This is a genomic window from Glycomyces sp. NPDC050141 (assembly GCF_055586545.1).
On the sequence record NZ_JBVJHZ010000012.1, the window covers coordinates 54,900 to 110,953 of the forward strand.

The 56,054-nt window shown below is 68.3% G+C and carries 56 protein-coding genes, 1 tRNA gene and 2 pseudogenes (2 of these 59 cut by a window edge); 29 read left to right on the forward strand and 30 right to left on the reverse strand.

What is annotated here, in order from left to right:
* The 12 genes in view from ACZ60M_RS09945 to ACZ60M_RS10000 are tightly spaced (at most 40 nt apart) and all read right to left on the reverse strand, a layout consistent with a single transcriptional unit that may run on beyond the window.
* Positions 1–1,869: the 5' portion of a LysM peptidoglycan-binding domain-containing protein gene (locus ACZ60M_RS09945; protein ID WP_465416586.1), read on the reverse strand. Its footprint begins 828 nt before the window's first position; the window shows 1,869 of its 2,697 coding nt (coding positions 1–1,869); it begins with the start codon at positions 1,867–1,869; the stop codon falls past the left edge of the window.
* Positions 1,866–2,354, reverse strand: coding sequence for a pilus assembly protein TadG-related protein (locus tag ACZ60M_RS09950; RefSeq protein WP_465416588.1), 489 nt, complete (start codon positions 2,352–2,354; stop codon positions 1,866–1,868). The genes ACZ60M_RS09945 and ACZ60M_RS09950 overlap by 4 nt, the downstream gene beginning before the upstream one ends.
* Positions 2,354–2,788, reverse strand: coding sequence for a TadE family protein (locus ACZ60M_RS09955; RefSeq protein ID WP_465416590.1), 435 nt, complete (start codon positions 2,786–2,788; stop codon positions 2,354–2,356). Before ACZ60M_RS09955 ends, ACZ60M_RS09950 begins: the two co-directional genes overlap by 1 nt.
* Before the next feature lie 2 nt (positions 2,789–2,790).
* Complete coding sequence (locus ACZ60M_RS09960) at positions 2,791–3,219, reverse strand: TadE/TadG family type IV pilus assembly protein (RefSeq protein ID WP_465416592.1); 429 nt, start codon at positions 3,217–3,219, stop codon at positions 2,791–2,793.
* Between the two features lie 10 nt (positions 3,220–3,229).
* On the reverse strand, positions 3,230–3,421 hold the full coding sequence (locus tag ACZ60M_RS09965) for a hypothetical protein (protein ID WP_465416594.1): 192 nt from the start codon (positions 3,419–3,421) through the stop codon (positions 3,230–3,232).
* Between the two features lie 40 nt (positions 3,422–3,461).
* Positions 3,462–4,310, reverse strand: a complete 849-nt coding sequence (locus ACZ60M_RS09970) for a type II secretion system F family protein (protein WP_465416596.1) — start codon at positions 4,308–4,310, stop codon at positions 3,462–3,464.
* A complete protein-coding gene (locus tag ACZ60M_RS09975) occupies positions 4,307–5,167 on the reverse strand; it encodes a type II secretion system F family protein (RefSeq protein ID WP_465416598.1) in 861 nt (286 codons plus the stop codon). The genes ACZ60M_RS09970 and ACZ60M_RS09975 overlap by 4 nt, the downstream gene beginning before the upstream one ends.
* A gap of 2 nt (positions 5,168–5,169) precedes the next feature.
* Complete coding sequence (locus ACZ60M_RS09980; protein ID WP_465416600.1) at positions 5,170–6,477, reverse strand: CpaF family protein; 1,308 nt, start codon at positions 6,475–6,477, stop codon at positions 5,170–5,172.
* Entirely contained in the window at positions 6,474–7,250 is a 777-nt protein-coding gene (locus ACZ60M_RS09985) for a hypothetical protein (RefSeq protein WP_465416602.1), read from the reverse strand. Before ACZ60M_RS09985 ends, ACZ60M_RS09980 begins: the two co-directional genes overlap by 4 nt.
* A gap of 3 nt (positions 7,251–7,253) precedes the next feature.
* Positions 7,254–7,889, reverse strand: a complete 636-nt coding sequence (locus ACZ60M_RS09990; protein ID WP_465416603.1) for an SAF domain-containing protein — start codon at positions 7,887–7,889, stop codon at positions 7,254–7,256.
* Between the two features lie 20 nt (positions 7,890–7,909).
* Positions 7,910–8,791: a hypothetical protein gene (locus ACZ60M_RS09995; RefSeq protein WP_465416605.1), complete on the reverse strand. Its 882-nt coding sequence runs from the start codon at positions 8,789–8,791 to the stop codon at positions 7,910–7,912.
* Positions 8,773–9,327, reverse strand: a complete 555-nt coding sequence (locus ACZ60M_RS10000; protein WP_465416607.1) for a hypothetical protein — start codon at positions 9,325–9,327, stop codon at positions 8,773–8,775. The genes ACZ60M_RS09995 and ACZ60M_RS10000 overlap by 19 nt, the downstream gene beginning before the upstream one ends.
* A 215-nt stretch (positions 9,328–9,542) precedes the next feature.
* Between ACZ60M_RS10000 and ACZ60M_RS10005 the strand changes: the two genes are divergently transcribed.
* Entirely contained in the window at positions 9,543–10,538 is a 996-nt protein-coding gene (locus ACZ60M_RS10005; protein ID WP_465416609.1) for an IclR family transcriptional regulator domain-containing protein, read from the forward strand.
* A gap of 79 nt (positions 10,539–10,617) precedes the next feature.
* On the opposite strand, the gene ACZ60M_RS10010 is transcribed toward ACZ60M_RS10005, so the two are convergent.
* The 6 genes from ACZ60M_RS10010 to ACZ60M_RS10035 all read right to left on the reverse strand — a co-directional run bounded on the left by ACZ60M_RS10010 (position 10,618) and on the right by ACZ60M_RS10035 (position 14,504).
* Positions 10,618–11,352 (reverse strand): hypothetical protein, encoded by a 735-nt coding sequence (locus ACZ60M_RS10010; protein ID WP_465416611.1) that lies wholly within the window; start codon positions 11,350–11,352, stop codon positions 10,618–10,620.
* On the reverse strand, positions 11,349–12,158 hold the full coding sequence (locus ACZ60M_RS10015) for a Tox-REase-5 domain-containing protein (protein WP_465416613.1): 810 nt from the start codon (positions 12,156–12,158) through the stop codon (positions 11,349–11,351). Before ACZ60M_RS10015 ends, ACZ60M_RS10010 begins: the two co-directional genes overlap by 4 nt.
* Positions 12,159–12,418: 260 nt before the next feature.
* Entirely contained in the window at positions 12,419–12,709 is a 291-nt protein-coding gene (locus ACZ60M_RS10020; RefSeq protein ID WP_465416615.1) for a hypothetical protein, read from the reverse strand.
* Positions 12,710–13,139: 430 nt separating this feature from the next.
* A complete protein-coding gene (locus ACZ60M_RS10025; protein WP_465416617.1) occupies positions 13,140–13,385 on the reverse strand; it encodes a hypothetical protein in 246 nt (81 codons plus the stop codon).
* Between the two features lie 46 nt (positions 13,386–13,431).
* Complete coding sequence (locus tag ACZ60M_RS10030) at positions 13,432–14,040, reverse strand: 2'-5' RNA ligase family protein (RefSeq protein ID WP_465416619.1); 609 nt, start codon at positions 14,038–14,040, stop codon at positions 13,432–13,434.
* Positions 14,037–14,504, reverse strand: a complete 468-nt coding sequence (locus ACZ60M_RS10035; RefSeq protein WP_465416621.1) for a hypothetical protein — start codon at positions 14,502–14,504, stop codon at positions 14,037–14,039. The genes ACZ60M_RS10030 and ACZ60M_RS10035 overlap by 4 nt, the downstream gene beginning before the upstream one ends.
* A 498-nt stretch (positions 14,505–15,002) precedes the next feature.
* Here ACZ60M_RS10035 and ACZ60M_RS10040 point away from each other — a divergent pair, with 498 nt between their 5' ends.
* Positions 15,003–16,145 (forward strand): hypothetical protein, encoded by a 1,143-nt coding sequence (locus ACZ60M_RS10040; protein ID WP_465416623.1) that lies wholly within the window; start codon positions 15,003–15,005, stop codon positions 16,143–16,145.
* 94 nt (positions 16,146–16,239) lie between these two features.
* On the opposite strand, the gene ACZ60M_RS10045 is transcribed toward ACZ60M_RS10040, so the two are convergent.
* Entirely contained in the window at positions 16,240–16,680 is a 441-nt protein-coding gene (locus ACZ60M_RS10045) for an NADAR family protein (RefSeq protein ID WP_465416625.1), read from the reverse strand.
* 91 nt (positions 16,681–16,771) lie between these two features.
* The gene (locus tag ACZ60M_RS10050) at positions 16,772–18,124 is read right to left on the reverse strand and encodes a helix-turn-helix transcriptional regulator (RefSeq protein WP_465416627.1); all 1,353 of its coding nucleotides are present in this window, start codon (positions 18,122–18,124) and stop codon (positions 16,772–16,774) included.
* A 225-nt stretch (positions 18,125–18,349) separates the two neighbouring features.
* Here ACZ60M_RS10050 and ACZ60M_RS10055 point away from each other — a divergent pair, with 225 nt between their 5' ends.
* The 3 genes from ACZ60M_RS10055 to ACZ60M_RS10065 are packed head-to-tail and all read left to right on the forward strand — an operon-like array spanning position 18,350 to position 20,837.
* Positions 18,350–19,453, forward strand: coding sequence for a radical SAM protein (locus tag ACZ60M_RS10055; protein WP_465416629.1), 1,104 nt, complete (start codon positions 18,350–18,352; stop codon positions 19,451–19,453).
* Positions 19,450–20,061 carry a dTMP kinase gene (tmk, locus tag ACZ60M_RS10060; RefSeq protein WP_465416631.1) on the forward strand — a complete coding sequence of 204 codons (612 nt, stop codon included), beginning with the start codon at positions 19,450–19,452 and terminating at the stop codon, positions 20,059–20,061. The genes ACZ60M_RS10055 and tmk overlap by 4 nt, the downstream gene beginning before the upstream one ends.
* A complete protein-coding gene (locus tag ACZ60M_RS10065; protein ID WP_465416633.1) occupies positions 20,061–20,837 on the forward strand; it encodes an endonuclease/exonuclease/phosphatase family protein in 777 nt (258 codons plus the stop codon). The genes tmk and ACZ60M_RS10065 overlap by 1 nt, the downstream gene beginning before the upstream one ends.
* Here ACZ60M_RS10065 and ACZ60M_RS10070 read toward each other — a convergent pair.
* Complete coding sequence (locus tag ACZ60M_RS10070; protein WP_465416635.1) at positions 20,834–21,370, reverse strand: class IV adenylate cyclase; 537 nt, start codon at positions 21,368–21,370, stop codon at positions 20,834–20,836. The two genes, ACZ60M_RS10065 and ACZ60M_RS10070, sit on opposite strands and share 4 nt — an antisense overlap.
* 191 nt (positions 21,371–21,561) lie before the next feature.
* On the opposite strand from ACZ60M_RS10070, the gene ACZ60M_RS10075 reads away from it, so the two are divergent.
* From ACZ60M_RS10075 to ACZ60M_RS10140, 14 genes are all read left to right on the forward strand, one after another.
* Positions 21,562–21,930, forward strand: coding sequence for a hypothetical protein (locus ACZ60M_RS10075; RefSeq protein ID WP_465416637.1), 369 nt, complete (start codon positions 21,562–21,564; stop codon positions 21,928–21,930).
* Between the two features lie 445 nt (positions 21,931–22,375).
* Positions 22,376–22,927 (forward strand): hypothetical protein, encoded by a 552-nt coding sequence (locus ACZ60M_RS10080; protein WP_465416639.1) that lies wholly within the window; start codon positions 22,376–22,378, stop codon positions 22,925–22,927.
* A gap of 10 nt (positions 22,928–22,937) precedes the next feature.
* Entirely contained in the window at positions 22,938–24,209 is a 1,272-nt protein-coding gene (gene fxlM / locus ACZ60M_RS10085; protein WP_465416641.1) for a methyltransferase, FxLD system, read from the forward strand.
* A 33-nt stretch (positions 24,210–24,242) separates the two neighbouring features.
* Positions 24,243–24,395 carry an FxLD family lanthipeptide gene (locus ACZ60M_RS10090; RefSeq protein ID WP_270109615.1) on the forward strand — a complete coding sequence of 51 codons (153 nt, stop codon included), beginning with the start codon at positions 24,243–24,245 and terminating at the stop codon, positions 24,393–24,395.
* A 97-nt stretch (positions 24,396–24,492) separates the two neighbouring features.
* Positions 24,493–24,645 (forward strand): FxLD family lanthipeptide, encoded by a 153-nt coding sequence (locus ACZ60M_RS10095; protein WP_465416643.1) that lies wholly within the window; start codon positions 24,493–24,495, stop codon positions 24,643–24,645.
* 77 nt (positions 24,646–24,722) lie between these two features.
* Positions 24,723–27,785: a lantibiotic dehydratase gene (locus ACZ60M_RS10100; RefSeq protein WP_465416645.1), complete on the forward strand. Its 3,063-nt coding sequence runs from the start codon at positions 24,723–24,725 to the stop codon at positions 27,783–27,785.
* Positions 27,782–29,008, forward strand: coding sequence for a lanthionine synthetase C family protein (locus ACZ60M_RS10105; RefSeq protein ID WP_465416647.1), 1,227 nt, complete (start codon positions 27,782–27,784; stop codon positions 29,006–29,008). Before ACZ60M_RS10100 ends, ACZ60M_RS10105 begins: the two co-directional genes overlap by 4 nt.
* On the forward strand, positions 29,008–29,892 hold the full coding sequence (locus ACZ60M_RS10110) for a thiopeptide-type bacteriocin biosynthesis protein (protein ID WP_465416649.1): 885 nt from the start codon (positions 29,008–29,010) through the stop codon (positions 29,890–29,892). Before ACZ60M_RS10105 ends, ACZ60M_RS10110 begins: the two co-directional genes overlap by 1 nt.
* On the forward strand, positions 29,885–30,988 hold the full coding sequence (locus ACZ60M_RS10115; protein ID WP_465416651.1) for a hypothetical protein: 1,104 nt from the start codon (positions 29,885–29,887) through the stop codon (positions 30,986–30,988). Before ACZ60M_RS10110 ends, ACZ60M_RS10115 begins: the two co-directional genes overlap by 8 nt.
* Positions 30,989–31,055: 67 nt before the next feature.
* Positions 31,056–31,937: a hypothetical protein gene (locus tag ACZ60M_RS10120; protein WP_465416653.1), complete on the forward strand. Its 882-nt coding sequence runs from the start codon at positions 31,056–31,058 to the stop codon at positions 31,935–31,937.
* A 196-nt stretch (positions 31,938–32,133) separates the two neighbouring features.
* Positions 32,134–32,790: a hypothetical protein gene (locus tag ACZ60M_RS10125; protein ID WP_465416655.1), complete on the forward strand. Its 657-nt coding sequence runs from the start codon at positions 32,134–32,136 to the stop codon at positions 32,788–32,790.
* Positions 32,783–33,643 carry a TRM11 family SAM-dependent methyltransferase gene (locus ACZ60M_RS10130; protein WP_465416657.1) on the forward strand — a complete coding sequence of 287 codons (861 nt, stop codon included), beginning with the start codon at positions 32,783–32,785 and terminating at the stop codon, positions 33,641–33,643. The genes ACZ60M_RS10125 and ACZ60M_RS10130 overlap by 8 nt, the downstream gene beginning before the upstream one ends.
* A gap of 171 nt (positions 33,644–33,814) precedes the next feature.
* Complete coding sequence (locus ACZ60M_RS10135; protein ID WP_465416659.1) at positions 33,815–34,057, forward strand: helix-turn-helix transcriptional regulator; 243 nt, start codon at positions 33,815–33,817, stop codon at positions 34,055–34,057.
* Positions 34,057–35,475: a tyrosine-type recombinase/integrase gene (locus tag ACZ60M_RS10140; RefSeq protein ID WP_465416661.1), complete on the forward strand. Its 1,419-nt coding sequence runs from the start codon at positions 34,057–34,059 to the stop codon at positions 35,473–35,475. Before ACZ60M_RS10135 ends, ACZ60M_RS10140 begins: the two co-directional genes overlap by 1 nt.
* Before the next feature lie 76 nt (positions 35,476–35,551).
* On the opposite strand, the gene ACZ60M_RS10145 is transcribed toward ACZ60M_RS10140, so the two are convergent.
* The 5 genes and pseudogenes from ACZ60M_RS10145 to ACZ60M_RS10165 all read right to left on the reverse strand — a co-directional run.
* The gene (locus ACZ60M_RS10145; RefSeq protein ID WP_465416663.1) at positions 35,552–39,934 is read right to left on the reverse strand and encodes an NACHT domain-containing protein; all 4,383 of its coding nucleotides are present in this window, start codon (positions 39,932–39,934) and stop codon (positions 35,552–35,554) included.
* Positions 39,935–40,599: 665 nt separating this feature from the next.
* Positions 40,600–40,672: transfer RNA gene (locus ACZ60M_RS10150), tRNA-Trp, on the reverse strand.
* Positions 40,673–40,753: 81 nt separating this feature from the next.
* A complete protein-coding gene (locus tag ACZ60M_RS10155; RefSeq protein ID WP_465416665.1) occupies positions 40,754–41,587 on the reverse strand; it encodes a MetQ/NlpA family ABC transporter substrate-binding protein in 834 nt (277 codons plus the stop codon).
* A gap of 31 nt (positions 41,588–41,618) precedes the next feature.
* Positions 41,619–42,272, reverse strand: coding sequence for a methionine ABC transporter permease (locus tag ACZ60M_RS10160; protein ID WP_465416667.1), 654 nt, complete (start codon positions 42,270–42,272; stop codon positions 41,619–41,621).
* A gap of 44 nt (positions 42,273–42,316) precedes the next feature.
* Positions 42,317–43,036 (reverse strand): annotated as a pseudogene (locus ACZ60M_RS10165) (methionine ABC transporter ATP-binding protein); the annotation flags it as partial.
* Positions 43,037–43,274: 238 nt separating this feature from the next.
* Here ACZ60M_RS10165 and ACZ60M_RS10170 point away from each other — a divergent pair.
* Genes ACZ60M_RS10170 through nudC form a run of 3 tightly spaced genes read left to right on the forward strand, consistent with a single transcriptional unit; the run spans position 43,275 to position 46,795 of the window.
* Positions 43,275–44,606: a M16 family metallopeptidase gene (locus ACZ60M_RS10170; protein WP_465416669.1), complete on the forward strand. Its 1,332-nt coding sequence runs from the start codon at positions 43,275–43,277 to the stop codon at positions 44,604–44,606.
* A complete protein-coding gene (locus ACZ60M_RS10175) occupies positions 44,607–45,917 on the forward strand; it encodes a M16 family metallopeptidase (protein ID WP_465416671.1) in 1,311 nt (436 codons plus the stop codon).
* Entirely contained in the window at positions 45,914–46,795 is an 882-nt protein-coding gene (nudC, locus tag ACZ60M_RS10180; RefSeq protein ID WP_465416715.1) for an NAD(+) diphosphatase, read from the forward strand. Before ACZ60M_RS10175 ends, nudC begins: the two co-directional genes overlap by 4 nt.
* An 84-nt stretch (positions 46,796–46,879) precedes the next feature.
* Here the strand turns inward: nudC and ACZ60M_RS10185 are convergent.
* Both ACZ60M_RS10185 and ACZ60M_RS10190 read right to left on the reverse strand, forming a co-directional pair.
* Positions 46,880–47,749: pseudogene (locus ACZ60M_RS10185) on the reverse strand (EamA family transporter); the annotation flags it as partial.
* Between the two features lie 178 nt (positions 47,750–47,927).
* Entirely contained in the window at positions 47,928–48,161 is a 234-nt protein-coding gene (locus ACZ60M_RS10190; protein WP_465416673.1) for a mycoredoxin, read from the reverse strand.
* A 179-nt stretch (positions 48,162–48,340) separates the two neighbouring features.
* On the opposite strand from ACZ60M_RS10190, the gene ACZ60M_RS10195 reads away from it, so the two are divergent.
* From ACZ60M_RS10195 to ACZ60M_RS10210, 4 genes are all read left to right on the forward strand, one after another.
* Positions 48,341–50,491 carry an ATP-dependent DNA helicase UvrD2 gene (locus tag ACZ60M_RS10195; protein WP_465416675.1) on the forward strand — a complete coding sequence of 717 codons (2,151 nt, stop codon included), beginning with the start codon at positions 48,341–48,343 and terminating at the stop codon, positions 50,489–50,491.
* Between the two features lie 213 nt (positions 50,492–50,704).
* Positions 50,705–51,007: a hypothetical protein gene (locus ACZ60M_RS10200; RefSeq protein WP_465416677.1), complete on the forward strand. Its 303-nt coding sequence runs from the start codon at positions 50,705–50,707 to the stop codon at positions 51,005–51,007.
* 196 nt (positions 51,008–51,203) lie between these two features.
* On the forward strand, positions 51,204–51,563 hold the full coding sequence (locus ACZ60M_RS10205) for a WhiB family transcriptional regulator (protein ID WP_208499152.1): 360 nt from the start codon (positions 51,204–51,206) through the stop codon (positions 51,561–51,563).
* The gene (locus ACZ60M_RS10210; protein WP_465416679.1) at positions 51,560–51,757 is read left to right on the forward strand and encodes a hypothetical protein; all 198 of its coding nucleotides are present in this window, start codon (positions 51,560–51,562) and stop codon (positions 51,755–51,757) included. The genes ACZ60M_RS10205 and ACZ60M_RS10210 overlap by 4 nt, the downstream gene beginning before the upstream one ends.
* Positions 51,758–51,834: 77 nt before the next feature.
* Here the strand turns inward: ACZ60M_RS10210 and ACZ60M_RS10215 are convergent, their stop codons facing one another.
* Entirely contained in the window at positions 51,835–53,133 is a 1,299-nt protein-coding gene (locus ACZ60M_RS10215) for an ABC1 kinase family protein (protein ID WP_465416716.1), read from the reverse strand.
* 350 nt (positions 53,134–53,483) lie between these two features.
* Here ACZ60M_RS10215 and ACZ60M_RS10220 point away from each other — a divergent pair, with 350 nt between their 5' ends.
* Positions 53,484–53,648, forward strand: coding sequence for a DUF5679 domain-containing protein (locus ACZ60M_RS10220; protein WP_270124158.1), 165 nt, complete (start codon positions 53,484–53,486; stop codon positions 53,646–53,648).
* Between the two features lie 145 nt (positions 53,649–53,793).
* Positions 53,794–54,324 carry a M48 metallopeptidase family protein gene (locus ACZ60M_RS10225; RefSeq protein ID WP_465416682.1) on the forward strand — a complete coding sequence of 177 codons (531 nt, stop codon included), beginning with the start codon at positions 53,794–53,796 and terminating at the stop codon, positions 54,322–54,324.
* A 64-nt stretch (positions 54,325–54,388) separates the two neighbouring features.
* On the opposite strand, the gene ACZ60M_RS10230 is transcribed toward ACZ60M_RS10225, so the two are convergent.
* On the reverse strand, positions 54,389–55,657 hold the full coding sequence (locus ACZ60M_RS10230; RefSeq protein WP_465416684.1) for a zinc-dependent metalloprotease: 1,269 nt from the start codon (positions 55,655–55,657) through the stop codon (positions 54,389–54,391).
* 114 nt (positions 55,658–55,771) lie between these two features.
* On the opposite strand from ACZ60M_RS10230, the gene ACZ60M_RS10235 reads away from it, so the two are divergent.
* Positions 55,772–56,054: the beginning of a YlbL family protein gene (locus ACZ60M_RS10235; protein WP_465416686.1), read on the forward strand. 689 nt of this gene lie beyond the right edge of the window; only the first 283 of its 972 coding nucleotides appear in the window; its start codon is at positions 55,772–55,774; its stop codon lies beyond the right edge, outside the window.

Below are 56,054 nucleotides of genomic sequence, written 5' to 3' on the forward strand. Positions count from 1 at the left end.
GTCGTCCGGGATTCCGGTGGTCGCTTCGACGGTGCCGTCGCCGGCGACGTGGACGGTGGCCGGCGCCCACTCGCCAAGGATGGTCGCCCCGTGCCCGTCGGCGCCGAGGAAACCGTCCAGTGCCGGCCGAGCGACCTGGTCGGTCTCGGTATCGGCGCACACGACCACGGTCTCACCACCAGGCTCGAGATCGGTAGCGGCTTCGAGGTCGGCGACCAACTGCACCTGCTCGGGCAGCTGGTCGACGTCGAGGTCGAGACGCAGGTTCGCGGCCTCGGTCAGGCGTACCTGGACCCCTGCGGTGGCGGCGGCGATGATGGCGGCGCGTGCGACCCCGTGTTGGCCGGGTCCGAGCAGGCCGATGCCGGCTCCGGTCAGGTGGCGCAGGTCGACTGGGGCGCGGTCGGCGCCGACGGCCAGCGTCACCGATGCCACGTCAAGTTGGTCGTCTGCTGGTGTGGTGAGCTTGCGGTTCTCGGCCTCGATGATGGTTTCCAAGTCCGAGAGCCGACCGGTCATCGGGTCGTCCGGGCTCGCCGATGCGGCGTCGCGGAGGTTGCTGCTGCTGTGCCTGCGGCGCAGGCGTGCGGCGAGGGCGGCGACGGTCGCGGCGGCCAAGCAGGTGCCGCCGGTCAGCCAGATCCCGAAGGGGACGGCGTCGAACGGGTTCGAGGACGACTGATCGCTGTTGGCTTCCGAGGCCGCGTCGCTGTTTCCGCTGGGCTCGGGACCGGCTGGTTGATCGGTCGTCTCCGGTACGGGAGCGGTGGGCTCTGCCGGTGTCGGCGCTGGCGTGTCAGGGACGGGGCCGTCGTCGCCTTCGGGCGGATCCTCCTCGGGCTCAGACCCGGGAACTTCTTCAGCCGGTGTTTCAGGGCTGTGGGCCTGGTCGGTCGGGATAAGGATGTCCCAGCCGTTGAGGATGACAGCGGGGTCGATGAGCGTGCGGCCGTCGGTTTGGACGCGGCCGTAGTTGATGTCGGCGATCTCGTCGTAGCGGGAGCCGTCGCCGAGATACCGCTCCGCGTAGCCCCAGAGGCTCTCGCCGTCTTCGACGGTCTCGTGGATGAAGCCGTCCTCGTCCGACTCCTCCCCGGTATCGGTGTGGTCGGGGATGACCAGGCGCCAGCCTGGGTGGATCTCACCGGGATCGGTGTAGGTTCGCCCGTCGGGCTGGATCGTGTCCTTGTTGGCGCTCCAGATCGCCTGCCACTGCGCACCGTCGCCGTAATAGTGCTCGGCGAGCGTCCACGGGTTCTCTCCCCGCTGCACGGTGTGGACGGTCCCTTCAGCATCGGCTGCCGCCTCTGCCGGTGCCTCGACTTCGGTGTCGCTTGCGGTGGTCGACGCCGTGGTGGCAGCGTTCGGGCTTGCCCACACCAGCGGCCGGGGAGCGCTGGTCCGGTCGGTATCGGCTGCGGCCTCGCCGGTGTCGAGGCTGGTAGCCGCGGGGACGGCGGGAGTCGCGGCGCTTGCACCTGCGGTCGGGATTGCGGCCGCGACGGCTCCGATGAGGGCGCCGGCGAGCCACCGTGCCGGACTGGCCGTGTCGCGCAAGGTCTGGGGGCTGAGGCCCCAGCGCAGGGCGTGGACGATCTGGCCGATGAGCACGGCCGCCATCCAAGCCCACACCGCCCAGCCGGCCAGGCCCAGGAGCTTCCACGCGAGGTCGGCTTCATGGAGTTGCCAGTAGGTGATCTCGTCGCCGGTGGGCAGCGCGGGCGGCCAGCCGAACGCGGTGGTCAGCACGACCGGGACGCCGACCAGCAGCACGGCGAGGCCGATCCCGGCGGCGGTGCCCCACAGCGCCCTGGCGGCCATCGAAGCCTTCGCGGACGGGGTGTCGTGGTGCGCGGCAAGACGAGTCATGGCCCGTTCCCTTCGGTTGACGGTGCGGCTGGTGGTGCGGCGAGATCGGTGCCCTGGTCGGGGCCGGCGGTCGCCGTGGCGGTGACGGGGATGGCGCCGATGCCGACGGCGGTGAGGATCTGGGTGGGGTGGGAGGCTTCGACGGTGACGGTGACCTCGGCGACGGTGGCCGAGGCGGTCCCGGTGTGGCCCGTGGCGCCCAGCCAGGCGCTGGCGGCGGCCTGGGCGGCGGCGGGGTCGAGCCGGATGACGTTGTTGGTGCGCAGGAAGTCCAGGTCGATCTCGCTCGCGCCGGCGCGGGCGGCCTCGGCAGCGGCGGTTTGGGCGCGGGCATCGGCGGCCGCTGCGCCGCCGGCGTCGACGACCAAGCCGAGGACGGCGATGAGCGCAGCGAACATGACCAGGACGAGCGCGGTCGCATATCCCGCATCGCGCTCGGTCTGATGGCCTTGGATGCCAGGGAACGGCAGGGGCTCGGGGCGCATCAGGGCTCACCCCGCCAGGCGTCGACGGGGGAGGAGGCGGTCGAGGTGACCTCGTAGGAGGACCAGATCGGGGAGTCGACGCTGATGGTGCACGAGAGCGTCGCGGTCACCGTCCCGCCGGGTTCCAGATCCCCGGCTAGCCCGACGGTCGCGCTGCCGCACTGGTCGCCCATGCTCGCGGTGGCCGCCGCTTCGGCGGCGGCCTGGGCCGAGGCCATGGTGTGTTCGAGGCTGGCGGCCCGGGCGGCGGCGTGCGCGGCGCCGTCAGTGTCGATCCGGCCCTGGACGATCTGGCCGGCGGCGGCGATGAGCAGCGTCAAGGCGATCAGGATCGGTGCCATGAGCACCAGCTCGACCGCGGCCGACCCCTCGTCGAGCCGCCGCCGAGGCGCGAGGCCGGCGGGCGCTGTGAGGAACTGATCCCGTTCACGCATGATCAGCCTCCGCTTCCCGACGGGATGAAACGCTCGACCGGGCCGGTCGCCGATGCCTCGACGTCCCAGTCCAGGCCGGGGATCGGGACGATCGAGGGCGCTTGCCCGGTGATGGTGACCGTGACGGTCTCGGCACCTCGGTTGACCTCGACGGCGACCCCTTCGAGCGCTCCGCCGGCGTTGACGCCGAGGGTTTCAGCACCCGCAGCGGTCCCAGTCCCGGCCGATCCCTCCTCGGCGCGCGCAGCGGCGAGTGCGGTCTGCGCGGTCGCGGCAGCGACGTGGTGGGCGTGCGCCCAGATGCCGACCTGGATGACCAGGAGCAGCATCAACATGAGCACGGGCGCGGCGATCACCGATTCGACGACGCCGGCACCGCGATCGCGGCCTCGTACCGGCGAGCCCAGCAGCGGGAGTGGTGTGATGTCCATGGCCGATCCCCTAGAAGGAGATCCCGCCGGCTTTGGCGACGACGGCCGCGGCGATCAGCCCGGCGGCCGTGATCGCGGCACCGACGATGATGGCCATCCACGAGACTTCGTCGGATATCCCGCCCCTGCCGCCGTCTTCGCGGACGGCTTGCCGCAGGTGCCAGGTCTGGCAGCGGATCCAGTCGATATAGGTGCTGTACATGATTCCCCCGTAATCGATTCCAGTAGTTGCGGTCGGTGGTTCAGAGTCCTGTCAGGACGGCGGTGATCGAGGGGTAGCCGATCAGCAGCAGGAAGCTGGAGGCGAGCGCGACGATGGGCAGGCTCATCCGCTCGGTGGCGATGTTCGCCTTCGTCTCGAGCTCCGCCAGGCGTGCCAGGCGCAGTGCCCGGGCGCGGTCGGCCACGGATTTGCCGATGCGCGCCCCGGATTCACCGGCGAGGCCGGCGGTCGCGCCGAGCTGCTCGAAGGCGGCCACGCCGATGCGTTCGCCGAGGTCGGCTAGGGCGTCCCACGGGGTCTCGCCGAGGATGGCAGCACGGTCGAGGGCGGCGCGGATGGCCTCGAAGGCCGGGCCGTGGCCTGCGGCGGCGGCCTTGCGCAGCGCCGACTCGATCCCGGCGCCCGCGGACAGGCGCATCGCGGCCAGACCGAGATAGGCGGCCAGGGCCCGCCGGTACTCATCCCGCGCTTCGGTAGCGGCGACGCGCACCTGCGCGGTGGCGAACTGGTAGGCGATGAGCGCGGCGAACACCGACAGGCCGAGCGGCACGATAAGCCCGATCCCGGTCCCGGACAGCGCCAAGAGCCCGGCGAGGAGCAGCGGCGCGCTGGCGGCGGTCGCGACGATCCGGACCAGCCGGCGCTGGTAGGCGGCCGGGGTCTGGCCGATCGCGGCCAGGTCCTGCCGCACCCGGTCCGACGGGAACCCCGCACGGTCGGTCGGCTCCGTTCGGCCAGTCGGGGCAGTGCTGGTGAGGGTCTGCAAGGCCGCTGCCGGTGTGGGCCGGGCGGGACGCAGCACGAAGACACTGGCGGTGATGGCGGTGCCGAAGACGCCGCCGAGGACGATCGGGATGAGCACGTTCACGTCTGGGCTCCTTCCAGATTCGCGCCATTGGCCGGGCGCAGCAGGCTCGGCGGTTCGGGCTCGGCAGCGAGCCGGTACAGCGACCACAGCCCGAGTGCGCCGAGGCCGAACACGAACGCAAGCACGACCTGCCCGGCAAGGCCGTCGTACGGCTCCAGGTAGGAGCCGCCGAAGGCGATCAGCAGCGCGGCCATGGCGACGATGACGACGGTGATCACCCGCGCGGCGGTATGGATGCGGGCGCGCGCGGCGCGGATGCGCATCCGCCGCCCCGCTTCCTCGCGGGCTTCCTCGGCCAGGCGGGTGAGCACCGCAGCGAGGTTCCCGGCGCTGGAAGACGCCTCCAGAAGTGCGATCACGGCGTCGTCGATGGTCGGGTCGTTGGCCGCGGCGGCGAAGTCGAGCAGCGCGGCCCGCAGCGGCGTCCCAGCGCGTAGGGCGCCTGCGAGCGCTTCGATCTCTATCCGCAGGCCCGGGGGGACGCGGCGGGCCGAGGCGACGATGGTCGCCTCCAATCCGGCGGCGGCGATCAGGTTGTCGCGCAAGGACTCGACCCACGCGGCGGCGGCATCGATGCGCTCCATGGCCGTCTCGAACTTCTTGGCGCCGCCGAAGATCCTGGGCGCGAACCAGGCGAGGAGGCCGGCGGCTGCGGCAGCGACCGGCCAGCGGGTGGCCGCGAATACCGCCCCCGCCGCCAAGACCGCTAGCGCCAAGCGCAACACCGGAACCGTTGCGGCCCGGCTCGTCACGGGTGCGGTGACGGTGGCGGGCTTCGGTGGGCGGGCGGCCAGCACCGCGCCGACGACAGCGAGCCCGAACGCCCCACCGAACACGGCCGCAATGGTCCAGTGCATCGTCACCACCCCGCCAGTTCGGGTTGGGTCCAGCCGTGCTCTGCGAGCCGCTCGGCCCGTTCGGCGCTGGGCATGGTCCGAAACAGCGCCCGGCCGTCGTTGGTCGGCTCCCACAGCTCGTTGCTGGCCACTTGGATGCCGTCGGCGCCGCGGACTTCGCGGATCGAGGCGATGTAGCGGCCGCGGGCTTTGGTGTGGCGGATCTGGACGACGAAGTCCAGGCCCTCGGCGATCTTCTCGGCTGAGGCTTCGGGGTCGAGGCCGCCGTCGCGTGCGAAGCTCTTGATTTTCGAGAACACGCCTTGGCTGGAGCTGGTGTGCATCGTGCACAGGCTCCCGTCGGTGCCGGTCGACATCGCCTCGAGCATGACCCGGACCTCGCCGCCGCGGACTTCGCCGACGATGATCCGATCCGGCGACATTCTCAATGCCTCGCGGAACAGGCGGGAGGCGCTGATCTCGCCGGCACCTTCGATGTTGGCCTCCCGCGTCTCGAACGAGACGACCTGGGTGTGCCGGGAGTCGCGGTGCAGGCCCAGCTCGCGAGCGTCCTCGATGGTGATGAGCCGCTCTTCGGGCGGCAGGAGCCCGGCGAGTGCGCCGAGCAGAGTGGTCTTGCCCGACCGGAACGGCCCGGAGATGATCATGTTGAACCGGGCCGCGACCGCCGCACGGAAGAACGCGGCGATATCGGCGTCGAACATGCCAGTGGCTTGGAGGTCGTCGATGCTGGCCTCGACCATGCGGTGGCGCCGGATCGAGACCGTGATGCGGTCGGAGACGCCCATGGTCGCGTGCAGGCGCGACCCGTCGGGCAACTGGGCGTTCACCATCGGGTTGGCCGCGTCGAAGCGCCGCTCGGTATCGGCTCCACCTGCCGAGACGATGCCGCGGACCAGGTCCTCCAGTTCGGCATCTGACCCGGCGATCGGTGCGGAGCGCTCCCGAACGTCGCCGGCGCGGACGATGTGGACGTTGTCGTATCCGATGCACCAGATGTCCTCGATGGATTCATCGGCGAGGAGGGGCGCGAGGGCCCCGAGGCCTGACAGCCGGGCCTCGATGGCGCCACGCAGGCGCCGCTGCCCGGCGGCATCGACCGGAGCCGAGCCGGCGCGCAGCAGCTCTTGGCTGTGCTCGGCGACCGCCCGCTCCGCCGCGGCTGCGATCGCCGCGGGCCGCTCTGCAGCGCCGGGGGCCTCACCCTCGGCCAGGATCCCCCTGGCGACGATGCACAGGCGCTCCACCACAGCGGCCTCGCCGGCCATGTCCGTGCCTCCCACCGGGAGTCGCGCCGTCGAGGTGGTCATGACCGCTCCTCCCCGGGGCGCGTTCCCGCTTCGATGGCTAGGGGCGGCTGGGCGAGCGCGCGGTCGCGGACGGCGGCGGCGAGGTCGTGCCAAGCGCCCAGGGCCCGCCGTCCCCGCCACCCGATCGGGTCCGGACCGATCGGCCGGGCCGGGCCCGCAAGCCCCGCCACGGGCACCGCCAAACCCGCTGCGCGCAGCAGGTCCTGCGCCTGGTTCGGCCGATAGGCGCCTGGCGTCAGTGCCACGGTGAACCGCCCCCGGGACCGACCCGCGAGAGTCTCGAATCGGCCGCGCAGATGCGCCAGGCCCTCCAGGTGCGACCGGGCCACGAGCACCGTGCAATCCGCAGCGGCAACCAGCGGCCACGTCGGCGAGTGCTCGTCCAGGCGGCCAAGGTCGGCCACGATCCACCCATCCGGGTCGTGCATCGCCTTCGACCCGGGGGCGGCCAGGACTGCCAACGCCGGTGCCACCTCGGCTCCGCCCAGAGAGGCGCACACGACCCTCACATCTCGGCCGGCGACCTCGATCTGCTGAGCCCCAGCCGTGAGGACTTCAGGGCCGGGCTGGTCCGTCGCTGCTGCGGCCTGGCCGGTCTCGGCAAGACCCGGGCGGACCTCGAGGTTCCAGCGGGCGGCCAGGTCGCCCCCGGACGGGTCGCACTCGACCAGGACCGGCACCACCTCGGACTGCGGCCAGCAGGCGACCAATCCCAGCGCGGTCGTCGTGACGCCCTGGGCCCCGGCCATACTGGCGACGGCGATGAGTCCCATGATTCAGTTCCCCTCTGTCGGCGCGACAGGGGCGCTGATGACGACCATGAGCGAGGCCGGATCGGCACCGGCGAGCGCCGGCGCATCGGCCGCGGTCAGCGAGAGCGACACCAGAGCGCCGCCACCGCCTTCGGGCACGGCGATGTCGAGTGCGACCGCCCCGGTCTGCCAGGCAGCGCCGGCGGCGTTCACGCCCATCACGGTCACCGGCAGGCCCGCCTCCAGCGCGGTCGGCCAGCGCCCATCGGCCAGCAGCACCGTCGCCATGACCCGGCCGGGCTCCGGCAGCGCCGCATCGCCCAGCATCCGCTCGGTCAGCAGCGCGCCTTCGGTGACCGGCACCGCCACGACCTTGCCTTCGACCGAACTGGCACGGTCGGTGTCCATCGCCTCAAGATCGGCCACATCGGCCGCGGCAACTTCCCGCTCGTCCAGATCGGCGTTGGTGACGACGTGGCCGGCCGCCAGGGCCTGGCGGGCCACGAGGACCGTCGTGCGCTCCTCAGCGTTGGTGAAGGCGACCAGGCTGAACACTGCTGCGGAGCCGAGCGCGGCCAGGATGCAGGCGATTAGCGCGACGGTCCGTCTCGGCGGGCGCCGCCGCTCCGGCTTCGTCTTCGTCGTGGTCTTGGCGTTCACAGTTCCCCCGTGGATTCCGTTCATCGTTCGACGAGCGCTTGCGACTCGAGGACGGGCCAGGCGGTCTGCCCGGTCGTGGACATGTCCGGCTCAGCTCCGGAGGCGACTTCTCCGCCGCCGGCGTCGGTCACGACCCACGTCACCTGCCAGGTGACCGTCGCGGACACCGGCAGCTCCTCAGAACTGGGCCGGGTGTAGGTGTGGGAGCAGTCCGAGGCCGCCTCAGGATCGGTGCCTCGTTCCCATTCGGTCCCGCGACCGTCGCACTCGACCGTGGCGCCGTCGCCCATGTCCCAGGAGACCGCGACCGGCGTCGCGGTGGCGGTCGCAGTCAGGCCGCCGGCAGCGGCCTGGGCGGTGCGCACGGACCAGGTGGTCGCGCTGACCCACAGCCAGGTGGGCAGCTGCACCAGCTGCACCGTCTCGGGGCTGGCCTCGATCCCGGGCTGCAGCAGGACGAGGCGGTCAACCGCTCGCTGGGCGAGCAGTTCGGGCGAGAGCTGCATCTGCCCGTCGGCGCCGAGCTCGACCCATTCGGCCGACTGGATGCTGGAGCCCGTTTCCGTCGTGCAGGTCTCGATGACCAGCACGGACCGATCGTTCGGACGGGGACCTGCGAGCGGATGGGAGTCGGCGTCCTGGAGCATCGAGGACGTGCAGTCGGTCAGGGCATCGGTCTCGGTACCCGAGCCGCCCCCCGCGGGCGGCTCTGCGCCGTCGCCTGTTCCCGGATCGGTGCCGCTACCGCCACCCCCACCGGGGATCTCGACCTCGACCTCGCACCAGTCGTCGGCGTCTGAACACGACGGATCCAGGTCGGCCGAGGCTGGACGAGCAGCGAAGACTACGAAGGCCAGAGCGGTCGCCGCGGAGGTCAGGATCGCTAGTCGTCGGGTACGCATGATCCGACCTCCTGGATTGCCATCACCGTGACAATCCACATGCCTTCGAGCAGTTCGACTCGGGCCTGGACCTCCTGGGGTCCATAGGACTCGCCAGCGACGGTATTGCTGTCCTGGTCGATCGATTCCATGTCGCTGGAGTCCGCGCAGTCGAGCACGACTACCTGCGTGGCGTCGTCGGTCACGACGGAGTCCTTGACCGAAGGGCTGTGGCTGATCGTGCCGGTCATGCGGGTCCCGTTGTCGAAGGCTTCGGACTCGATCGAGATCGCGTACTCCAGTGCCTGATCGGTGCTGATGGCTTCGAATTCGCTGTAGTCGCCATCCGGCGCAGCGACCGAGGCGCTGAGCGTGTCCCAGAAACGGGCGTACGCGGCGATGGCCGCGTCCTCAGGGTCCTCGATCTGCTCGGGAATGAGGGCGGGGGATGCGGAGGTGCTCGGGGAGGCGGCGTCTTCGGAAGTTTCTGCTGGCCCAGCGTCTCCTGCGGTAGTGCAGGCCGAGACTGCAAGGAGCGTGCCGGCGAGTGCGAACACGAAAGAAAGTCCGCTAGCTGCGGTGTGGTGCGTACCATAGTGACTCACGCAATCGATGGTTCCACAACACGGAAAGTAAGCGCAGTCCTGAGAGTCGGATAGCTGACACTTTGATTCGGGGAGGACCCGGAAACCGGGACTTCGCCGCCCGACGCCCGCACTTTGGGCGGTCTATCACCCGCGTACGGAACCGCCGCACCAGGAGGTGTCTGGTCATGGAAACACGCGCCGATCCCAATCGGAGGAAGCACCAGGTGCAGGCTTCCGAGCGCACCCTGGCGATCCTCCGGGCGGTCCTCGACCATCCCGGCAACACCGTCAAGCAGCTCCGCCCGCATATCGCCGGGGACCGGCCCTCCGATCAGAGCCTTCGCGACCATCTCGAGCTGCTCGTCGCCGGCGGCTGGGTCCGCCGCACCTTCCTGAACCAGATCGTCGTGGGTCCGACCCTCGTAGCCGGAGCCAAGGCCATCAGCGACTTCCAATTGCTCCTCGCCCGCCTGCGACAGGCGTCGGTAGACGGCATGACGACCCAGGAACTGGCCGCCGAAACCGACCTGATGCCCCGTGCGGTGAGCGCCGCCATGACCATCGGCATCGAATTTGACTGCATCACTCCTGTGGGGGATGACCGGTACCGCCTCAATGCCGATGGGCTGCTCCTGCCACCGTGCACCGTCAGCGACGAAGACCTTGTAACGGTGTTGAAAGACTTCTCCAGCGTCTCCGGACATGACGCGGCCCTGGTCCGCCTATCCCAAGCCGACGGCCTGATCCTTTCGCACCTGCAACCTGCGCCTGACGGCACCTCGCTGCTAGCCGATATCGGAGCCGACGCTGCTCACGCCACCGCCAGCGGTCAAGCTGCACTCAGTTGGGTTGACGACGCGCAACGCCACAGGTACCTCCAGACCCACGGCATGAGGGCCTTCACCAAGCGGACGCCGACAACCATAGAGGCCCTTGCCCCGCAACTGATCCGAGAGCCAGGCCGGATCTACACGGCCGAGGGACAATACTGTGCAGAGGGAGCCTGTCTGGCAATCCTCGTCCGCAACGGCCCCCGCACTGACGACCGGATCGTCCTCACCACCTCAGTGCGCCTCGACCAACTTGAACGGGCCCGCGATCGACTCAGGAGCGACCTACGGGACGCGGCTGTCGCGCTAAGCAACCTCATCGACGGGCCACTCCCACCAGTTTCAACCTGAGATAGAGACCAGGCGTGCACTCCGAGTCGGGAGACGCCTAGAAGCTGCGGGACGGGAGCGGCAGTAGCCAGCGGTCAGCTCATTCCTGAGTTGGTGCCTCGGGCGCAACATCTTCCCTCAAGAGGTCATCGAGTTCGAGCAGCACCGGAACCAGCTCGTTCGGGGACTCGACCCTTTCGGGATCGACGGACACGACGGCCCCGTCCGGGTATCCCTCTGGTGCCGGAGTCGCGGTGATGCCTGCGGGCCATTGCTCGATGCGGCGGCTGTCGGGCACCAGCATGATCGGGCCAAGTCGGCCCGCGGCCTCGCGCCGGGCCTTTCTGAGTGCCCTCTGGACCGAGCGCACGGTGATCCGGGCTTCGTCGGCCTCAACTCCTGCGGCAGCAGTAACGAGAAAGTTCACCAGCGGTTCTGCCGGGCTGCCCGAGGGGAATGGCAGCGGTGGTTCGAAGGTGTAGCTGGTGTGGAAGCCGAATTCACCGTCGCCGCCGATGTGCCAGTGGCAGTCGGCCAAGCCTTCGCCGGTTTCGGGGTGGTATGCCTGCACCGATCCGGACATGCCCAGTTCCGGCCACGGCTGCGGCGGGACGTTCTCGTCGTGCGCGACGCCCTGCTCGATGAGCGCCGCGACAGCGGGGACCTCTTGCCAGCGCGCGGCATCGGCGAACCTGTTTCGCCACTCTGGACTGAAGCCGTACTGGGTCTGGATGAACCGGGAGACGATGTCGAGCTGGCTGATCAGCCGGGCCGCTTCACCCTCCAGACCGGTGTCGGCCCGTCGGGTGGAGCTCGTTACCAGCGCCCAGTTCATGACTGTCCCTCCGTGTTCGGCATCGGCTTGTAGACCGCTTCGATCTTGCCGCGAAGCACGACGTCGCGGTCGAAGTAATCATTCATCAGGTCCGCGAAGTCCTCGTCAGCGCACCACCACTCGACGGGACGTCCACCAGCGGCTTGCACCTGCCGTTCGGCCTGTTTCAGCGTGCTTTCGAGGCCACCGCGCTCGCGGAAGAACCATTTGAAGGTGCTGCCGTCCGGTTCGACAAATTGGCCGTAGTTGCCCTTTGCGTCGAGCAGGTACTCGACCTTGCCGCTGCCGGTGTCCTCGACCCGTTGGGCATCGAACCACACGGGTTTCCCGGTCTTGGGGCTGACGACCCGGTACTCGAGGTCGCCTTCAGGGCCACCGTTGGCGGATTTGACGAATTCCTCGTATCGGGCGTTGAACTCGTTGCCGAACGTGCGTGGCGGTGGGGCCTCCCAGGTGCCGGCGGGGGTGAAGGCGGGCGCAGCGGGCGGTGCGCCGGAGGTGGTGGCCGGGCCGGTGACGGTGCGGGGACTGGTACCGCCGCCCTGTAAACCGCCCTGCTTGAGCCCCTCGACTTCCTGCCGGAGTTCCTCCAGCTTCGTCTTGAGTGCGGCCGCGGCCGCGGCGGCTTCGCTCTCGAGGCGCTCGGCGATGCTGTGGGTCTGCGCGGTCTTGGTCTCCAGGCCCAGGCCGGCGAGCTGTCCGGCGAGCCCTTCGCCGGTGTCTTTCGCGGCGTGGATCGTGGTGAGGGCGGTTTCGACACTGTCCGCGGCGGCGCCGACGGCGGCGCTGAACTCGTCAATCGACATGGGGGTGGCCTCTCAGACGTGGAACCGATGTAGCGTATTCGATCCATGTCTGAGAAGTGCTCTCGGTCTTTATTGGGGCCGTTGACGGTTCGACGCGGGGACCCGCAGAATGTGCCTACCCGATACTCTGGAGCTCGGCGAGCTCGAAGGAGTTCCCCAGCGTTAGAAAACTCGGGCGACGAACCCTGGTCAGCGAGGAAGGTTTCCGCACAGGGGCGCTGGCGGATCCGGTAGCAAGACCGTTGCACGTTTCCACGAGGCTAGCCGCGACGAGTGCGCCTGCTCGACCGGTCTCTTCGGTCGTACCGGGCCTTGCCGCTGCACACACCGCAGTCCCTCCACGCCCGCTTGTGCCGCAGGCACAGCAGTGCCAGAAGGAAGGGCTCGTAGTCGCGGCCGGTGCCTCCACAGGTCTTGCATCCGAGGTAGGGCCAGGTGCGGCGCGAATACCCGACGGTCATGCCCCACACGACGACTGCGAGTGCGAGCGTCGAAACCACGATGGCGCCCGTGACTCCCAACAGGGTCGTCACGACTACGAAGGCGGTCACAGCAACGCAGAGCGGGATGGAGACCAGCAGGACCTTCCGGTGCTTACTCGGATGGAAGGTTCTACTTCGGCTGTTCCGCCGGGGTACCGCTCGTGCCCTCGGTGAAGGCTTCGAAACAGTAGCGAGGGGAGCTACAACGCGTTTCGGCTCGCCGATGCTCCTTCCATCCACTGGCTTTGGTTCTCGGGGGATCTCCGGGGCCGACTCGTCGGACTCTTGCGGCAGGTCGGATCCGTTCATGGACAAAGCGGGCGATGGACCAGTGGATTCCGTTGGCTGCGCCTCAGCGTCTTGCACGTCAGGGTGCGATAGTCGGATTTCGGTTCGGCGGGGCTGCGTCCGCAGTCGTAGGCTCAAGATGCGAGTCCTCTCTCGGCGAAGGGTTTCCGGCAGTGGTGGACCACTCACCGGATAGGGATGTGACGGGTGGTCAGCGGTGAACTGCGTCGGCTTCGCCGCTGACAAGGCGCTCGAGCGCGGCCGCGGCGATGAATCGAGCGATCTCGGGGTTCTGGCGGTATAGCTCGTCGAGTACTCCGGCGATGACCGCGAAGCGCGGAACCGGTTCGGACGGGAGTATTTGATCGGACACGAGCTTTTCTAGCGTTGCGTCCAGCCGCTGCTGCAGTCGGTGGAAGTCCTCTATGACGGGCGCATCGGGTTCAGGAAGATCCAAAGGTCCTCGTTTCCATCGAGTTGAGTTCGGGTGGTCTGCCGCGGAGCTACACGTGGTGCGAGCAGGATTTCGCAAGGTGGAACACGCGCCAGGGCTTCCATGACGCGGCTGGGCAGGCTGGTGGGCAGCTGGAGATCGAGAGCGTGAACCGATCGACCGGCACGGTGGCATCGAATGTCATAAGGGACCGGCAGACGCGCTCCATCCCATCCGGTTCGACTCGATGCGCTACGGTCACGTGCGGGTGGAAGGGGAACTGCTGCGGCAGCGGAACCGGACCTGAGCGGATCCCTGCTGCGAGCGCCGCAAGATCCTTGCCGCCGTCGATAACCGGTACGAAGGCCACCGGAGAAATCGGCAGGAACGAAGACACCCCATGCAAGGCGATGGTGAACGCGGTCATCGAGCCAGCCACCATCGCGAGGCGCTCCGCCAACGTCTCCAACTGATCGGCAGCGACCGTGGTTGGAGCGAGCAGGGTCAGGTGCGGAGGCACGGTGTCGGCCAGCGGATCGCCGGAGTCCTTGCGTGCCTGTTGGAGCGCACCGGCCAAGGATTCGGGGATCGCGATGGTCGCACCGACCGTGATTCCCGGAGCCTCTGCGTGGAAGCAACGGTGCTTCATGGGGCGGATATCCGTCGCGTTCTGGCTCACGTTTGTCCCTCGCTCCATTTCGGAACAGCACCATCCTTTGGAGGAAGCTGCGACCAGCGCAGTTCGACCGGCAACGGCCCGTCGGGTCGCGTGTCGATCACGACTTGTTCGAGGCGGCCACGCAGGACGCGAAGGATGTCGGTCGCGCGCTTGAACGGCGCGAGTGCTTGGCGCATGACAGGTTCTGCTTGCAGCAGCCGCCACGCGGCCGCATCGGCATCCCGGGCGTGGACGCGGCCCGCGTCGCATTGCTGGTTGTGGCACGCGTAGACAGGCCCCTTGTTCAGCCACGGCCACGGCACCATCACCACCTCGCAGTCCCGGCACGTTGCCAGGCCCGGGAGCAGCAGTCGTGTGCCGAACGCGGCCTCGACTTGAGCTGCCGCCCGGAGCGCCAGACGGACATCGCGGTCGGCCCTCACGGGCAGCGGCGGCACCGGTGTATTGGATATGATCTGCTGCATCGAGACTCCGTTTCTCGAAGCCGCAACCTCGCCGGGTGCCATCCAGGACCGTGGTTGCGGCGCCTTATGAGCGTTCGGTTGATTCCTTTCGTCTGGGATTTCGCGCCCCGGTCCACATCTACGCCGACTCCGTCCAGGCCGCGAGCGTTCGAGACACCGCTCTTCCAGAGCGAGTGAGGACCCCGCGGGAAGCAGCGCATCCTCTCGTTCGGATGGGAGCATCCATCGCTATTCCATCCATGTCGGGTCTCGTCGGCAAGCCTGCCCGCGAAGAGCCGACATTCCATTGACAGCGCCCGGATCGACGAACTCAGCGTCGGCCGGTGCCGACTGGCCTTCGCGCGATAATGGGCATACGGTGAGGTTTCAGGGCCGCTTACTTCGGGTATCGGAGAACGTCTCACCGCACGGCCGAATCGCGAGGCAACCTCGCTCGTTGTACGAGGTGAGCCAGAATTCTTTCGCTGATACTGGCGGGTCCCCCTGAAGGAGCGCTCCGTGGACGCACACCGTCACTCCGGTTCCCCGACTGAGATCGAACAGCACGTCTACGACACCCTGATCGTCCATACCCGTGAGCACCCAGGCTCGGTCGCGGAGGTCGGCGTGGACGCTTTCCGGACGGTGACACTCGCCCGCCTCGATCAGTGCAGCGAGTGCATCGAGACGGTAGTGGAACAGGCCGTCGAGAAGCCGCCCTTCGGCGCGGTCGTCGTCGCCCTCTGCCAGTTTGTCCTTGACCACCGTGTCGGACACGAGGCGCAGTGGCTGGGCATGACCGCCGCTGCCGTAACTGCCGCGCCGTTCATCGCGACATTGCAGCACGCTATGACCTTGGCTGAGACCGACCCGGCGCGGAGCGGGTCAATCTGGGGGGAGGTGGACGCGACCGGGCTGGCCCTGGAGGGCTTCGCGCCGGAAGCAGTGCGCGGCTATGTCGCGGCCGTCATCGACCACGCCGCATTCGTGTGCGACGAATCGCGGTGGGCGACCGCACGAACCGACGCTCAACCTGCCGGCCACCCGTTCCTCGCCTACGCCGAGCACCTGCGCAACGGCAAGGCAGCCAGCATGAACGAGATCGAGGATGAAGAGGACTGCGGGTCCGCCGGAGTGCACGAAGGCGTCCCGAGCCGGATCGAGCGGCGCTGCCATGCCGACGCGCTCGCCCTGGTCGGCGCCGACCCCGACGCCTCCAGACTCGCCGGAGTCGAGGACTTCCAATCTCTCACGCGCAGCCGACTGGACTACTGCCGAGCCTGCAGCGACCGGATCATCGACCGCGCCGCCAGTGAGTCGGTCCGCACCGCCATCGTCCTGTGGCTGTGTCTCCAGGTCTTGGAGCAGCGGGTCGGGTTCAAGGCGCTCCATGAAGGGATGGGCTACTCCCCGGAGACCGCTGAACCCTTCGCGGCCATCACCACCGCGACCGGAGGCGACCTGACCTACCGGCAAATCGAGGCGATCGCCACGGTCGTCACCGATCTCGATCCGCTAGCCCGGCTCAACCTGCTCGACCAAGTCGTCCAACAGGCCGGGTTCGTCTGCGACACGCCGCAGCGGCATGCCGACCACTCGCATCGCCCTGCCGGCCATCCGTTCCGCATCTACGACGAGCGCCTCCGCGCCCGAAAGCGCTAGAACAGCACAACACGGTCTTTCCGCCAAGACAGAGCAGCGGTTGTTGGCTTAGCAACCCAGCGAGGTCCGAGGCTCGTTCTAAGGAGTGCGGGAATCACGTTGTATCACCATGCGATTCGTCGCGCAGCTTCATCCAGAGCTTGCCGAGCATGTTCTGTCCCGATCCGTCCGCACCTTCGCCCCAGAAGTAGTCGGTCGGCGAATCCTCGACGATCTCCTCACCGCCGCTCTCCTGCAGGGCTTCCCGGGCTTCTGGGTGCTGCTCAAGCTTGGCGCGCAGGATCTCCTCAAGAACGGCCACCTTCTTGCGGCCCCAGTCGGGGTCTTTCGCGGCCCTATAGGTCTCGTTTGCCAGGGCCTTGGCCTGGAGAGGGCTACGAGCCTCGCAGATCGCCTCTTGGCCGACCGGATCGGTGCATTTCGCAGCTTGGTAAGCATGCTCCGAGGTTGGGTAAAGCTTCCCTCGGTACTCAATGGAGTGCGCCGAGAAGTTGTTAAACACATAGTATTTCGGCGTATAGAAGTTTATTACCACCAGTTTGCCAATCTAGTCGGTGAGAATGCGGACGCCAAAGGAGCGACCATCAGAGCGCCTCGAGCAGAGTGGACTTCTCTGTCATCGTTCGCTATTCACTCATTTCGTCAACGGTGGTGAGCAGGCCGCTCACGGCAGGCGAGTCAAATTCAGCCGCAATCACTCTTGCGACAGCGATGGCGTCGATGAGCATTCGAGTCGAGCCGGAACCGCGCGCAATTTTTAGCGCAGAGGCGGCCCGGGCAGCGGCGGCGTCATGCTGCCCGACGCCTGCATACGCCTTGGCCAGCAATACCTGCGCTTGGCCTCGGTCCCGGTGGTAAACATCTGGCACCTGGGTCACGGCGTGCTCGAAGATCGGGACCGCCAGCTCCGGCCGTCCCAAGGTGAGCCAGCATTTCGCCCGCTGAACCTCGATGTAGGTTGGCGTGCAGAAATCTCCATGACCGGTACGGCCATCCCTTTTCGTGTCCGGCGAAGCGGCGAATTCGTGAGCTTCGTCGAGCCGCCTATGGCATTCCCGTTCGTTTCCTTCAAGCGCGTATCCGTGCGCTTCCTGTTGTCGGATCGCAGCGCGCGCAGGGCCTGCAAGGTGCCGTTCATTTCTCTGGGCCGCCTTAGACAGGCTGATCGTTTGCGCGGCGTTCCTTCGCGTCGTGGCCTGCTGGCTCCTGCGGAACATCGCCCAAGAAACCATGGCGTGGTCTCCCGCTTCGGTAGCCCATTCCAGCGCTTGCCGCGTCCAATTTTCGGCGCTTCCCATATCGGCGGTATCTTCATGAAGCCAGGCAGCGGATTCGGCGTACCTCGAGCCGAGCCTCAGTACTTCATGCCGCTGCTCTCCTTGGGCATATTCCAGGAGAGAATCTAGAATAGACAGCTGCTGATGAACCGACTGAAGGGCGTGGCGAGGGCCGAAAAGATTGTCGGTTCGGACCAAGGTGTGCCACAGGTCTGCCAGGTGCTCGATGGCAGCGTCCAACTGGGAGCCCTGCAATCTGTGGGGCGGCCGCAGGCTCTCGAATTCCAGCTGGTTGCGCGATGGCTGATGCCACGACGCCCCTGATTCGATCTGGCTTGTGGCGGCTGTGGCCTGGTCTGGAACGGGATCACCGCTCGGGTCGAGGCTGATTGCGGGTTTGGTGGCTTCGCTCCACGACCGCCGTTGCTCCTCAAGGCGGTGCCGGGCGGCCGTCGCCTCCAGACGCTTCTGTTCGCTGATCGCCTCGGCCACCTGGTGGTATGCGGCGAGGAGTGCGGTCTCGGCGTCGAGGGCGTTGTCGCATTCGGCCCAGAACTTCTCGTCGGGGAACTGGCGACCGGTCTCGGTGTTGGCGACCGTGGACCGCGAGGTGCGCACCTGGCCTTCGGCGATGAGCTGCTGCTGGGTCCAACCCTTCGCTTCCCGGAGGTCGGCCAGCATGAGACCGAGGTCGGTCTTCATACGCGCGATGTCTCTGGGTTCCAAGACGATCCTCCAGGGGTCCGGTCCTGTGGCTCTCGACTATGGGGCGGCTGTCAATGGTTTGTCAATCATCGCTGCCAGTGCTTGCCGACATCCGGTCCGACAGGTGAAATCGAGTTAGCGGGCCGTGGCGGTCGTCACTGTCAGTGGTCGCAACTGTATCGCGCTCCGCTCCGAGCACGCCAACACATGCCAGGAGGACTCATGAAGCGGTCCCTGATCGTCGACACCCACGCGTCAAGCTGCTACTTCCGAACCTCGATCGCGGGCGAGGGACGCAAGGCGCTGGTACAGATCACCGAGCGCTGCAATCTCCATTGCGGACATTGCTTTGTGTCATCTGGTGACTGGGGCGATCACATGCCCCTCGAACTGATCGTCGATAGGGTGATTCCGCGCCTGAAGGCAGCCGGAGTTCAGCGCCTGACGCTCACCGGCGGGGAACCCTTCGTCCACCCGGACATCATGGCGATCTGCCGGGCCGTCAGGTCGGCCGGTTTGCCACTGGGCATCTGTACGAACGCGACCTCGACCGCTGATGACCAGATCGCCGAGCTCGTCGGGCTCGGCGACGTGCATGTGAACGTCTCGTTCGACGGATTCCGGCCCGAATCCCACGGCAAGTTCCGAGGCGATCGCTCCAGCTTCGCGACCACCGTGGAGACGACGCGGAAGTTCGCCTTGGCGGGGTTGCTGCAGGGGTTGTTGTCCACGCCGAACGCGTTGTCGGCTCCCGAGGAGTTCGCCGACCTGTGCTCCTTCGCCAGCGACATCGGTGCGCAGTACGTGTTGATGAATCCGTTGTCGCCGTTCGGGCGCGGGATCGCTTCGCAGGGGCGCCTGGCGGCGGACGAGGACAAGATGCGCGCGATCGCGGCGGTCACTGCGCGCTTTGACCGCCCTGACATGCAGACGGTCCGCATCCGCTTTCCGAACAAGGACAAGCCGCTCGGCGGCTGCGACGCCGGCAAGATCATCTACGTCTTCACTCGCGGGCAGGTCGCGGTCTGCCCCTACCTCGTGTTTGCCGCCCGCAACCCGGCCTCGCGCTATCTCGACCAGGAGTTCATGGTCGGCAACATTCTCGAGGCCGATGTCGCTGGCGCTCTCGACGATTATCGCTTCCACGACCGGTTCCGGGTCGGGGCCAATGCGACGTGTCGTTCCTGCGCGATGGACGCTGTCTGCGGGAAGGGCTGCCCGGCGGCGGTGGTCGCCCGCGGCAAGCGCATCGGCGAAGTCGACACCGAGCAGTGCTCTATCGTCGCCTCCCCGAAGCGTTCGATTCCGTTGGCGGTGAAGCGATGAGTGGCCGGTTCCTCGTCGTGGAAGGCCCAAACGGGGTCGGGAAGACCACCGTGTGCGCTCACTTGGCCGCGGCGCTGCGCCGCAGCGACCCTCGCGTCCACGCCACGACCGAGCCGAGCCAGTCGCCATTGGGCCGGCTCCTGCGCGCCGCCGAAGCCACGGTCACCGGCAGGGCGCTCGGCCTGGCCATCGCCGCCGATCGTGCCCACCATGTCGAGGAAGAGATAATCCCGCACCTGAACGCCGGATTCACCGTCGTCTGCGACCGCTACGTGCCCTCCTCGCTGGTCCTGCAACGCCTTGACGGACTCGCCGTCGATGAGATCTGGGCCTACAACGAGTACACCATCCCACCGACCCTGACCGTCTACCTCGAGGACGAGGCCGAGGTCATCGCCGAACGCCTCGACCAGCGCCGGGCGCGCTCACGGCTGGAGAGCGTGGGTGGGCCGGCCGAGGAACTCGACCTGTACCGTCAGGCCCGCGAGTTCCTCGATCAGGAGGGCTGGCACCAAGCCGTCGTCGACTGCCGTGGCCGCACACCGGCCGAGGTCGCCTCCGCGGTCCTCGCCGGGTTCAACGCCCCGGAGGTGGCATGTTCTCCCTGATGACGGTCAACATCGGTGCCGCTGCCCCTGACCGTGCGACACGGATCGGCGACTGGATCGCCGCCGCCGACGATGACGTGGTGGTCCTGACCGAGACCAGCGCCGGCAAGGGCACCGCGACGCTCATGGACCGCTACGCCCGGGCTGGGTGGGCGTACACCGAACTCACCGGCATGGGCGGCGACCGGGGCGCGGCCCTCGTCTCCCGAATCGCCCCCGGCCAGATCGCCACGCAACGCATGCCGGTGACCCTCGCGCACCGCCTCGCCACGCTATCCCTCGGCACCGAACCGGAGGCGATCATCCTCGGCGTATATGTGCCCAGCCGCGACCGCACCGAAGCGAAAGTCGAACGCAAGCGGGCCTTCCTGTCCGAACTGCTCGCCGCATTGGAGGCCTGCGACTCAGGTGTCCGTGAGCGGCTGATCCTCGCCGGGGACTTCAACGTCGTCGCCGCCGACAGCCCAATGGCGCGAACCATGATGCCCTTCGAACTGGAAGTGCTCCCGCGCCTGGCCGCCGCCGGCCTGGCAGACCTCGCCGCCGCAGCGGGCCTCGCCGGCCAGCCGACCTGGGTCGGACGTACCGGGGACCAGTACCGGTACGACTACGTCTTCGCCGGCGCCGTGCTGGCTGACCAGGTCGCTGACGTGGAATTCCTGCACGAGACCCGCACGCTCGGCCTGACCGACCACAGCGCGTTTCGGGTCCGGTTTGAAGGCGATGCCGAACGGATCGTCGTCGCCGCTCCTACTTCGGATCCGACGCTGTTCTAGACGCGCAGCGCGTTGCGCACCAACGTGTCATAGGTATCGGTGACCTGCACACCGTCGATGCCGAGCATCTGGATCCGATCGGCGAGCCGCTGCTGCACCCGGGTGGAGTCGTCGTTGGTGAGCAGTTCCAGTTCGAGGAAAGTCCCAGCGTGTTCGACCTCGTCGAGACAAAGCGACACCCCGCCCCACGACCCGTTCCGACGCGTCTTGACGATACGAACGGTCGGCATGTATCCCATCGCGACCACGGCGGCATGCATCGCCGCACGATCGGCGACCTCCGTCTCGTGTTCGAGGCAGTCCATCTCGTTCGACTGCGGCGTCTTCACGGTGAACAGGTGCCGACCGTCCTCGGTACGAAGCCGAGCAAACGGCACACCTGTCTTGCCCATCCCGTAGGACCAGGCACTGGGCGCGTACGCCTGATCGTCCTGGACGACGGGAGCTGACCATGCCACGCCTTCGGCCTTGAATCTGGCCATGACCTCCGCGGCATCGACAATGCGGAACTTGACCTCTACTTCGCGGCGCACTATCGCTCCTTGCCTCGCTCGGATCGGCGACCGGGAGCCGAGCCTACCGGGGCGGCGGGCGACACCGATGCAGCCCACGGTTGTCAATGGATTGTCGGTTCCCTGATCAGCGCCTTGCCGACACCGACCGACACCAGTGGAATGAGAATCACGCAGCGCGAGAACACGATTCCAAGGAGGTGCAGGACCCGATGACGACACCGACACCGCCCGGCACCTCGCTCGGCACGATCACCGGCTACGGGTACGAGTTCGCCGCCACGGGCGATGTCGATTCGATGATGCTCACCAGGGTGAGCACGCGCGGCCGGACTCACACGACCGGTCAGCTGACCTGGGACGCGGCCCAGGACACGTTCATTGCCAAATGGAATTCCGAAGCTTACCCGCGGATCGAGCCGGACTCGCTGCTGGCGATGCACCTGTTGAGCAGCGCCCGCCAGCTCCGAATGGCAATCGCCCTCAGGGCACCACTGGCAGCGGAAGCTGAGGTCCAGCTGGCGCAGCCGCTCCCGGGCGAACAGGTTCAGAGCGACCTCGACAAGGGAGCGGACCGATGAACGGCACCAAGAGCGCCGCCGCATGGGCGCGCATCGACGCGAACACCAAACACGACCTCTCACCAGCGACCGTTTGCTCCATCCTGGATGGTGAGCCGGAAGCCAATCCCGCCCGGCGCTGCCGGACAGCGGCTTCCAACACGGCGGCTGCGGCACTGTTTCCTCCTAGCGGTGCCGCAGCCGACTCCGGTGAAGGCGCCTACCGGGCCATCGACATTCGAGATCACCAGACCGACACCGACGACTTTGCCGAGCAGGTGGGTGCTCCGCGAACCGGATCGGTGTCATGCTGCCGCTGCACGGCTCAGGTGGAGGTTCCCTGCATGGGCTATGGGGACCTGGTGCGCCGGGCAGAGGCGGCCGGCTGGCGCTACCGGCCCGCTCGACACGGTCGTGAACGAGCCTGGTGCCCGCAGTGTCAGCATGACGCCGGGAGTGCAGCGTTATGGAATCCTGGCAGCGCTGCCTCCAACCGGCCGGGCCGACCGCGCACCCTGACCCTGAGCGGTCGGCTCCATCTCAAACCCCTTTCCCCCGGAGCCTCGACGGCACCACGCCAGCCCGCGAGCGGCGGCGTCCGGATCTGCTCGCCGCCATGGAGCTAGGACGCATTCTGATCGCGGGTGAATGGCTCAGCGTCCACTACCACAACGCCCGGGCGATGTGGTTGTGCCGCAACAGCGACTTCCGCTCCACGGTCGGCATCATCCGCTGGGATTTCGGCAAGAGCCCGCAACTGCTGCTGGACCCGAACGATGCTCGTTTCGACCACCCGGACTCGAGTGAAGTGCTCGCCATGGTCGGCCAGGCGATGGCGGTGTGGTGGTGCGTCGTGGACCAGCAGGTCCTCGACCCTAGGTTGAAGGTGGCGATCCACCCGGATTTCGCCCCGTTCGTCGTCTATCGGGGCAGTGGCGATCGCCCACAGATGCAGATCCCCCGGCAAAGCACCGGGTTCTCCGCGCCGCTGGGAACCGGGCAGGAACACCGTGAATGAGGAGGAACAGGTGACCCGAGAAACCACACCGACCGACGAGGATGCCATTGCCGCACGTCTTCGTCTCGAACTGGCCGAGGCAATCGTGAAGAACCGCGCCGACATCGGCAAGACCGTTGACGAGGCGATTCTGGATGCCGTGCGCACGGTGCCCCGGCACCTGTTCACGCCCGGCGTGAGCCTGGAGGAGGCGTACGCCGACGCGGTGCCGATCATGAAGCGCGACGGCGACGGGGTGGCGATCAGCTCGGTTTCAGCGCCGTGGCTCCAGGCGACCATGCTCCAGCAAGCCCAGATCCGCTCGGGGATGAGTGTCCTCGAGATCGGCAGCGGCGGTTACAACGCGGCGCTCATCGCCGAACTCGTCGGCCCGAAAGGGAAGGTGGTGAGCCTCGACATCGATCCGGAAGTGTGCGAGCGGGCCGAGCGCGGCCTGGCCGACGCCGGCTACGACGACGTCGTCACCGTCGTCTGCGCCGACGGTGAATTCGGCGCTGAGCGGTTCGCGCCGTTCGACCGCATCCTCGTCACCGTCAGTGCCCCCGACATCCCGCCTGCCTGGACCGATCAGCTCACCGAAGACGGCCGCCTCATCGTCCCGCTGCGCGTACACGGCCTGGAACGCTCCTTCGTGTTCCAGCCCGAGGGCAACCACCTCGTCTGCACTGAGTTCGAGTTGGCCGGGTTCGTGCCGATGCAGGGTGCCGCCGAAAACCGCCAGCGCCTGGTCGGCCTGCACGGCGATGACATCGTGCTCCGCGTAGACGACCGCCAGCCGGTCGAAGCCGAGCCGCTGCGGCTCGCTCTGGAAGGGCCGCAACATGAGTCGTGGTCGGGGGTCCTGGTCGGCGGGATGGAACCGTGGGATGACCTGGACATGTGGCTCGCGACCGTCTCACCCACCTACGGCTACCTCACGGCCACCGACCAGGGCCTGTCCACGGGGCTCGTGACGCTCACGCTGCGCTGGGGCATGTCCGCGGTCTGGGACCACGACTCGCTTGCCTACCTGACGCTTCGCCCGGTCACCGAGGACCGAACCGAGTTCGAATTCGGCGCCTACGCCCACGGGCCCAACGCGACTGAACTCGCCGGCCAGATGGTCGCGCACATCCGCAGTTGGGACCACGACCAGCGTCGCGGCGCAGGACCGCACTTCGAAGTCCGCCCCAAGGACGCCCTTGCCGGCGACCTCCCGCGCGGCCTGGTCGTCGAGAAACGCCACAGCCGCGTCACTGTCTCCTGGCCCAAGGCCCCCGGTCTTACTGGCCAGGTGAACTGATCCGCAAACCGAGAATCACAAGGAGTGATTGACATGGACACTCAGCAGCTCGACAAGGTCGACGAGGACGCCTTCGAACTGGACATCCAGTTCGTCGAGTCGGGCCCCGACCTCGGGAAGATCCTCTACGACACCAGCGACGGCTGCGGATCCACCTGCGCCAGCGCCTGCACCAGCTGCAGCTAGGCCCCCCTTCGCCGGTACTGGTCTCCAGACCAGTACCGGCCACATCCTGCTCCCGGACAAGTGCATTGATCCGTAATCGAGAAGAACAAGGAGCGACATGGACACTCAGCAGCTCGACAAGATGGACGAGGACGCCTTCGAACTGGACATCCAGTTCGTCGAGTCGGGCCCCGACCTCGGGATGATCCTCGACGACAGCAGTGGCGGCTGCGGTGCGACCTGCCAAAGCTCTTGCACCAGCTGCTCCTAGAGCCTCCCTTCGCCGGTACCGGTCCCCAGGCCGGTACCGGCCCCCTGTCCCAGCACCCCGTCCAAGGAGAACCCGGTATGTTCCGAGCCGTCGAAGCAGGACTGGTCCGTCTGAGTGCACACGCGCCGGCCGCATCACAGCCCCGCCTCCCCGACCCCGAACGCACCGGCTTCGAAGCCGCCGCCGCGCAACGCGAATGGGTCCGGACGGTCTGGGGCCACGGCCACCTGGCTACCGCGATCGAGGCCGCCGCGCCCGCGCTGGCAGGCCGCATCGAGGCGATCTGCGCGGGCGAGGTCACCGAACCCCAGCAGATCCGTCGGGCTGCGCTGGCCCTGCTGCGCTATCGGCTTCGCAGCGAATCGCGCGCCACTCCGTTCGGGCTCTTCGCGGGCATCGCTCCGGTCCATTTTGCTCCGCAAGCGATCGCGAACATCGGCGTCGCGCACCGGGCGATCGTCCGGCCCGACGCGATACTGCTCCACCGGATCATCACCGAGCTCGAAGAGGATCTGCTTCCCGACCTGACGGTCATGGCCAACAACCTTGCCGCAGTTCAAGGAGAACGGCTGGTCTTGGTCTCGCAAGCCGACAGCGACGAGCCCGGTCCTGTGGCGGTCTCACTTCGATGGACGCGAGCGGTTGAGACAGCCCTACGGTGGGCCGAGGACCCGATTCGCTTCGCCGACCTGGCCGCCAAGCTCGCCGCCGAGTTCCCGCGAACCCCGCCGGACACGATCACCGCGATGCTCCGGTCCATGGTCGCCCAAGGGGCACTCATCACCGCGCTCCGGACGCCGATGACCGAAGCGAACCCACTCGAACGCCTCCTGGGCGAGTTTGATGCGACAGACCTGGCGAACCAGCACCCGTTGGCAGCAGCGACGAGGACGGCGCACCGGCGACTTTCCTCCATACAGGACCTCACGGGCCGCGGCCCGGCTCGACCACTGCTGCGAGAGGCCGCCGAACTCCTCGGCGCCGAACCCCACCGGCCCGTGTTCGCCACCGACCTTCGCATCGACGCCCAGCTCGGCTTGCCGCCGGCCGTGGTGGCCGAAGCGGAGCACGCCGCCACTGAACTGCAGCGCCTGACCCGCTTCCCCGAGGGTTTCCCGTCCTGGACGGCATACCACCATCAGTTCCTCGAACGCTACGGCCTCGGCCAAGTCGTGCGCGTGCGCGAGCTGACCGACCCGATCACCGGGCTCGGATTCCCCGCCGGGTTCCGCGACTCCTTGTTCGCCAAGTCCGAGCCGCCGGCGACCGACCGTGACCGTGCACTCCTGCAGCTCGCGCACGTTGCGGTCGTCCAGGGGCGCATGGAGATCGACCTCGCCGCCGCCGACACCGAGCGCATAACGGTCGCTTCGCCTACCGCGCCGCCGCACGTCGGCATCGCCTTCCACCTGCGCGCCGCCAGCCTCGATACGCTCGCCGCCGGCAGTTTCACGCTCGTCGTCGAAGGCGCCGGACGCGCGGTCGGTACGACCGAAGGCAGGTTTCTCCACCTGCTCGACCAGGCCGATCGCGACCGGATAGCGGCGCTCTGGGGACAGCTCCCGACGGCCGTGCTCGGGGCGTCGCACGTACAGCTTTCGGGTCCGCCGCTGTGGGCCTCGACGGCGAACGTCGGCCGCGTCCCACAGGTACTCCCCGACCTCCTTGCGCTCGGCGAGTTCCCGACCGAGCGCCGCACCCCATTCCGTCTCGACGACCTGGCGGTCACTGCCGACGCTGAACGGCTCTACCTGGTCAACCTCGTCGACGGCGGCATCGTCGAGCCGATGGTCCCCAACGCGATCGAACCGGCGATCCGGCTGCATCCGATGCAGCGGTTCCTCGCAGAGCTGCCGCGCGCCAAGTCGTCGGTATACGCGATGTTCGACTGGGGCGCCGCGGCGGCCCTGCCGGTGCTCCCGCGAGTGCGCTCCGGCCGCAGCATCCTCACCGTCGCCCGGTGGAAGATCACCGCTCGGCAGCTCCCCGCTAAAAACCGCCCCTGGAGCGAATGGACTGCAGCATGGCGACAGCTGCAACGCGACCTCCAGATCCCCGGCATCCTGTACCTCGGCGACAGCGACATCCGCGTCCGCATCGACACCGCCGACGACGCCCACCTGGCCCTACTGCGCCACGAGCTCGACCGGCACCAGACGGTGGTCCTGCGCGAAGCCCCGACCGACGCGGAACTCGGCTGGATCAGCGGCCGCGCCCACGAGATCACCCTGCCACTCGCCGCGACCGCACCGCCGAAACCACGGCCCCGCCACCTCGAAAGGCCGCTGCAACCAGGCACTGTGGTGGATGAGCAGCTCCCCGGTGCGGGTTCGTGGCTCTACGCCAAGGTCTACACCCATCCGGGGCGCTTCAACGACCTGCTCGACGGACACCTGGACGCACTGCACGGGACCTGGCCCGAGGCGCTCGAATGGTGGTTCATCCGCTACAAGGACCCACTTCCGCACCTGCGCCTGCGATACCGGCTGACCGAAGTCACCGAGTACGGCTCCGCCGTTGAGCGGCTCGGTGCCTGGGCCGCGGACCTGCGCCGACGGGGCCTCATCAGCCGCCTCCAGCTCGACACCTATGTGCCCGAGACCGGCCGGTACGGCCACGGCGGGGCAATGCAAGCGGCCGAAGAGGTCTTCGCCGCCGACACGGCCGCCGCGCTCGCCCAGATCCGCCACGCCGCCAAAGCACCGGCGATCACCCAGGCGCTGTGCGCGGCAAGTCTCATCGACTTGGTCATCGCCTTCACCGGCTCAGTCGATGCAGGCATGGACTGGCTCTTCGACTACGTCGACCGATCCGGCCCCCCGCTGGACCGCGACGCCGTCGCCACCCTCGCCGGCCTCCTGGACCCCGGAGTCGGCAACCCCACCCGCCTCACCGCATCGGCATCGGCCAGCGGCGTTCTCGACGCCTGGCAGCACCGCAGCCGAGCGGTCGCCACCTACCGGCTCGAACTCCTCATCAACGGTCGCGGCGACTTGGATGCGGTGCTGTCGTCCCTGCTGCACCTGCACTACATCAGGGCGATCGACATCGACCCCGAGTCCGAGCGGGCCTGCCTCAGGCTCGCTCGCGCCGCCGCCCTCGCCTGGCGATCCCGCAACCGAAGGAGCCGAACGCGATGAACACCAGCACCACCACGACCAGCACCGAAGCCGCCGACCGCATCGCCGCCGAGCTGGCCGACCCGGGAACCGTGCCGCTCAGGGAAGGCGCGGCCGCGCAGTCGCTCGGCGCCGGACGCCTCGGCGTCGCGCTGCTCCACTTCGAACGCGCCCGCACCGGCCACGGCGACCCGGCGACCGCCCGGGCCTGGCTGCGCGCCATCGCCTACCCCCGCACCAACTGCGCCACCGCCACCAACCTCTTCAACGGCGCCCCCGCCATCAGCTTCGTCCTGCACACCACCGACACCCAGGACTCCTACGGTGAGCTTCGGGACCGCCTCCATGAACGAGTCAAGATCATCATCACCGAACGGCTCGCCCTGGCCCGCGAGCGGATCCGCCGGCAACGGCCGACCGGGTTCGCCGAATACAGCCAGCTCTCGGGCCTGTCGGGCCTGGGCACTTACCTCCTGTCCACCGAACCCGGAAGCGAGCTCACCGGCGACGTCCTCGCCTACCTGGTCGACCTGATCAAACCACTCCGCGCCGGCGACACCTGGGTGCCCGGATGGTGGTCCGCCCACGACCCCTTCCTCAAGCAATCCAGCGACTTTCCCGGCGGCCACGTCAACCTCGGTGCCGCGCACGGCATCGTCGGACCGCTCGTCGTCCTCGCCACCGCTTACAACGCCGGTCTCAACGTTCCCGGCCAGCGGGACGCGATCGAGTGGATCTGGTCCTTCTACGGCACCTGGCAGCACGAACACGGCTGGTGGCCCCAGTGGCTCACCCGAAGCGAACTCAAGCGCGGCCGCAGTACCCAGCCCGGCCCCGGGCGGCCGAGCTGGTGCTACGGCACCCCGGGCATCGCCCGAGCCCTGCAACTCGCGGCGATCGCGCTCGACGACCCGGTCCGCCAACGCCGGGCCGAAGACGCCCTCCTGCGCTGCCTCGCCGACACCGACCAGCAGGCCAGGCTGGTCGAAGGCGGCCTGTGCCACGGGACTGCCGGGCTCTACCGGATCATCCAGCGCGCTGCCGAAGACGCCCAAGACGACCGGCTCGCCGCGGCGCTCCCCGAACTCGAAGAGCGCCTGCGCTCCAGTGCCGTCCCCGAGAACGGATTCCTCGACGGCGAAGCCGGCCTCGCACTGACCCTGCACGGCCTCGGCCCGCGCATCACCGACGACGCCACCTGGGATGCCGCCCTGGGTCTGGCCGCACCGAAAGCCCTGCGCTGATGAGGATCCTCTGCCCGCCGACCCCCTGGCTTCAGACCAGCATCCATCTGGCCGAGCCCGACCGCGCCGAGCACGTCCTCACGGAGGTCCTGTGGCCCCAGATCTGGTCGGCGATGGAAGACGGCGTCCTCGACGGCTGGTTCTTCATCCGCAAGAGCCCGGAGTGGCGGCTGCGATACCTGCCCGGCGGTGACGTGACGCCTCTCCAGGCGCGCGCGCTCCTCATCGACATCCTCACCAGCAGACAGGCCAAGCCGCATATCGCCGAGTTCACCCACCAGATCTACGAACCCGAGACCTACGCCTTCGGTGGCGCCTCCGCGATGGCCGTTGCTCACCGGTTCTTCCACCGCGACTCAATTTTCGTCGCCGAGTACCTCACGCATTTCGGGTGCGACCCTGAAACCGACAAGCGGCGCGAACTCTCGCTGCTGCTGTGCACGGCCATGGCGCGCGCGGCCGGCCTGGAATGGTACGAGCAGGGTGACATCTGGGCCCGCCTCGCAGCCATCCGCGGAGCCGACCCCCACCCGCAATCCAACCCGGATGCAGCGGCCGAGAACGCCCGACACCTCCTGACAGCGGACATCGACGCGACCATCGCCCGGATGGGCACCGGCCCCGCCACAGCCGCTGCTGATGCGCTCAGCGAGTACCGGGCCGCAGGGACGGCACTGCGGCAACTCGCCGACGAGGGGCGACTTGAACGCGGCCTCCGCGAAGTCCTCGGCCACCACCTCCTGTTCTGCTGGAACCGGATCGGACTGCGAGTGGCAGGCCAACGGGACCTCGCCCGCGCCGCCCGCGACGCCGTCTTCACCAGCCCCCGAACCGAATCCGCCAGCCAAGGAACCGACTCCGAAGGGAACGAATCCGATGCATGAGCTGCGAGCGCTCGCTTTCTGGTTCCCGCTCGTGCCCAGGGCCAGGCCGAGCTGTCAGCCACTCGACCGCCGCGTCGAAGCCGTCACCGCCATGGCTCACCAGGCAACAACCCCGACCGAGACGGCAGCAGCGCTCAACCTGACCGCGCTCATCGCCAGCGACATCGGCGCCAGTGACCTCGCGGCCAATCTTTGCTGGAGACAACTCCGCACGTTCGCCGACCACGCACCGCTCAACGAAGCGCATGCCGGCCTCGCGATGGAGCCGGTCATCAACCTTGCCCGGCTCGCCATCCGCGCCGGCGACGGCGACCGCGCCCACAAGATCCTCGACCAGACCCTGGCTGCCGCCGCTGACGGCAGCACCACCAGCATCGACGGCTACCCGATCGACTTCACGGCGCTGACCGACTCCACCGAAAGCCGACGTGCCGCGCATGAGCGGCTGTGGACGGCGTTCCTCTCCGACGGCACCCGAGCGCTCACCCGTGCCGGCCGTTGGGATGAAGCGCTACTCGCCAGCGAACGCCGAGGCGGCATTGGCGACCGGCTCCTCGACGGACGCCAGACCGCGATCATCGCCCGATTCATGGCCGGGAACCTCGACGATGCGAAAGCCATGATCGCCGACACCACTGCCATCGACCCGTGGGAGGAGGTCCTCGCCGCCTACCTCGAAGCGTGCCTCGCCGCCGCGACCAGCTGCGCGGATACGGCGACCTGCGCCTCACTGACCAACATGGTGCGGCAGCTGGATTTGCCGCCTGAACAGCAGCTCTTCCAGATCCGTTTGGGCCTGAGCATCCTGGAGCTCACTCATCTCCACGGCGGTAACACACTCGAGCTGATGGCGGCCCTCGCTACGATCGCCGCCCGGAACGGGGACGCCTACGCTGCCCGCGATCTGCTCAGCGACCCCGTCTTCCAGACCCTGGCAGACGAGCGGACCACCTTGAGTCTCACCGCGGCACTGGAGCTGGCCGGTCTCGCCCCGCGACAGGACCCGACGCTGCAGCTCCAGCACCTCCAGATCGTCGCCGATGTCGGACTCACCCGCCTGCAGCACCTTCTCGGCAGGGTCCCGGAGGGAGCCTGAGCGCCGTGGGGATGCGTTGGCGTCCCACACATCGAGGACGCCAACACAACATCAGACAGGGGAATCCGTGAACAGACACAATCTGAACCGCTACCGCGCCGCACTCTCCAACCTGATCGAGTGCCGCAGCCACCCTCGACTTGCAGAGCGTGCGCTCGCCCGCGAGACCAGCAGGATCGGCGGCAACCCCGCCACTCCGCTTCTGGTCCTGGCTCGCGGTCACGTCCACGCCATCGTCGGCGCACTCGCAAATGCAGAACTCGACGCCGAGGCCGCACGCACCTGGGCCCGAGCCGTGTTCGAGCGGCTCGCCTACCTCGACACCGGCGGCAGGCCGGTCGCCGCCGAGATCGCATACCGGTTCGCGATCTACAACACCGTCGAGATCCTCGCCGCCGACCCTCCTCCGTTCACGCTCGATACCGAGGGACTCGCGCGCCTGGATGCGCTGCTGGAATGCCCCGACGTTCCCGAAGACGACGGCGACTGGGACGAGGACACCATCGCCGCGTTCAATGCACGGCAGCACCTGCTGCCCAAGGGAACGGGCCTGGACCTCGACCAGATCCAGCAGCACCTGGAGACCGCGATACTGGAGGCCGACATCCGCGGCATCCCCGACCCGCAACCGGTCCCTTTCTTGCTCGCGGTGGGCCGGCCTCAACCTGGTGAACACCTCCGGCCGCCGCTCGGCGAGGGCGAAACCGACATGGTCGGATTCGACCTGTGCGATCAGTCGTGGATGATCCGACCTGGCCCCGCCCCCGGCATCGCCGCCCTCTACCGGGCTTCAAAAGGCCGCCTGGCACTGGCCGCCCACCTCGTCCACGACAACGGCGCATACGAGCGGCTGCTCCCGATCCCGGATGCCGACCCCGCACCGCCACTGGTCATCAACACCATTCCGATCATCCTCGCCGACGCTCGCGTGTCGGGACTGCGACTATGACGTGTCAACGGTCTGGCACCGGTCTAGAGCCCCTGCGCGGCTGAACATCCGGCCGCTGCGAGTCCACTTCAAGACCGTTTCGCGCTGCTTGCGCGGATTGCCGGGTGCGCGCACCCCGCGCACCCGGCGCGGAAAGAGACGCGCACCCTGCCTATAAAAGGAGCCTGGATCTATCGGTGTGCGGTGAGACGACGACTTGCCGAACCGAAACTCTTCGAAGCCGCCGCTGGCGGTCAACCGCTACGGCGGTTTGGACGTGCCCTTGTCGGTATGGACCGTCAACGGAGCGGCCGACCTCGTGGCGGGACTGCTGGTGGAAATCGCTCCGACCGGCCCGGTGGCCGCGGTCGACCTACCCGGGTGGACCGCGATGCCCCTCTCGGGTCGCTGTACCCGCGCTTACAACCGTTCCCGCGCCACGAGCGCCCGGGAGCTCGCGACCCTGTCCGACGCCGCCCGTCAGCGAGTAGCGCACCAACTCGTCAACAAGACCACGCTCGCGCCGAAGTTGCGGTCCGAGCGCGGATTGGGCATGGTGTGCGCCTCAAGCTGGCTCCTCCACTGCACCGGAGGGCTCGACGCCGCGATCAGCGCGCTGCGACCCGACGGGGTACTCGCGGTCCTCGGTCGCACCGACGAGGACGCGGTCGACATCGCCACACTCGTCGACACCGACACCACCGGGGGCCAATCCTCGGCACTCGACTTCGCCGCCTACCTGGTCGCGACCGCACCCGAAACGCTCGATGCCGCCGTCCAAGCCGCCGCGGGCGAACAGGTGGAAGTCGAGCGGCACTGGGCGGTCGGCATCTGGTGCAAGCGCGCCCAGCGGCCGGGAGGCGCCCGTGCGTAACCCGAAGATCCCCGTCCCGAGCGTGTGGGCGACCGGCCAGCTCCAACCCCGGCACCAGCGCAGCAGCGCCTACGTCGCGGGCAACCGGCACCCGGCGAAGATGTGGCCGGCCATCGCCCGCACCGCGATCGAGCGGTACTCCCATCCCGGCGAGGTCGTGCTCGACCCGATGGCCGGCGTCGGCACCAGCCTGGTCGAGGCGATCCTGGCCGGCCGCTGCGCCTACGGCGTCGACCTGGAAGCCGAATGGGTCGCCCACGCCCGGGCGAACGTCGCGGCAGCACTCAAGACCAGGCGCGGCCAGTGGGGCGAGGTGTTCCAAGGCGACGCCGGCGACCTCGCCTCACTGCTGGACGGCAAACGCCTGAAGGCACCGATAGACATGGTGCTCACGAGCCCGCCGTACGGGGCGGTGACCCACGGCCAGCCCGATACGGCCCGGGTCACCGGAGGAGCGATCCGCAACCGCCACCACCGCTATGCCGAGGGCAAGACGGCCGACGAGTCGCTGGCGACTTCGTCGCTCCCGCGCCTGTCCTCCGGGTTGGAGCGAGTCTTCACTGGCTGCCACCTGGCGCTCAAACCCGGCGGGCACATGGTGGTCACCGCGCGGCCGTTCACCGACGCCGGGCGCTTGGTCGACTTCCCATCCCTCGTGATCCGAGCCGGAATCGCCGCAGGATTCGACCTCGCCGACCGGTGCGTTGCCCTGCTGTCGCGATGGGACGGAAGCATGCTCCGGCCGCACGCGACGTTCTTCCACCTGAAGAACACCAGGAACCTCCGGGCGCAAGGGAAACGAGTCGTCCTACGAGCCCACGAGGACGTGCTCATCTTCCGGAGGCCGACGTGAACTCTGCCTACAACGTTCCAGCCTTCGATCTCGGAGCGGTTGTTCGCGCTGGCAGCGCGGTATTCGCAAGGCTCGCTGCGCCCCCGGAGTGGCCCTACGGTTCGACTGCCTCGCGAACCGCGGGGCGCGAGAAACGCAACCGTCCGATAGGGATCATGCCGGATCGCGGCCATGCCTGGTAGCGATCCGACCCCAGGGTCGAGCGGCAGGGAGTGGCTGACCGTCACCGAGATCCTCCAGATCCTCGCCGACGAGCACGGACGCCCGCTGCCCCGACGCACCTGGCAGCAATGGCGTGCCGCAGGCAAAACCCCACTCGCCATCCGACTCCCCAACGGGCAGCTGCGCATCCGACGAGCCGACTTCGACACCTGGCTCGACGGACTCGCCGAACAGAGGAAAGGACCACGCTAGTGGACACCAGTTTCACCGTGAGGCTATGGCAGCCACGGACAATCGAGACGAAGCGAGGCACCGCCTACCAGCAGCGCTGGCGGGTCGGCGACCGCAAGCAGCCGTTCAGTCGCACCTTCAATGAGGAAGCGCTTCTCGAAGGGTTCCGAGACGACATGAAAGCCGCCATGCGCCGCGGCGAGGCGTTCGACCTGGAGTCGGGCCTGCCAGCCTCGATCCAGCGCGCCGAAGCCGCAGCGAATCAACTCGATCCCGACTGCGCTGGCCCGTCGTGGTACGAGCACGCTGTCGAGTACGCCGCCTACAAATGGCCGAGAGTCTCGGGCAAGCAGCGGGCCTCGGTCGCAGAAGTCCTCACCTCCATCACCTCTGCGCTCCTCCCTTCGGGGCCTGCCCGCCCGGAGGAGCGGGAACTGCGCCGGGCGCTGAAGGACTGGGCGTTCACCCCCGGCAGGCCCGAAGCCAACCACCCGGTTCCCCATGCCCCGGCACGCGTACTCGCATGGGTGGCCGAGCACGCACCGGCCCTCGCGGACCTCGACGACCTCGAACGTGTGCGCGGCCTGCTTGACCGGCTCTCTCGCCGCGACGACGGGCAGCTCGCGGCGATGAACTACTTCACGCGCCGCCGCACCGTCCTGTACAACGTGTGCAAGTTCGCCGTCACTAAGCAGCGGCTCGCACAGCATCCGCTCGAGCGGGCGGACTTGAACTGGGAGCGACCTGACGAGTTCCAAAAGGACGAGACCGTCGACCCCCGCAGCGTCGGCAACACCGCCCAGGTCGAGGCGATGCTCACCGCGCTGTCGTACGTGGGGGACTACCGGGGCCCGCACCTGATCGCGTTCTTCGCCAGCATGTACTACGCCATGCTGCGTCCCTCCGAGGCCACCAACTTGAAAGAGCGCCAACTCTCCTTGCCCGAAACCGGGTGGGGCTCGATCACGCTCGAGGGCGCCGCCCCGGTGGTCGGCAGGCGGTACACGGACACCGGACTCGCCCACGATGTCCGCGGCCTCAAACGCCGACGCCGCGGCGCGACTCGAACCGTTCCGATCCCGCCCCGCCTGGTCGCGTTGCTGCGAGCGCACCTTGAGCGCTTCGGGACCTGTAGCGACGGCCGGCTGTTTCGCACCCGCACCGGTCAGCGGATCGACGCCTCCACGTACCGCCTCGTCTGGCGACTCTCGCGCGACTACGGCATCACCATGGCTGAGCGGGACACGCCAAGGCTGAAGCGCCCCTACGACTTGCGCCACTCTGGCGTGTCACTGCGATGCACCGCAGGCGTCCCCGTCCGTCAGGTGGCCGAATGGGCTGGGCACTCCGTCGAGGTCCTTCTGCGGATCTACTCCAAGGTCCTCGAAGGCTACGACGACCGCTGGGAGCAGCAGATGGACGAATTCCTCGACGTCTGATACGCGGCGTCCTTGTTCGGAGCCGCCTGCCGACAGGGCAGGCGGCTTCATCTGCATTCGCGGCCACGAGCCGAAGCTACGAAACCCCGTACTCCCGGCGATCGAGTACTCGCTCACGCATGTGCAATTGCGAATTGATATGGGCTACCGTCGTTGATTCCACAGAGGCGCGGGGGGAGTCAAAATCGGTCGTGTGGTACCGCTGCCACCAGTGCCTGGCGATGAGTTCGAGGTTGTGCTCGGAAAGCACGCTCGACAACAGTTCCGGTCTGATCAACAGCGCGCGCGCCTCGACGCCCTGCCGCCGGTAGTACACCAAGGCAGGTTTGCCCTCCTTGTCGATCCAGCTGGGTCCGTGCGGATCGATGCGCAGCTGCACCGTCTTTCGCACCAGTGTGGAGGGCAGCGAGAGCGACACGTTCTCGTTGATGGAGCAGTCCAGGAGGCTGCCCTCCCAGCAGTACTTCTCGGTTGCTGATGTGACGTGGATGGTCTCGGAATCCAGACGCCGGGGTACTGGGCGGTCGTGCCGCCAATAGCAGGACGGGCCGGCGACGCCGATCTCCGCCAGGTAGCAGCAGTCGACGTGACCGGTCGTATCGAACAGGTCTATCAAGGAGTTCAAGGACCGCTGTGCGGTTCGGGTAACGGTGTCCAGGAGCGTCTTCGCCTCACCGGCAGGGACGAGCAGTGTATTGACAACGGAGGTCTGCACTAGGCCGCGCCAGGCTTGGTCTGCGGCGGGGTCTGCCTGACGGAACGATCCGTCCAGGACGACCCACTGGAGCCCTTCGTTGTCGGTGAGGAAGAGTGAGGCATCCATCGTTGGTTCTGAGGCCTGGTCAGTAAGAAATTGTGCGGCGTCGTTTTCATATCGCGCGAAGAGGACAGGCGCCGGAGGCCAAGGGGTGAAGTCCACCGGCGGCGGTTTCCAGGTGTCTGAGGGGGTTCCGTCGCGCTCGAGGATTTCGTCGAACGCGATCGGCGGCAGGCTGGGGTCGATCTCGCGGTCGCCGATCAGCTCATGCAGACCCTCATAGGCGTCGCGGTCGTCGTATCGGTCGGCGATTTGGAAGTTGTCGGCGATCCGGGCGAGGAGCTCGTGGTAGGCGATCCATTGGTACTTCTTGCCCCATCGCTCGGCTTTGTGGTCAGAGCGGCCGAGGTCTCGTCGGCTGATCTGGAGGTCTTCCTCCCCGAACCGGGCGGGACTCCAGCCGAGCTCCATCGTCCGCTCGAAGACCCACCGCCGGGCCTCATCCTCGGGGTATCGGTCGAGTATGCGCCGAGGCTGTATCCAGCATTGGGTGAGCATCTGGAGCTGTTCGAGTGTGAACGGTTCGCCCTCGCCGCCCATGTGCGACCAAGCTTCGTCAAGATCAGCATCCGCATCGCGGGGGGATTCCAACAGCGCTTGCTGCTCAGGGGTGAGGGTGGCCAGCACCTGTTCCCACTTTGCGGCATCCAGTTGTGGCTCATCAGAGTCGGGTGTGGGTCTGGCGTCCCCGATTCTCGTGTGCGAGAAGTGCTCGACGCCTGCTTCCACCACGTAATGCCCGAAGTCGCCGAGCTCCATCAAGGACATCTCGATCAGGCTGTGGCTTTCGTTCGCGGGAAGGTCGCCACCAGAGGGGTACCGTTCCTTCAACTGCTCCTTCGATGGCGCCGGTTCAGGTGGAGCCAACCCGTACTGTGGGCGGGCCGGCGCCGCGTCCTCGGCTGCCATCAGTCCCAGGTTCACCGCCCACCGGACGATGCCGCGGGCGGCATCGAGGAGGAGTTCGTCTGCGCGTACGGGGGGAGTGAAGACCAGCCGGCGAATGGTAGCGGCGAGCGCGGCTGCTTGGTCCGCTTGCCTCCCATCGCTACGAAGGAGCGCTCCGTAGGCGATGGCGACGACGCGCTGCACGATGTACGGGTCATCCACGGTCCAGAACCGTTCCACCAGAGCGAGCATCACGTCGAGATGACCGCGGAGCAACGTTGCCAGGGCCTTTGTTACCCAATCGCGCATGGCGCGGTTCGGTGAAGACAGCAACCAGCACAATGGGATACATGCGGTCTCGATCACGCGAGGGTCGTAGGCGGGGTACGGTCCGGCCGCGGCCCAGCGCGCGAGTCTAGCGGTGGGCCCGGATTCCTCGAAGAGGAAATGGTAGGTCGCGAATCCGAAGGTACTGTCCCGTTCCGGCATGGGGATCTCATTGAGGAAGGCGTGGAGCCGGTCGGCGCTGTAGGGATGATCGACTAGAGGTGCGGTGGTGAACAGCACTTCCAGCTGCTCGGCGAGGGAAAGGCGAGCAGCGGCTTCGCGCACCAGTTCCTGGGTTCGATCGCTGATCGATGCCGGATCACGGTGGGGCAGGCTCTCCACGAGGGTATGGCCGAGGTGCTCCTCGACAGTTACGGGCCACGGTCCGGACGAGCTGAGCACGCCGGATTTGCCGGCCAGATCCAGATCTAGGAGGTCGGGCAGCTCGAGGCCGTAAGCCTCGGGAAAATACAGAACGGCGGCGTCTTGGACGCCGCGGCTGCACTCATGGAGTAGCCACGTCTTGACCTCCGGATCGTTGACCGGATCGGTGGACTGGCCCAATCGGCGCTTCACGAGCAGGAAGTCCGAGAACGCCTGGAAGACCACACGGACGCCTTCGCCGATCCCGCCGCCGCCCAAATACAGGAGTTCGCGCGTCAACACGCCCTCCTCCTGGAGCAGCCCGATGACGACGACCGCCGCGTCTGCATCACCACCGAGCTCTGCTCGGGCGACCTCCTCGGCCTCGAGAGCCGGCATCGACTCCCGGCCCTGCTGCGCGAACGCATCCAGCAGCCCGTCCAAGACCGCCTGAACTTGGCGTCTTGCGGTCTGCAGTGCATACCCCGAGGCGACCGTTTGAGGCAGTCGGCGAGCGACTCGGTCGACCTTCTTCGCGAGGTAGCGCTCGAAGAGCGTGATGCGTCCGATATGACCGGGTGGGTTCATCTTCCCTGCCGATCCGGCCATCGCCTCGCAGTACAGGCGCAAAAACAGCGGGACGGTGAACTCGGGGAGCAGCAACGGGAGACGAGGCGCTTCGAGCTCGTAGTGCCGAAAATACTGATGTGCGGCCTCGACCTCTCGCTCGGCGAAACCAGGATGCCAGCGCTCGAAGTACTGGGCTGCCTCGTTTTCGTCGAGCACGAGTTCTCGGTAGGTGTCCCTGCACGAGACCGCCAGCGCCACATGCGGATACCGCTGGACCGCTGCTCGCAATACGGGAAGGTGGTCCTGCCAGAATGTCGCCGGGACGGTCTCGTTGAGCGCGTCGATGAAGATCACGAACCTGCTGCCGCGTACCGAAGCGGCCTCTCCCGCGGCTTCCATGGCCTGCAACAGGACATCGGCGCCCACGTTGCCGAGCCCGATCTGATCGGCGATGCTTTCCCACAGATTCCCGTGTCCGAACCTCGCTCCGGCAAGGAACACCGCGGGCCGCCCTGCGGTGATCGCCCGCCTGGTCGCGTCGAGAAACAGATGTGTCTTCCCCGAACCGGCCTGGCCGGAAAGGAAATACATGCGTTGCCGGAGCGCGTGTCCCTCGGTTGAATCCAACCACGACTGCAAATCACCGAGCGCGGTGTGCAACCCCTGCTGACCGAAGCCTCGGAATCGCTCGCGGAGGGCTCCGCTTGATCCTCTGCCGTCAAGCGAGGCACGGTGGTGCTCCATTCGATGCGCGAACTCGGCGTCTGCAACCCGGGTCGACGCGCTTGCGCACTCCCCAAGTAGTACCTGTAGCCTGCTGATCGCACCATCGACGGTAGCGGGCGTGAGCCGCAAGTGCGCGAGCTGGTCGCGCACTGTCGCAGCGGAGCCGATCAAGTCCCGGCTCAACGTTGCCCCTTCCTCGTCATCCTCCGAAACGGGTGCGAGCTTCAGATCGGCGATAGCTGAGCGGAGTCTCCGGCAGTGCTCATCGAAGCGCGTCACGATCGACTCGTCGAAGCCCAGCGCGAGGAGGTCGTCTTGGATCGGTAGGTCCACCTGTAGATCGGGGCGGTACTTGTCGACGGCCGCACCAGCCTGGTCGGCATGCTTGCCCTCCAGCCATGCCTTGCCGAAAACCGCTTCGTCCCACCAGAACCAGCGGCGTCCGCGGTGCTCCTCCTTGGCGAGCTCGTCGAGCAGATCGCTGCCTTGGACGAGGTCGAACTCGATCCGGTCGGCGCCGGGGATGTTCTCGCGCCAGCTCGCGATCTTGTTGTCGTATTTCTCGCTTTGAGAAAGCTGCTTCCCCTTCTTGGTGCCGGTGGCCAGGTTCCACGAGATGACGAACGTCAGCCTCCGCAGGTTCGGCCGCTCCTTGCACACCGTCTTCACCGAGGTCGTCATCGCGGTCAAGAGCGGATCGATGCCGTTCACGTCCTTGGCCTGCCAGCCCTGCTCGGTGCCATCAGGGAGCGGGACGTACCACTCCACGCCCCCGTCTGGGTTGCCCGTCCGTATGGCCCGAGTCCCCTCCGGGACCCTTCCTTTCAGCAGTTGATAGGACAGCTCCTCGAACGACCGGCTCCGCTCGCCCTCCCAGGCCCGGAGCGTCGCGAAGTCCCGTGTCCGACCCTCCGTCAAATGAACTCCTCGTTCTCGGCAGACCTGCCCTGACAGTCCGAACGACTATTATCCGATGCCCGGAAGACCGGCTGTCACCCTCCTCGCAGCGAGCGGATCAGTCGCGCACCCGTGCTTCACCATCCGCGGCAACCGGTACACATCGAGTACCCGTCTTCCCTGCAGATCAGAGGCTTGATCGTCAGGGGGAGTGGTGGCGTCGTCGGTAAGCTCTTGTCCCGCGGTTCGTAGGCCGTGGTGCAGCCACTCGTCGCGGTGCGACGCGAACCGGGTGTGGGCGAGGCGCTCGTTGCCCTTGACCAGCGGAAGCAGCCGCGGTAGGAGGGGCCCCGTGCGGGAGGAAAGGACCGTCCGTCCACATTGACAGCTCATTTCTCCCAGCCGCCGTGCAGCCGCGGAATCCTGCCACCGGCCGCTTCCAGTCGCACACCGTCGCACGGGCGGACGAAAAAAGAAACGCCCCGGATCCGATCCTGTGATCGAAATCCGGGGCGTTTCCCCAGGTAGTTACCTTGCAGGAGTGACAGGACTCGAACCTGCAACCCTCGGTTTTGGAGACCGATGCGCTACCAATTGCGCCACACTCCTTCGCCCGTCCGGTTGCCCGGCCTGGCCGCAACTATCTTACGTGTCGCGGTTCGGCCGGTGCAACCGGGTAGCCGGCGCCGGTTAGGAGGCCGGGACGACCGAGCCGTCGGACCAGGTGTCGAGGATGAACTGCTTGACCTCGTCGGACTGGAGGAGCTCGGCGAGCTTCTGGACGTCCTCGTTGTCGGCGTTCGCCGCAGTGGTGACGAGGTAGTTGGCGTACGGGTTGCCCTCGGGGGACTCGCTGAAGAGCGCGTCCTCGGCCGGGCTGAGCTCGGCTTCGAGGGCGTAGTTGCCGTTGATGACCGCGGCGTCGACGTCCTCGAGGGAGAGCGCGAGCTGCGCGGCCTCGAGCGGGACGAACTCCAGGTTCTTCGGGTTGTCCGCGATGTCGTCCTCGGTCGCGAGCGTCACGTCGACGCCCTCGGCGAGGGTGATCAGGCCCGCGTCGGCCAGGAGGGCCAGCGCGCGCCCGCCGTTGGAGCCGTCGCCGGGGATCGCGATCTGCGCCCCGTCCGGGATCTCCTCGAGCGAGGCCACCGAGCTCGAGTACAGGCCCAGCGGCTCGATGTGCACGGCGGCGACCGTGGTCAGGTCGGTGCCGTTCGCCGCGTTGTACTCCTCCAGGTAGGGCTCGGTCTGGAAGAAGTTCGCGTCCACGGAGCCGTCGGCGGTGGCCACGTTCGGCTGCACGTAGTCGGTGAACTCCTCGATCTCGATGGTGAGCCCGGCGTCCTCGGCCAGGTTCTCCGAGATGAAGTTCAGGATGTCGGCGTGCGGCACCGGCGTGGCGGCGACGACGATGGTCCCGTTGGTCTCAGTGGCCTCGGAGCCCCCGTCGTTGCCGCAGGCGGCCAGGGTCAGGGCGGCTGCGGTCGCAACGGATGCGCCCACGAGGGTACGGCGATTGAACATGGTGTTCTCCTAAGGAAGGTAGGAAATAACTTCAGCGGCGGTCGAGGGTGCGGGCGCACCGGTCGCCGAGGATCTGGAAGAGCTGCACGAGCACGACGAGGATGACCAGCGGCCAGATCATGTACTCGGTCTCGAAACGCTGGTAGCCGTAGCGGTAGGCGAGGTCGCCCAGTCCGCCGCCGCCCACGATCCCGGCCATCGCCGAATATGAGACGACGGCCACGAGGGTCACGGTGAAACCGCGGATCAGGCCCGGCGTTGCTTCGGGGAGGACCACTCGCCACACGAGTGCGGGGGTGCCTGCGCCCATGGAGCGGGCCGCCTCGATGAGGCCCGGCTGGACTTCGAGGAGCGCGCCTTCGACGAGGCGCGCGAAGAACGGGATCGACGCTACGGTCAGCGGCACGATCGCCGCCTCCGTGCCGATGCTCGTCCCGGTAAGGAGGCGGGTCAGCGGTACGACCGCGACCATCAGCAGCACGAACGGCGCGCTGCGGCCGATGTTGACGATCAATCCCAGCGGCGCGTTCACCACGGCGATCGGCTTCGGCCCGGTCTTCGAGGTCACATACAGGATCGTGCCGAGCAGGAGGCCGCCCACGAGCGTCCACAGGCCGGCGACCGAGACGATGTGCAGGGTCTCCCAGAACGCTTCGGTCAGGAGTTCGACGAGACGGTCGTTCACAGCGCCACCTCGTCACCGAGCAGGCGGGCCGCGAGGCGCCGGGCCTGGCCGCCCAGACGCGAGTCCGGGTCGGCGAGCAGGTCGGGGACGGCGCCGGTCTCGACGAACCGCCCGGCCTCCATCACCGCGGCGCGGTGGCAGATACGGGTGATCACTTCGAGCTCGTGCGTGATGAGCAGGATCGTCAGGCCCAGCTCGCGGTTGAGCCGCGCGAGCAGGTCGAGGATCTCGTCGGTCGTGTCCGTGTCGAGCGCGCTCGTGGCCTCGTCGGAGAGCAGCACTGCCGGAGACGCGGACAGGGCGCGGGCGATCGCGAGGCGCTGGCGCTGGCCGCCCGAGAGCTGCCCCGGGTAGGCCTTGGCCTTGTCGGAGAGGCCCACGAGGTCGAGCAGTTCGAGCGCGCGTTCGCGCCGTTCGGCGCGGGGGACCCCGCGGAACCGCAAGGGCAGCGCCACGTTGGACGCCGCGTTGCGGTTCGACAGGAGGTTGAAGTGCTGGAAGATCATCGCGGTCTTGGACCGCGACGCCCGCAGCTCGCGTCCTCGCAGCCGGGTGAGCTCGACGCCGTCGACCTCCACGGTGCCTTCATCGGGCCTGGTGAGGAGGTTGACGGTACGCAGGAGCGTCGACTTGCCGGCGCCGGAACGCCCGAGGATGCCGAAGATCTCGCCCGGGGCGATGTCGAGGTCGACGCCGTCGAGGGCCGCCAGGTCGCCGAAGCGCTTGGTCACGCCGGACAGGCGGATGCTGGGTCTTGGTTCCATGAGGAAGGAAGGTCGCTTTCGCTGTGGGAGATCGCCGCTTCGGGGCGCGGCGGTGCAGGAGCCCTCAGCAGGCGCACATTCGGCAGCACGAAGCCGCGGCGCGGTGGGCGTCGCTGAGGCGTTCGAATCGCTGCGAGTTCATAGCCTAGAAGTCAAGCAGGAATTCGTGCCGATTCCAAGCTCCTGTGACGAACGCCGCGCACTTGGAAGATCACCGAGCTGAGATAGGGTTCCGACCATGACTGTTGCGACGATTCCCGCCCCGGCGTTCGCGATCGAGCGGTTCAAGCTCGCCAACGGGCTGCGGGTGGTCCTCGCGCCGGACCCCGGGGCGCCGGTGGTCGGCGTCGCCGTTGTGTACGACGTGGGCATGCGCTCCGAGCCCGAGGGCCGCACCGGCTTCGCCCACCTGTTCGAGCACATGATGTTCCAGGGCTCCCACAACGTCGGCAAGGCCGAGCACATGCGGCACGTCCAGTCGGCGGGCGGCACCTTCAACGGCTCCACCCACATCGACTACACCGACTACTTCAACCTCCTCCCGTCGAACGGCCTGGAACTCGCGCTGTTCCTGGAGGCCGACCGCATGCGGGGCCCGGCGATCACCGAGGAGAACCTGGCCAACCAGGTGTCCGTGGTGAAGGAGGAGATCCGGGTCAACGTCCTCAACCGCCCCTACGGCGGCTTCCCGTGGATCAAGCTCCCGCCGGTCATGTTCGACACCTTCGCGAACTCGCACGACGGCTACGGCTCGTTCGTCGACCTCGACGCCGCCACGGTGGAGGACGCGCAGTCGTTCTTCAACGCCTACTACCCGGCCTCGAACGCGGTCCTGTCGGTCGCGGGCGACTTCGACCCGGCCCAGGCCCGTGAACTGGTCGAACGGCACTTCGGGAACGTCGAGGCGCGCCCGGCGCCGGTGCACCCGTCCTTCGACGAGCCCGACCTGAGCGCCGAACGCCGCCTCGCCTACACCGACGAGCGCGCGACCCTCCCGGCCGTCGCGGTCGCCTGGCGCGTGCCCGACCCGGTCACGGAACTGGACGCCTTCCTGCCGTACGTGGTCCTCGGCGAGCTCCTCACCGACGGTGACGCGTCGCGCCTGGTCGAGCGGCTCATCCACACCGACCAGACCGCCACCGCGGTCGCCGCGCACACGACCTTCATGGCCGAGCCGTTCGCGTCCAGGGGCCCGACGGTGATGCTCATCCAGGCGTTCCTGCCGCCGGGCAACGCCGTCGACACCGTGCTCGGCACGGTCCAGGAGGAGCTGGCCCGCATCGCCGAAGGCGTCGACGAGGCCGAGCTCGACCGGGTCAAGGCCCGCGTCGCGGCGCAGCTGCTGCGCGGCGACGACTCCGTGATGGGACGCTCGCGCCGTTTCGCGACCGCAGAGATCTTCCACGGCGACGCCGCGATGTCGACCCGGTTCCCGGCCCTGCTCGGCGAGGTCACCGCCGAGGCCGTCGCTCAGGCCGCCGCGGCGCTGACGCCGAACCGCCGCGCCGTTCTCGAAGTCATTCCCGCTTCCTCGGCGAAGCTTGCGAGCCGTAAATTCGAGGAGAGCTAAGTGAGCAACGTCATTCCCGGTCTCGCGCCGGAAGTCCCGCTGTCCCTTCCGGTCCCGGTCGAACGGACCCTCCCGAACGGGCTCCGGGTGCTGCTCACGCGCCGTCCGGGCGTCCCGCTCGCCGAGGTGCGCCTGTCGATCCCGGCCGCGCACGCCGACCTCGCCGCGGCCGACCTGCTCTCGGCGGCGCTGTTCTCCGGCACGGAGACCAGCTCGATGACCGAGATCGCCCAGCGCCTCCAGGGCGTCGGCGGCGCGCTCGGCGCCGGGGCCGACCCGGACCGGATCGCCGTGTCCGGCAACAGCCTCGCCACGGGCCTGCCCGAACTCCTGGAGGTCCTCGGGGACCTCCTCAAGGCCGCCGACTACCCGGAGGGCCCGCTCGGGGTCGAGCGCTCGCGCATCATCGACGGCCTCTCGGTCGCCGAGCAGCAGCCGGACTTCCAGGTCAACCGCGTCCTCGACGCGCGCCTGTGGGAAGGCCACCCGTACGGCCACCAGCAGCCGACCGCCGCCGAGGTCGCCGCCGTCGGGCGCGACGCGGTCCTCGCCCTGCACGCCTCGCGCGTGCACCCGGCCGGTGCGCGCCTGATCATCGTGGGGGACATCGACACCGACGCGGCCTTCGCCGCCGTGGAGAAGGCCCTCGGCGACTGGAACGGCGCGGGCGAGCCGCGCCGGATGGAGCCGCTGCCCGTGCTCGTCCCGGGCCCGCTGGTCCTGGTCGACCGGCCCGGCTCGGTCCAGTCCGCGATCCGCGTCGCCTACCCGGCGGTCGAGCGCACGCACCCCGACAATGCGGCGCAGCACCTCGCGAACCTCGTCTTCGGCGGGTACTTCTCCTCGCGCCTGGTCATGAACCTGCGCGAGACCAAGGGCTACGGCTACTCGCCGCGCTCGCGCGTGGACCACTCGCCCGCCGGGTCGATCCAGCTCGCCGCCGTGGACGTCGCCACCGAGGTCACCGGCCCCGCGCTGGAGGAGCTGCGGAACGAGTTGCGCGGCATGGCCGAGCGCCCGCCCGCCGCCGACGAGCTCGACCTGGCCCGCCGGTACGCGCTCGGCTCGGTCAAGCTCGCCACCGCCACCCAGGCCGGCGTCGCGAACTACATCTCCGTGCTCGCCGCCGCGGGCCTGCCGCTGGCCTGGCTCGCCGAGCACTCCGAGCGCATCCGCGAGGTCACGCCCGCCGACATCCAGCGGGTCGCGGCCGAACGCCTCGACCCCGACCGCGCGGTCACCGTCGTCCTCGGCGACGGCGGCGAGATCCGCGAACCGCTCGAAGCGTTCGGGGAGATCGAGACCGCATGAGCCACCCGCCCTTGGCGATCGACGTCCTCGACCGGTTCGGCGAGCACCGCGGCGACGATGAATGGCTCACGGCCGCTTGGGAGCAGGCGCAGATCGTGGCCTGCGACCCGGTGAACGAGCGCCTCGCCGCCGATGAGGACGGCCTGCACTACTTCGACGCGGACACCGCGCCCGAAGGCCAGCGCGTCTACCTCGGCGGCGACAGCCCGGCCGTGTTCGCGGTCCTCACCGACCTGCCCGACGGCCTGCCAGGCCGCTGGATCAGGCCCGACTGGGACCGCCGCGACCTCGCGATCGCCGTGCAGGCCCTCGCGATCGGCCACTGGCACGCGACGTACCGGTTCCACCCGACCACCGGTGAGCCGCTGTCCGCCCGCCAGGCGGGCTGGGAGCTCGAGGCCGATTCGGGCCGCCCGGTGTTCCCGCGAACCGACCCGGCCGTGATCGTCCTCATCGACGACGGCGCCGACCGGGTGCTGCTGGCCCAGCACCGCCGCTACTCGGGCGCGCCGAAGACCGGCCCCGCAGCGGTGAGGAGCGGCCGGTACGCGTGCATCGCCGGGTTCGTCGAGCCGGGGGAGTCGGCCGAGGCCGCCGTGCACCGCGAAGCGGGCGAGGAGATCGGCATCAAACTCGACCGGCTCCGGTACGTGTCGAGCCAGCCGTGGCCGTTCCCGCGCTCGCTCATGCTCGCCTACCGGGCGACCGCCGACCCGGCGCAGGAGCTGGTGCTGCAGGACGAGGAGATCTCGGACGCGCGGTGGTTCACGCGCGACGAGGTGCGGCAGATGTGGGTCGACACGAACGACGCGACGCCGAGCGCGGTGCGGATCTCCATCGCGCGCTTCCTCATCGACGGCTGGCTGGCCGAGGGATAAGACCTTTGTGACGGCCGCTTCGGGGGTCTCGTCCGGCATCGAGGTCTTCGCGGCCACAGCGCGCTGCGCGGTGAACACGCCTGCGATGACGACGAGGCCGCCGATGATCTGCGGCACCGTCAGGGCCTCGCCGAGCAGGGCCCAGGCGGCGAGCGAGGCGACCACCACTTCGGCGTACCCGATGCCGCCCGCGACCGGGGCGGTGATGAAGCGGAGTCCGCTGAGGCCCAGGCCGTATGCGAGCGCGGTGCACCCGATGAGCATTGCGACGCTCCAGATGCCCGTGGTCTCGATCCCGCCGAGCGCGACCTCGGAGGAGAGCGCCGCCCAGTCCAGGGCCCACGGGGCCGCGAAGGGCGCCAAGGCGACCGCGCCGACGGTGAACCCGACGGCGAGCAGCACGCGCACGTCCACCTTCGCGGTCAACCGTTCACCTGACAGGAAATAGGTGGCCTGGCAGGCGGCCGCGGCCGAACCGGCGATGAGGCCCACGGCGTCGAGCCGCAGGCCCGACCAGACCTCGACGACGATGCACAGGCCCGCGATGCTCAGGAGCGTGCCGATGACGGCGGCGCGCGGCAGCACGGTGCGGCGCACGAACCGCACCCAGGCGACGACCACGATGGGGCCCATGAACTCCAGCAGGAGCGCGATGCCGACGGGCAGCCGCTCGACCGCGATGAAGTAGAAGGCCTGCACCGCGGCGATCGCGGTGAGGCCGAAGAGGACCAGCCCGCCCCACGGCAGGCGTTCACCGCTGCCGCGCAGCCGCAGGAGCGGCACGACCGCGGCGGCGAGCGCGATGAGGCAGACGCCGCAGATGCGCAGCCAGGTGACCTGGATCGGGGTGAGTCCGGCCTGGATCACGACTTTGCCGAAGGGGCCGCAGACGCCGAAGAACAGCGCGGCGGCGAGGACGAGGGTGACGCCGAGGGCGGCGCGGGGTGTCGACATTTGGGCTCCGTTGCTCACGAACTGCGGACATGAAAAAGGCCCGGGACGGATCCATCCCGGGCCTGAATGCTTAGCGACCACCCCTCGAAGTCGCTAAGCAAGCTTGACGAGTCAACTATAGGGCATCGTACCGGCTTTGTGTCCTAAACGTGACCATAGTCTCGGTATGTGGCACAGGTCAAGCGGCGAGCTTCGCCTTCACCTGCGCGAGAGAGGGATTCGTGATCGCGGAGCCGTCCTCGAACAGCACCGTGGGGACGGTCATGTTGCCGCCGTTGACCCCCATGACGAACTCGGCGGCCTCGGGGTCCTCCTCGATGTTGACCTCTTTGAAGAGCACGCCCTCGCGGTCGAGCGCCGACTTCAGCCGCGTGCAGTAACCGCACCAGGTGGTGCTGTACATGGTGATCATCGAACCTCCTTCTCCACCGAGCGTAACGCGATACCGCCCAGGGGCATTCCCCCAAAACCGACATCACCGTGGCGGTGCTCACGTCTTCCGCTTCGGGGACAACGTCTCCTGAGTTCTTGTCGGAGGGCACTCTTGGCGACGCTTGCGAGCCATAAATTTGGCAATGGGACACTGGTCGGATGACCGCACGCGATCAGGCCATCGAACAGCTCCTCTCCGGACTCGACCCTGAACAGCGCGAGGCGGTGACCGCCCCGCCCGGGCCGGTCTGCATCCTCGCGGGCGCCGGCACCGGCAAGACCCGCGCCGTGACCCACCGCATCGCCTGGCGCGTCCTGCGCGGCGACATGCGCGGCCAGCACGTCACGGCCGTCACCTTCACCGCCCGCGCGGCGGGGGAGATGCGCGACCGCCTCCGCGGCCTCGGCGTCTCCGGCGTCAACGCCCGCACCTTCCACTCCGCCGCGCTGCGCCAGCTCCGCTACTTCGGCACCCGCCGCTTCGGCGGCCAGCTCCCCGAGCTCGTCGACTCGACCCTGAAGTTCACGGCCATCGCCGCCGCCCGCGCCGGGCTCCAGACCTCCCGCGCCAAGAACTTCGACCTCACCACCGAGATCGAATGGGCCGCTTCGTCACTCATCGGCCCCGACGACTACGTGAGCGCCATCGCCGCCCTCGGCCGCGACGCGCCCGCCGCCCCCGAGGACGTCGCGAAGGTCTATGCCGCCTACATCGAGGCCAAGCGCCGCGCCGGGGTCATGGACTTCGCGGACGTCCTCGCGTACACCGCCGACCTCATCTCCGACCACGCCGCCACCGCCGACCAGATCCGCAGCCAGTACCGGTTCTTCGTCGTCGACGAGTACCAGGACGTCACCCCGCTCCAGCAGCGCCTGCTCGACGCCTGGCTCGGCGACCGCGACGACATCACCGTCGTGGGCGACGCCAGCCAGACCATCTACTCCTTCACCGGTGCCACCTCGCGGAACCTCCTCGACTTCACGCGCAGGCACCGCAACGCCTCGCTCGTGCGCCTCGTGCGCGACTACCGCTCCACTCCGCAGGTCGTGGGCCTCGCCAACCAGATCATCGGCGAATCCAAAGGGCGCGAAGCGAAGATGCGTCTCGAACTCATCGGCCAGCGGCCTGATGGCCCCGCTGTGACCGCCGAGGTCTTCGCTGATGAAGCGGAGGAGGCGGACATGATCGCCCGCCGCTGCTCCAAGCTCATCGCCGACGGCACGAGCGCCTCGGAGATCGCGGTCCTCTACCGCACCAACGCACAGTCGCAGGCGTATGAAGAGGCGCTGGCCTCCTACGGCGTCCCCACCGTGGTCACGGGCGCCGCGCGCTTCTTCGACCGGCCCGAGGTGCGCCAGGCCGTGGTCGCCCTGCGCTCGGCCGCGAAGACCGAGATCAGCGAGATGCCGCTCCTCGAAGCGGTGCCCGCCGCGCTCGAAGCGGTCGGATGGCGGCCCGACTCGGCGCCTTCCGGTGGGGCGCAACGCGAAGCGTACGAAGCGGTCGCGGCGATCGCGGGCCTCGCGGAACAGTTCCTGGACCATCACCGCGCCGATCCCGACAAGGACGGCCTCCCCGACCCGGACCTCGACGCGTTCTGCGCCGAGCTCTCGCGGCGGGCCTCCGAGCAGCACGCCCCGGCCGTCGAGGGCGTCACCCTCGCGAGCCTCCACGCCGCCAAGGGCCTCGAATGGGACGCGGTGTTCCTGGTCGGCCTGGCCGACGGCACCCTCCCGACCACGTTCGCGCGCACCGACACCGCGCTGGAAGAGGAGCGCCGTCTCCTGTACGTCGGCATCACCCGCGCCCGCGAGCTCCTGCAGCTCTCCTACGGGCTCGCCCGCAACTCGGGCGGCCGCGAGCGGCGGCTGTGCCGGTTCCTCGCGCCGCTCGGCCTCGGCGGCTTCCCGCGCCCCTCCGATCCCGGTGCGGCGGCGGCGAAACCGCGCGAGCGCAAGAAGGCCAAGATCCTCGACTGCTCCGGCTGCGGCAAGCCGCTGACTGACGCGCGCGACCGCAAGCTGGGACATTGCGAGGACTGTCCCGCCACTATGGACGAGGCGCTGTTCGAGCGGCTGCGCGAGTGGCGCGTCAGTGTCGCCAAACAGGACGGCAAGCCGGCCTTCACCGTCTTTACGGATGTGACCTTGATCGCTATCGCGGAGCAATGTCCGGCATCCGACAGTGAGCTCGCCCAGCTCCACGGCATCGGGAAATCCAAACTGGACAAGTACGGCCCGGCGGTGTTGCACCTGGTCAACGGCGGAGAAGTGACGGAGGCCATCGAGATGTGCAACAGCGGGTCCTGAGCGGTACTTGAACGGTAAAGCTAACGGCAAAAACTTTCTCGCGAGACTCGCAGAAAAAGACGTTGCGCTCCCGAGTGAGACGGGCGTAGCGTTGCTCGAGCCGGGTGAGGTGTGCGCCTCAAGGCAATCCGGGCTTGCGAGCCCGGGCATGTACCCGGCAAGAGGAGATGAAGACCAATGTTGACCACGGAACCCGAAGGGAGGGGACAGACGATGACGCTGCTCAGTGAAACCCAGAGCACGACGCCGCTCGGCGTGGCATTCGAGACAGCCGCCGTCTATCGGCACATCGCGCCCGTCTCCGCTCCGGTCCGTGGCACCACTCTGCCCGGCGCCGTCCAGATCACGACGCTGAGCACCGTGAAGACCATTGACACCACCGATATGGGCGCCGTTGCCGTCCTCGGACGTGGCCGTGCAAATGCCGGCCTCGGTTGGCAGCCGGTTACCGGCTCCGAGAAGCGTCACGGCGCCACCCGCGGGAGACCGCCTCGAGAACATCGAATGGGCTTATAGACAGCAGCCCACTCGGAACTCTCGAGGCCGCGAATCCCGCAGACGGGATCGCGGCCTTTTTGTTTGGCTTAAATGCCAGGTCGCGGCCCTCCAGTTGAAGACAACGAGACAGATTGCGAAGCAATTGAGTCCGCAAACAGCACTGATGCGACCGAACGCTGACAAGACCAGCAACATGCGAGAGGAGACCGAGTTCATGACCGACACCCTCATCGGGCCCGAGCTGCGAGACCAGGCCCGCGAGACCGGCGGCGACCTGGCCTGCCGCGAGTACGACGCCGACCTGTGGTTCTCGGAGCAGCCCACCGAACTGGAGTTCGCCAAGTCCCTGTGCGCCGACTGCCCGGTGCGCCTGGCCTGCCTGGCCGGGGCGCTCGAGCGCCACGAGCCCTGGGGCGTGTGGGGCGGCGAGATCTTCGAGAAGGGGAACGTCGTGGCCCGCAAGCGGCCCCGCGGCCGGCCCCGCAAGGACGCCGCCCTCATCGAGCGCGCCGCCCAGGAGGAGCTCGCCGAGCGGACCCGGGAACTCGCGCTCGCGGGGGTGACGGTGTCATGACGGTCGAATATCTGAGCCGCCATCTCAAGAACGATGTCGGCATCGAAGATCTCGGACCCTCGTTCACCGTGGAGGCCGAGACGATCCGCCCGATGGAGCTGACCTTGGTCGCCAGCGTCGGACGGCTGCGCATGCGGAGCCTGTGGAAGGAAGCCGGATACACGGGGCGTCACCGCCGCCGGGGCCGACTTTGACCCAGCACTAACCGCGTTGGCTGAAGGGGTCCATCCCTGCGAGGGGATGGGCCCCTTCTGTTATGCCCGAACGGTGTTCAGCGGTTGGGGTCGGTGCCTTCAGGATCGGCGAACCCCGGGAGCCACTCCTCCAGGATCGAGCGCCACGGCGCCGTCGCCCCGAGCTGGCACAGGACGCCGATCGAGCCCATCGTCACGCGGTGGATCAGCAGGTAGGCAGGCGGGAAGCTCAGCTGCTTGTTCAGCTTCGCGGCCTCCGAGCCCTGCCCGGTCAGCCGGGTGCTCTCCTTGCGCAGCCACTCGCGCGAGAACTGGAACTCCTCGCCCGCGATCGGCTCCAGCATCGGCTGCAGCAGTTCGAGCATCGACTTCGCGTCGATGTGCAGCCCCGGCGGCACGAACCCCTCGCCGCGCAGGCCCGCGACCACGTCGTCGGCCTTCCCGTCGAGCGTCAACCGCGTCAGGCGCCCCACCTGCACCGGCATCCCGCCGGGCATGCGTGCGGCCGCGCCGAAGTCGTAGACCACGAGCCGCCCGTCCTCGCCGATCGCGAAGTTCCCCGGGTGCGGGTCGGCGTGCAGGAGCCCGGCGCGCCTCGGCGCCGAGAAGTGCAGGGTCGCCAGCCGCAGCCCGGCCGCGTCCCGCTCCTCCTGCGTGCCCTCGCTGATGACCTCCGCGAGCGGGCGCCCGCTGATCCACTCGGTCACGAGCACCTCGGTGCTCGCGTGCACCACCTCGGGTACCACGATGAGCGGGTCGCCCTTGAACGCCTCGGCGAACTGCTGCTGCGTCGCCGCCTCCAGCTCGTAGTCGAGCTCTTCGAGCAGCCGCTCGCGCAGCTCCACGGTGATCTTCTTGACGTCGAAGTTCGGTTGCAGCACTTTGAACATGGGGGCCATTCGCGAGAGGTGGCGCAGGTCGGAGCGGAGCGCGTCGCCCGCGCCCGGGTACTGGATCTTGACGGCGACCCGCCGCCCGTCGTTCCACACGGCCCGGTGGACCTGGCCGATGCTCGCGGCCGCCGACGGGGCGTCGTCGAACTCGATGAACCGTTCACGCCAGTCGGCGCCCATCTGCCGCTCGAGCACGCCGTGGACGCTCGCCACCGGCAGCGGGGGAGCGGCGTTCTGCAGCTTCGTCAAGGCCTGCCGGTACGGCGCGGCCAGGTGCTCGGGGAGCGCGGCCTCGAAGATCGACAGGGCCTGGCCGAGCTTCATCGCCCCGCCCTTGAGCTGCCCGAGCACGCTGAAGACGTGTTCGGCGGTGCGCCGCTGCGCCTGCTCGCTCAGGATCTCGTCGGCCAGCCCGGTCACCCGCTTGCCCAGCCCCACGGTCGCCCGGCCCGCCAGCCCCAGGGGCAGGGACGCGAGTTTCATGCCCCGGACGATGGCCCGGCGCGGGAGGTCGTCACCTGAATGGGCGGGTCCATGCCTGTCGCTCACGTTCCCAATGCTCTCACGGGGAAGCGGCAGTTGGCGACGGCACGGGCACGCCGTGTCGTCCCGTCTCCCGTCCCGCCCGGCGTCCCTGTGAGGACCCGTCGCACCTCGGAAATCCCTTACGCCTGGTGCCACCTGATGCCAGGCCTGCGTCACCCGCACGGGTGAAGCGGCGCGCCGGGACTTACAGGCGTGAAATCTGTGGCATTCTGAGGCCGGACGATTGCGCAGAGTGACCGTCACAACTGGGTCCGCACGGCGGACCCGCGCACAACAGGGGGAAACCAGTGGTTCAAGCGACGAAGACCTACACCGGCTACTGCGTCAAGTGCCGCGAGAAGCGCGACTTCGAGGGCACCGTGGTCGTCTCCGACTCGGGCCGCCGGATGGCGAAGGGCACGTGCCCGGTCTGCGGCACGAAGATGAACCGGATTCTCGGCAAGGAATCGTGACCTCGGGGCCGGACGGCCCCAACCCCTCGTCTGATCCCACTATGCGGGAGATCGGCGGGGGGATTTTCTTGGCATTTCATAGCTCTCGCCGCAATCGCGACATCCGCGTTATGCGATTGTCACCCCCCGGGTTTAGTGTGCGTTCATGGCGCGCAAAGTGCATCCCCCCGTTGAAGTGCGGCGCTCTCCCCGACGCCGGGCAACCGTAGCGGCCTATGAAGAACGAGGTCGCGTGGTCGTCATGATCCCTGACGCCTTCTCGAAGACCGAGGAGCAGGAGTGGATCGACCACATGCTCGCGAGACTGCAGCAGCGCGAGGCCAGAGACGGCCGAGCGTCCGACGCGGCCCTGCGAGACCGAGCCGTCAGGCTCGCCCGCCGGTACTATCCCGAACACCCCGAATGCGCCACCCCCAGGAGCGTCCGCTGGGTCGACAACCAGCAGCGCCGATGGGGTTCGTGCACCCCGGCCGACGGCACGATCCGGATCTCCCGCCGGATCATGATGATGCCCTCATGGGTGATCGACTACGTCCTGCTCCATGAGCTGGCGCACCTGGTCCACACGGACCACTCGCGCCCGTTCTGGGACATGGTCGGCCGCTACTCCAAGGCCGAACGGGCCCGCGGCTACCTCGAAGGCATCGCCGACGCCGAGGCGAGCGAGCGGCAGTAAGACGGCCGCGACCAGGCGCTCCGGGCCGGAGCGGCACTGAACGCTGCCCAGGAAAGCCAGGGCGCTACTTGTCCCCGGGCTCCTCGTCGTCCTCGTCCTTCGGGTCGTTGACCGCGAGCTGGTCGAACATCGACATGTCGAGGTCCTCGAGCGCCTCGGAGACCGAAGCGAACGACTCGGGGTGCTCCAGGTCCGCCGCGCTCGGCATGAGGTCGGGGTGCGCCCAGACCGCCTCGCGGCCCTCGACGCCGCGCGCCTCGGTGAGCGACTGCCACAGCCGCGTCGCCGCCCGCACCTTCGCCGGGTCGAGGTCGAGCCCGACCAGCGCCTCGAACGTCTGCTCGGCGGGACCGCCGGTCGCCCGGCGCCGCCGCGCGGCCTCCATGAGCCGGTCGATCGTCGGCAGCCGGTCGCCCACGGCCTCGGCCACCACGGTGTTCACCCATCCGGCGATGAGCGCCAGCGTCGTGCCCAGCCGCGACAGCGCCGCCTTCTGCTGCTCGGTGTCCTCGGTCTTGAAGACCTCGCTCAGGTCCAGGGTCGCCGCGGCCTCGGGGTCCATCGGGTCCATGCCCGACATGGCCTCCTCGATCGCCGACTCGTCGATGCGGATCTCCCGCGCGTACGCCTCCAGCGCGCCCAGCAGGTGCGCGCGCAGCCACGGCGCGTGCGTGAACAGGCGGTGCGTCGCGGCCTCGCGCAGCGCGACGTACAGCCGCACCTCCTCGACCGGCAGCTCCAGGCCCTCCGCGTACTCGGCGATGTTCCCCGGCAGCAGCGCGGCCACGCCCGTCTTGCCAAGCGGCAGACCGACTTCAGAAGAAGAGAGCACCTCACCGGCGAGCTTCGCGAGCGCCTGGCCCATCTGCGCCCCGAACAGGGCCGAGCCGACGCCCTTCATGACGTCGGCCATCGGGCCGAGCATCCCGGCCATCTCTTCGGGCACGAGCGTCTGCATCGCCTCGCCCATCTGGGCGGCGAGCGGCTCGGCGAGCTGCTTCCAGGAGTTCTCGGTCTGCGCGATCCACTGCTTGCGGGTCCACGCGTCAGAGGCCGAGACGCCCGAAGGCCAGTTCACGGCGGAGTCGAGCCACAGGTCGGCGAGGCGCACGGCCTCGGAGACCTGCGCCTGCTCGGCGGGGCCGACCGTGTTCTCGGCCTTCAGCTCGGACTCGGCGAGCTGCTTCGCGAGCTGCCAGTTGACCGGACCGGACGACAGCGACTGCGCCATCATCTGCTGCAGCTGCTGCATCATCTGCTGCACCCGCGGATCGTTCGGGTCGGGCAGGTCGCCGCCCAGATTGCCGAAGCCGAATGGAATGTCGGAGCCCATAGGGCCAACCGTACGTCAGAGTAGGGGTCCCGGGCCACGGCCCGCCGAACTGGAGGCGCCCTGTTCGCTGCGGGCCGAACCAGCCTGTGGGCTAGGGCATGTAGGCTTCCGCGCATGCGAAGGCGAGGAATCACCGTCCTGTTGGGTGCGGTCCTGGTGGCGCTGCTGACCTGGCAGGCGCTTTCGATGGACGTCGCCTACGTGGTCTTCAGCCCCGGCCCCACCGAGGACGTCCTCGGTGCCGAGGAGGTCGACGGCGTCGAGCGCCCGATCATCTCCGCCGACACCGAATACCCCTCGGAAGGGGAGCTGCGGCTCACCACTGTGCGCGTGAAGCAGTCGGTGACCCTCGTCCAGGCCCTGCGCTACTGGCTGTCCAATGAGTACGCGATCGTCC

Excerpts from the sequence above, each read along its gene's own strand:
- ACZ60M_RS09950 (WP_465416588.1), bottom strand. The coding sequence starts at position 2,354 with ATGCGCCCCGAGCCCCTGCCGTTCCCTGGCATCCAAGGCCATCAGACC.
- ACZ60M_RS09955 (WP_465416590.1), bottom strand. The coding sequence starts at position 2,788 with ATGCGTGAACGGGATCAGTTCCTCACAGCGCCCGCCGGCCTCGCGCCT.
- ACZ60M_RS09960 (WP_465416592.1), bottom strand. The coding sequence starts at position 3,219 with ATGGACATCACACCACTCCCGCTGCTGGGCTCGCCGGTACGAGGCCGC.
- ACZ60M_RS09965 (WP_465416594.1), bottom strand. The coding sequence starts at position 3,421 with ATGTACAGCACCTATATCGACTGGATCCGCTGCCAGACCTGGCACCTG.
- ACZ60M_RS09975 (WP_465416598.1), bottom strand. The coding sequence starts at position 5,167 with ATGCACTGGACCATTGCGGCCGTGTTCGGTGGGGCGTTCGGGCTCGCT.
- ACZ60M_RS09980 (WP_465416600.1), bottom strand. The coding sequence starts at position 6,477 with ATGACCACCTCGACGGCGCGACTCCCGGTGGGAGGCACGGACATGGCC.
- ACZ60M_RS09985 (WP_465416602.1), bottom strand. The coding sequence starts at position 7,250 with ATGGGACTCATCGCCGTCGCCAGTATGGCCGGGGCCCAGGGCGTCACG.
- ACZ60M_RS09995 (WP_465416605.1), bottom strand. The coding sequence starts at position 8,791 with ATGCGTACCCGACGACTAGCGATCCTGACCTCCGCGGCGACCGCTCTG.
- ACZ60M_RS10005 (WP_465416609.1), top strand. The coding sequence starts at position 9,543 with ATGGAAACACGCGCCGATCCCAATCGGAGGAAGCACCAGGTGCAGGCT.
- ACZ60M_RS10010 (WP_465416611.1), bottom strand. The coding sequence starts at position 11,352 with ATGAACTGGGCGCTGGTAACGAGCTCCACCCGACGGGCCGACACCGGT.
- ACZ60M_RS10015 (WP_465416613.1), bottom strand. The coding sequence starts at position 12,158 with ATGTCGATTGACGAGTTCAGCGCCGCCGTCGGCGCCGCCGCGGACAGT.
- ACZ60M_RS10035 (WP_465416621.1), bottom strand. The coding sequence starts at position 14,504 with ATGCAGCAGATCATATCCAATACACCGGTGCCGCCGCTGCCCGTGAGG.
- ACZ60M_RS10050 (WP_465416627.1), bottom strand. The coding sequence starts at position 18,124 with ATGAAGACCGACCTCGGTCTCATGCTGGCCGACCTCCGGGAAGCGAAG.
- ACZ60M_RS10055 (WP_465416629.1), top strand. The coding sequence starts at position 18,350 with ATGAAGCGGTCCCTGATCGTCGACACCCACGCGTCAAGCTGCTACTTC.
- tmk (WP_465416631.1), top strand. The coding sequence starts at position 19,450 with ATGAGTGGCCGGTTCCTCGTCGTGGAAGGCCCAAACGGGGTCGGGAAG.
- ACZ60M_RS10065 (WP_465416633.1), top strand. The coding sequence starts at position 20,061 with ATGACGGTCAACATCGGTGCCGCTGCCCCTGACCGTGCGACACGGATC.
- ACZ60M_RS10075 (WP_465416637.1), top strand. The coding sequence starts at position 21,562 with ATGACGACACCGACACCGCCCGGCACCTCGCTCGGCACGATCACCGGC.
- ACZ60M_RS10080 (WP_465416639.1), top strand. The coding sequence starts at position 22,376 with ATGGAATCCTGGCAGCGCTGCCTCCAACCGGCCGGGCCGACCGCGCAC.
- ACZ60M_RS10090 (WP_270109615.1), top strand. The coding sequence starts at position 24,243 with ATGGACACTCAGCAGCTCGACAAGGTCGACGAGGACGCCTTCGAACTG.
- ACZ60M_RS10095 (WP_465416643.1), top strand. The coding sequence starts at position 24,493 with ATGGACACTCAGCAGCTCGACAAGATGGACGAGGACGCCTTCGAACTG.
- ACZ60M_RS10100 (WP_465416645.1), top strand. The coding sequence starts at position 24,723 with ATGTTCCGAGCCGTCGAAGCAGGACTGGTCCGTCTGAGTGCACACGCG.
- ACZ60M_RS10105 (WP_465416647.1), top strand. The coding sequence starts at position 27,782 with ATGAACACCAGCACCACCACGACCAGCACCGAAGCCGCCGACCGCATC.
- ACZ60M_RS10110 (WP_465416649.1), top strand. The coding sequence starts at position 29,008 with ATGAGGATCCTCTGCCCGCCGACCCCCTGGCTTCAGACCAGCATCCAT.
- ACZ60M_RS10115 (WP_465416651.1), top strand. The coding sequence starts at position 29,885 with ATGCATGAGCTGCGAGCGCTCGCTTTCTGGTTCCCGCTCGTGCCCAGG.
- ACZ60M_RS10135 (WP_465416659.1), top strand. The coding sequence starts at position 33,815 with ATGCCTGGTAGCGATCCGACCCCAGGGTCGAGCGGCAGGGAGTGGCTG.
- ACZ60M_RS10155 (WP_465416665.1), bottom strand. The coding sequence starts at position 41,587 with ATGTTCAATCGCCGTACCCTCGTGGGCGCATCCGTTGCGACCGCAGCC.
- ACZ60M_RS10170 (WP_465416669.1), top strand. The coding sequence starts at position 43,275 with ATGACTGTTGCGACGATTCCCGCCCCGGCGTTCGCGATCGAGCGGTTC.
- nudC (WP_465416715.1), top strand. The coding sequence starts at position 45,914 with ATGAGCCACCCGCCCTTGGCGATCGACGTCCTCGACCGGTTCGGCGAG.
- ACZ60M_RS10190 (WP_465416673.1), bottom strand. The coding sequence starts at position 48,161 with ATGATCACCATGTACAGCACCACCTGGTGCGGTTACTGCACGCGGCTG.
- ACZ60M_RS10195 (WP_465416675.1), top strand. The coding sequence starts at position 48,341 with ATGACCGCACGCGATCAGGCCATCGAACAGCTCCTCTCCGGACTCGAC.
- ACZ60M_RS10200 (WP_465416677.1), top strand. The coding sequence starts at position 50,705 with ATGACGCTGCTCAGTGAAACCCAGAGCACGACGCCGCTCGGCGTGGCA.
- ACZ60M_RS10205 (WP_208499152.1), top strand. The coding sequence starts at position 51,204 with ATGACCGACACCCTCATCGGGCCCGAGCTGCGAGACCAGGCCCGCGAG.
- ACZ60M_RS10210 (WP_465416679.1), top strand. The coding sequence starts at position 51,560 with ATGACGGTCGAATATCTGAGCCGCCATCTCAAGAACGATGTCGGCATC.
- ACZ60M_RS10215 (WP_465416716.1), bottom strand. The coding sequence starts at position 53,133 with ATGAAACTCGCGTCCCTGCCCCTGGGGCTGGCGGGCCGGGCGACCGTG.
- ACZ60M_RS10225 (WP_465416682.1), top strand. The coding sequence starts at position 53,794 with ATGGCGCGCAAAGTGCATCCCCCCGTTGAAGTGCGGCGCTCTCCCCGA.
- ACZ60M_RS10230 (WP_465416684.1), bottom strand. The coding sequence starts at position 55,657 with ATGGGCTCCGACATTCCATTCGGCTTCGGCAATCTGGGCGGCGACCTG.